We start from the raw sequence: 54,593 nt of genomic DNA on the forward strand, positions 1-54,593 counted from the left end.
GTGACGACGTCCTGGTCGAGGGTTTCGGGGCCGAAGCGGTGCTTGCGGTCGTCGAAGTGGAGGTAGTGCTCCATGAGCCGGAAGCGCTGTTCCTGGCGGTCCTCCCAGTCGGGGCCGTCGTATTCGCGTTCGGCCCAGATGACCCGGCCGACGGCCTCCTCCAGGTCGGCGCGGCGGCGGGCGGCCGGATTGAGCGGGGCGGAGACCGGCGCGCGGGGACGGGGGTCGCGAGCCTGCAGCCAGCGGGCGTGCTGCTCGGCGTCGCGCTTCAGCTTGGCCTTGAGGGCGAGGGTCTGGCGGACGCAGCGGGAGATGCGCTGGTAGGCGTGGCTGAGCTCGGCGACCTGGGCGGGGTCGTCGCTCGCCAGGGCCAGGCCGTGGACATGCTTGGCGAGCGCCAGGTCCAGCTCGGCGAGCTGGCCCAGGAGCTGCTGGTCGCGATCGACGATGTCCGCTTCGGGCGACATGAACATAACGAGAACATACCGCAGCGGCAAATGTCAAAGTTGTTCGTCGGTTTTTGCGGAGGCGTGGACGTTTCGCGGCCTCAGGGCACAAAAAAGGCCCCGCCGAAGCGGGGCCCCCAAACATCGCCGGTCGTGTCCTAGGCGACAGCCAAGGCGGCGCGGCGGCGACGCAGGGCCGCGCCGGCTCCGCCGAAGCCGAGGATCATCAGCGCCCAGGCGCCCGGCTCGGGAACGGCGACAAAAGCGTCGCGAGCACCCTTGGCGCCCGTGTCCCCCTGCGTGTCGATGGTGTCGGCGGCGAACCACCAGCCACCATCGTTCGACTTGAGGCGGTTGCCCGTGCCAGTGCCGGTGAGGCGGCCATTGCTGTCAAAGGTCGCACCGACGCCGGCGAAGGTGATGCCGGCCGCGTTGCTGATCTTGAAGACGAACGGCGGGGCTTCGCTGAGCGACGGACCGCAGCAGGAGAAGCCGTTGGTGAAGGTTCCGAACGGCGACTGCATGAACGAGCTTTCGCCGAGGTAGGTGAAGCTGCCGCCGCCAACCGGGTCGAGGATGCTGATCGTGCTGTTCGGCGAGTCGAGCAGGTTGAAGGCGAAGGCGATGTGCGCCTTGCCATTGTCGACGATCCCCGTCAGCGGCGCATTCAGGTCGACGGTGATCAGAAGGTCCTTGCCGCCGGCCAGTTCCTCGATGGTGACGAGGCCATAGTCGCCATCCACCGACAGGTTGGAGTCGATGTGTTGGATCTTAGAGGTGTAGGTCAGGGCCGAAGCCTGTCCGGCCACGGCGAGGGACGCGACGAGCGCCGTCCCCAGGAGAAGTTTCTTAAGCATCGAATGTCCCCGATATCTGGATTTCGATGGACATCGCTATCAGATGGCCGGCCACGGCAATCTCATTCCCCTCAGAGGCGATTGCCGCCAGCCGGCCAGCGCGGGCGGCCGACGGACCATTCGGCTGGCGCGGATTGCTCGATAAGCTATTGAATAAGCGTGAGAAGTGGAATCTCGATGGGACAGGCGCCGGCGGTTCCGCGCGATCACCCGACGCCCAATTTGAGTAACGCGGGCGTTCAGCTCGGCGTGCGGAGGCGAAACGCCCCCGGGACCTGGCCGACCACCGTTCCATCTTCGCGCTTCAACAGGACGACCGGGCGGGTCAGCTGGCCCTGGTGCTGATAGGCCAGGAAGGGGAACACGCCCTCCGGGAGCACACCCGCATCGATCTCTTCTTCCGCGAAGACGCCGAAGGCACGCCGCCCGACGCAGACGACCACCTGCTGTCGAGCCGCGACGGACCGCTTGGCCCACGAGCGGATCTCCGCAAGGTAGGGCGCTTTCCGCCACGCATCCGGCTTCGCAGGATCGACGTCGATGACGAGCTGCTGGCTCTCGAACCTGTTGCGCAGGATGAAGCCGCATCGCTCGGGCTTCCAGCGTTCGTCGAGCTGCGGCATCAGGATCCAGCCGCACTGCCACGCCTTGCAGACGTCAGGGTGCTCGCCCCAGATCGCGCATCCCTTGCCGGGGCGGTTGTGGACACACCATTGGTGCGCCGGCTTCTGGAGCTCCTCCACGTAGACGAGCTTGCAGCAAAGGCTGCAGGTCCCGCACGATTTCCCGTGGGTGTTCAACGCTCCCTACTCCCCCGGCGCCGCAAGTGTCAGCATGCACGCATCCTTGCACCTGGATAGGTTACGGTCCGCTTTCCTGCATCGACGAAGACGAAGTGACCCTGTCGCCGGATGCTGGCCGCTCGGCCACGCCGCCGGCATGCCGCGCTACCTGGCCACCATGTCCCGCTTCAGCCAACGGCACGTCGCCAGGAAGAACAGGCCGGAGAGGGCGTAGAGGGCGGAGGTGATCAGCATCGCCCGCTGCAGGCTGGCGGGGTGGGCGATCCGGCAGGCCTCGGCCAAGTCGGCGCCGAGCGCGGCCAGCGAGCCCTCGCAGGCGGCGCGCGTCAGACCCACCGCATTCAGTTCGCGCAGTTGCAGGCCGAAGAGCAGGTCGCTCAGGGCGCCGATGAAGAGCGGCCCCAGGCCGTAGCCCAGCAGGTTGATCACCAGGAGCATCACGGCGGTGGAAACCGCGCGCACCTGCGGGGACACCACGCCCTGGCCGATGGTGTATTGCGCCGCCAGGTAGCCGTACTTGATGGCCCCGCCGACGCAGAGGCCGATCAGGCAGAACCACAGATCGTCGGTCGTGAACGCCCAGACATAGAACGGCACGCTGGCGACGAGACCGGCGGCAGGGAGCCAGGCGATGGCGTTCGGATGGCGCTTGCCGAGGCGCTCGGCCAACCAGCCCGTGGTCAGCGTTCCGAGCGCGGACGCCGCCGCCACGGGCGCGTTGATCATCAGGGCGGCCTCCCCGGCCGACAGACCGAAGCTGCGGTTGATGAACAGGGACTGGAACGAGGCGATGCCGTAGCCGCAGAAGGCCGCCGTCGTTGCGCCCGCCGTCATGGTCCAGAACGATGGCTTCGACGCCAGTTCGCGGAGGCCATCGGCGAAACGTGGCCGCTCGCGTCGCACGCCGCCCGGCGGATCGCTGTAGCCGCGGGGCGGTTCCTTGACCGTCAGCCGGAAGACCAGGGCGACGAGAATGCCGGGCGTCCCGACCACGAAGAAGGCCGCGCGCCAGCCGAAGGCGTCGGTGACGGGCCCGCCGACGAGGTTGGCCAGCATGCCGCCCAGAGTCACGCCCATAGCGTAGTAGCCGAGCGCCGTGGATCTGCGGTGCGGCGGATAGTAGTCCGCGATCAGCGAATTCGCCGGCGGCGTGCAGCCCGCTTCGCCGATGCCGACGCCGACCCGGCAGGCCAGCAGGATCCAATATCCGCCCACGACGAGCGAGCCGATCGTGACCTCGGCCGCCAAGCCGCAGAGGGCGGTCATCAGGGACCACAGGGCGATGCAGACGGTCATGATCCGCACCCGGTGGCGCGTCTCCGCATACTGGGCCAACGGCACGCCGACCACGGTGTAGAGCAGCGCAAAGCCGAAGCCCGTCAGCAGCCCGAACGCGGTGTCCGAGATCCCCAGTTCGGGCTTCAGGTCGGGCGCGACCACCGCCAGCAGGCCGCGGTCCACGAAGTTCAGGATGTAGACGAGCAGCAGCGCGTTCAGGACGTAGCTGCGGTAGGCTTTGGAGCCGAAGCCGTCGATGTGGCCGGCGTCGGCGGCCGTGGCGAGGTGGGTCAAGGTCCGGGTCCCGTTGTGCGCTTCAGGCGAAGTCGACGGCGCCGAGCCGGGAATGCGGATCCAGGAGCGCCTTGATGCAGGCGCTGAGCTGGCGGTTCGGCGCGGGCGTATAGCGGCGATAGACGTTCAGGTTCACGGGGCCGAGGCCATGCTCGGCGCTGAAGCTGCCGCCGTGGGCCTCGACGACGGCATAGACCCGTTCACGGACGCGGCGCTCGGTGTCTTCGAGGTCGGCCTGGGGCGCCGGCCACACCAGGTTGAGATGCAGTCCGCCGTCGCCCCAGTGGCCGAAATCGCAGACGCGCAGCATCGGGAACGCCCTGGCCAGTTCCTCGACCACCACCGCCCGGAACGCGGGCAGGCGGGAGCGGATGACCGAGACGTCGAACGCGATCACGTGGCCCTCGCGCCGCAGGCTGTCGCTGATCGCGTGCCGCAGATCCCAGATGCGCTCCGGCGCGCCGACCCGCGCATCGGCCACCAGCGGCGCCGGTCCGTCGGAGAGCTCCGCCAGCAGCCCGACCAGAACCTCCTCGACATCGCGGTCGGCCTCGGTTGCGCCGAGTTCGACGAGCACGACATAGGGCGGCAGGATGTCCGGTGCGAACGGACTTGCGAGCCCGGGATTGTGCTTGAGGGCTGCGGCCAGGGCCTCGCGCGAAAGCCCCTCGAAGGCGGTGAGCAGCGGGCCCACGCGACCCTCCAGAGCCTGGAGCAGGGCCGGGATGGCTGTGATGTCGGTCGGTGCGACCAGGGCGGTGGCGGTTCGCCGCAGCACGGGGGCCAGCTCGACGATGGCGCGGGTGACGATGCCGAGGCTGCCGCCGGTCCCGACGAACAGCTGCTTCAGGTCGACCCCCGAATTGTCCTTGCGCAGGCCGCGCATGTCGCTGACGAGCGTGCCGTCGGCGAGGAGCGCCTCGAGCCCCAGGACCCGGCGCCGCATGCCGCCGTAGCGCAGTTGCCGCGTCCCGCCGGTGTTGGTTCCCACCATGCCGCCGATGGTGGGGTCCGCGCCAAGATCGATGGGCAGCCAGAGGCCCGAGGCCGCCGCCGCGCCGTTCAGGGCGGAAAGGCGGACGCCCGCCTGGACGGTCGCGGTGCGGTCCGCCACGTTCAGCGTCTCGATCCGCCGAAGCCGCTCCAGGCTGAGGACCAACTGGTCGCCGCCGGGGCTGGGCGTGCTCGCGCCCACGAGGCCGGTGTTGGCGCCCTGCGGGACCAGTCGCAGGCCGTGCCGGGCGGCGAATCGCACGGCCGCGGCCGTGGCCTCGATCGAGGCGGGCCTGAGCACGGCGAGCGCGCGCCCGGCCCCGTAGCGGTATCCACGCTCGTAGGCCGAGGCCCGGTCGCCGGTGATCACCCCGCCGTCACCCAGAAGGCCGGAGAGGCCTCCGAGCAGCGCCGGCGACAGGCCTTCGCTCACGCCGCCGCCTCGGTCATCTTGAAGATCCCCTGGGCGTTGGCGCTGTCGAAGCCGAGATCCAGCGCGTCGCTGCCAGGCAGTCGATCGCGCTCGATGAACTCGAAGAAGGAGCCGGGGACCTTGCGCTGTATCGCGCGGCCGTGGTCGTCCACGAAGGGGCGGTCGACCTGATCGGCGAGGAAGGCGGTCTGGCGCACCCGGCCGGACTTCGAGACCTCGATCTTCGCCTTCAGCGGCCGGCCCAAGGCGCGTTGCGCGGCCGTGGTGGCGGCGAGGGAGGCGACCCGGTCGGTGGCGTGGTTGAAGGCGTTACCCTCCGTGGAGATCCACGCCATCTCGGCCGACTCGTGCCGGACCGCTTCGTAGTCCGACAGGGCCGGCGGCGCATGGTTGCGCTGGAAGCAGGCGACCAACGACGGCAGCAGGGCCGCGGCCTCGGCGAGATCGAGCCGGCCCTGCCGGGCCAGGCGGTCCAGCCTGCGGCGGTCGGCCGGGGTCAGCGGGTCCCGGGAACTGCGGGTGATGCGCGCGGCGGCCTGCTGGAAGGCGCAGGTGAACCGATCGGTGTGCAACTCGCTGACGAAGAACTGCGGGATGTGCTCCGGCAGGTCGGCATGGGCATAGGCGCGGCCCGTCATGCGCAGGGCCCGCAGCGGATATTCGGCGGCGCGGACATAGCCGAGCGGTTCAAGGATCCGGGTGAAGGCCGCCTCGCCGCGGGGCAGTTCGCCCATGTGCTGGGAGTCCACCGTCCGCATGGCTCCGTGGTCGAACGTCAGTCGCGCGCCCGTCTGCCGCAGGTCATCCAGGTAGGCCGCAGCCGTCGGCGTTCGCGCCAGCAGGTCGCCGAGCAGGGCGACGTTCAGCGCCTGGGCCAACATCGCGCGCGAAACCTCATGGCCCGTGGCCTCGGCGACGGCGGGGTGCAGCTCCAGCACCGGCGACAGGTCGCCGGGGCGGCCGGGAAGGGCGTGGAGGAGTTCGGTGAGGAGGAGGTTGGAGGGCATGACGCTTTCGACGGCTTGAGGAAATCCGCGCAGAACCTTTCTCAACTTTGACAAAGAGTCCAGTTTAGAATATTTGAAACTTGGGCAATCATGGGAGGGGCGGCATATGCGCAGGCAGTCGTGGTTCGCGGGCGCGGCTCTGGCGATGACGATCGCCGGCGGCGGCGCCCAGGCGCAGGAGTCCGCGCCGGCTCCGGGACCCTTCGACACCGCGGTCTTCGCGGCGGCCAGCAAGGTCCAGACCAAGGTCGTCGCCTGGCGCCGCGACATCCACCAGCATCCCGAACTCGGCAACCGCGAGGTGCGCACCGCGAAGCTGGTGGCCGATCACCTGCGCAAGCTGGGGTTCGAGGTGCGGACCGGAGTGGCGAAGACCGGCGTGGTGGCGGTGCTCAAGGGCGGCAAGCCGGGCGGCGTGGTCGCGCTGCGCGCCGACATGGACGCCCTGCCGGTCGCCGAGCAGACGGGCGCCGCCTACGCATCGAAGGTCAAGACCGAGTACAACGGGCAGACCGTCTCGGTCATGCACGCCTGCGGGCACGACGCCCACGTGGCGATCCTGATGGGCGCGGCCGAGGTCCTGGCCTCGATGCGCAGCGAGATTCCGGGGACGGTCGTCCTGCTGTTCCAGCCTTCGGAGGAAGGTCCGCCGGCCGGGGAGGAGGGCGGCGCAGCCCTGATGGTCAAGGAAGGCGTGCTGAACGATCCGCGCCCCGGCGCCATCTTCGGCCTGCATGTCGCTCCGGGCGAGCCGGGACGGCTGGCTTGGCGGCCGGGACCGATGATGGCCGCCGACGACGCCTATGAGATCAAGCTGAAGGGCAAGCAGACCCACGGCGCCAACCCGTGGACCGGCATCGACATCGTCTCGATGGCGGCCGAGATCGTGCAGGCGTTCAACCAGATCGCCGCGCGGCAGATCAAGGTGACGATCACCCCCACCATCCTGACCGTTTCGACGATCAACGGAGGGCTGCGCTACAACATCATTCCCGAGGACCTGACCATGACCGGCACGCTCCGGTCGTTCGACCCTGGCCTGCGCAAGGAGATCATGGCGCGGGCGGAGAAGGCGGTGGCCAGCATTTCGGAGCGCTACGGCGGCAGCGGTCGGATCGCATGGGGGCTGCCCAACCCTGTGACGAGCAATGACCTCGCGCTGACCGCGCGCATGAAGCCCACCCTGATCCGGGCGGCGCGGGGCGACATCAAGGACGACATCGAGTTCATCACCGGCGCCGAGGATTTCGCCTTCTACCAGCAGGAGGTCCCGGGCCTGTTCTACGACCTGGGGATCGGGTTCCCGCCAGGCCCGAACCATTCGCCGATGTTCAACGTGATGGACGAGAGCGCCCTGGAAGTCGGCGTCCGGGCCCAGGCCCTGACCGCGCTGGACTATCTGGCGAGCGTGGCCGCGGGGCGCTGACGGGCGGAGGTGTCCGCAGGGCGACGCTCCCCGGCGCCGATCGCCTCTCGCGGCGGCGCGCGCGGCAGGGTCCTGGCGGTTGTCGAGTCGCGATCCGCGAGGCCCGACCAACCAGAACCGGCGGCTGGAGCTGCGCTAGGCGGTCTTGCCGGGACGCAGGTAGATCGACTGGCGCGGGCGGGCGAGCACGCGGCGCAGCATCGGTTCGAACGCCTCAAGCGGCATGGACTCGTAGCCGGGATCGAAGCTGTTCTGGTCGTAGCGGTGGCAGAACTCGGCGCAGTACTCGAAGTGCGGGTGGCCGCGGTGCTGCTCGCGCAGGTCCCGATCCAGGCCGAGGTGCTGGAAGAAGTAGTAGCCCTGGAACACGCCGTGCTTGTCGAGCATCCAGTGGTTCGCGTCGGAGACGAAGGGCTTGAGGATGACCGCGCCGATCTCGGCGTGGTTGGCGGGGCCCATCAGGTCGCCGATGTCGTGCAGCAGGGCGCACACCACATATTCCTCGTCCCGGCCGTCGCGGTGCGCGCGCGTGGCGGTCTGCAGGCTGTGTTCCAGCCGGCTCACGGAATAGCCGTCGAGCCCGCCCTCGAGCATCCGCAGTTGGCCTAGCAGGCGGTCGGGCAGTTCGGCCCGGAAGGCGGCGGCGTGGCGGACGATCTCGGCCCACTGCTCGGGCGTGGCTTCCGTCATGGCGTGGAAACCGGTCTTCGCGTCGGGTGGGTCGCCGTCGGCCATGGTGGTCCTTCCCCTCGGAGTTTCAGCCATCCTAGCGCCGCCGCCGGCCGGAGAATGTCAGCGGCTTGGCATTCCATGCCCGTCGGGCGCCGCGTGGGCCTCGGCCTTCAGGGCGGCGAGGTCCAGGATGCGGATCGACCGGTAGCCGAGGGCGACCAGGCCGCGATCGCCGAGGCGGCGAAGATGGACGGCGACGGTCTGCCGGGATGTTCCGACGATGCTGGCGACGTCCTCATGGCGCAGGGCCAGATCGTGTTCGGCTCTCCCTTGCTTCCGCGTGAGGCTCAGAAGGGCGTAGGCGATCTGCGCGCTCAGCGGTTGGGTCAAGGTTCGCCCGGCGAACGCCATGGCCGCCCGGTGCCGTCGCGAGGCGAGACGCGCCATGGCGCGGACGAAGGTCGGATCGTCGCGCATCACCCGCTCAGCGTCCGCCTGTGGCAGGTGCGCGATCCGGGTGGGACCCGTGCAGATGGCGTCGTTCAGGCGGGGGCGACCGTCCAGCGTCGAGATCTCGCCGAACCAGTCCCCGGCCTCCGCCACATGGTTCAGGAGCTGCTGTCCGCCGGGAAAGCGCATGACCAGCCGCACCTGTCCTCGCACCACGCCGTAGAGCCCGTCCGGCGGATCGCCGGTCCGGAAGATCGACCGCCCGTCGTCGAGATCGCGCACCCGGATCGAACTCAGGAAGCGGGACCGCAGGTCCGCCGGGAAGCTCGCCAGCCAGGGGCTCGTATCCATCGGCGGGGCCGCGGTTGGTGATGCTGCTGACATGTGTGGATCCGCCATATCTGCATAAGAAGCCGGTCATTGACCCGGGAAGTTGTAGTGCTAGCATGTCAGTAAGCAAGAGGGAGGCGGGGTATGGGCGAGCGGTGGCGGATGTCGATGGCGGCGGCGGTGGGGGCCCTCGCCCTTGTGGCGGCCGGCGTGGCGGGAGCCGCGCCCGCGCCGGGCGTGAGCCAGCTCTTCGAGGTCACCACGGCCCAGACGCGGTCGATCAGCCCTGAGAACCTGACCGGCCAGAAGGGCGGCGGCGCCAAGCTGGAGGCCAAGGACGGGACGGCGTCCTATGCCGCGGCCGAACTCGGCAAGGGCTGGAAGGTCAATCCCTATGTCCACGTCCCGCCGGGCCAGACGATCAACCTGGGCGAGGCGGCCGGCCCCGGCATGATCAACCACATATGGATGACCCTGGGCGGCCTGGCGGAATACCGGTCGGCGATCCTGCGCGTCTATTGGGACGGCGAGAAGACGCCATCGGTGGAGGCGCCCGTCGGCGATTTCTTCGCGGCGGGCTGGGGACGCGGCGCAGAACCGATCATCGATTCGGCCGTCGTGGCCGTGACGCCGGGCAGCGGCTTCAACAGCTTCTGGCAGATGCCCTTCCGCAAGAATTTCCGCATGACTCTGGAGAACCGCAGCGGAAAGCCGCTGCGGATCTACTACCAGATCAACTACGCGCTGCAGCCTGTGTCGGCCGGGGCTGGCTACTTTCACGCCCAGTTCCGGATGGTGGATCGCCTGAAAGCCAAGGACGTCTACACGATCCTCGATGGTGTCTCGGGGCGCGGCCAGTACGTGGGCACCTATATCGGCCATGGCGCCTTCAGCCCCGGTTGGTGGGGCGAAGGCGAGGTCAAGTTCTACATGGACGGCGACAAGGACTATCCGACCATCGCCGGCACGGGGGAGGAGGACTACTTCCTCGGCTCGTACATCTATGTGAAGCGCGGCGCCGACGGTCGGCGGCGGGAGGTCAACTATTCGACCCACTACGCCGGCTTCTACGCGCTGAAGCCGGCTGAGGTGGACGGCGACTACTTCCGCGCCGACGGCGAGCGTCGCTACGGCCAGTATCGCTGGCACGTGCTGGATCCGATCCGCTTCCAGAAGGATCTGCGGGTGACGATCCAGAGCCTCGGTTGGACGGACGCCTCGCCAAAGCGGGAGGCCGGCAACGGCCGCTACCTGCCGCTCGAGGATTCCCTCGCCTCGGTGGCCTATTGGTATCAGCTCGAACCGCACGCGCCGTTCCCCATCCTACCCGCAGACGCAGCCATGCAGATCGCACCGGCGCGCGGCGGAGCGACGTCGGGCGCAACCGGTGGGACGGGACCTAGTCAGCCCTGAGCGGCCAACGACCTTGTCTGAATTAGACAAAGAATCCAAGATGGATTATCAATCCAAACAAGCGGTCGCGCTCATGCTGCGCGCCTGACGAAGAGGGGAAGCGGGATGGGTCTGTCGATCAGCGCGCACAGGGTGGCGAAGCCTCTGGCGTTGGCCCTGGTGCTGTCGCTCGCGACGGCCAGTGCGGGCGCCCGCCCTCGGGTGGACGAACTCTATCGGCTGGAGGACAGTGAGAGCCGCTCGATCAGCCCCGAGAACCTGACGGGTGAGAAGGGAGGCGGGTCGCGCACGCCGCTGGAGAAGGGCAGCGCCGGGGTGCAGGCGACCGACCTGGGGATCGGCTGGAAGGTCAATCCTTCGATCGAAATCCCGGCCGGCGGCAAGATCGTGATGGGCGAGGCCAGCGGGCCGGGGATCATCAACCACATCTGGATGACGATCGGCGGCAAGGGCCACTACCGGTCGATGATCCTGCGCATCTACTGGGACGATGAGAAGACCCCGTCGGTGGAGGCGCCGGTGGGCGACTTCTTCGCCGCCGCGTTCGGCAAGGAGTCCACGCCGCTGATCGATTCCGCGGTGGTCACCGTGAACCCGGAGAGCGGGCTCAACAGCTGGTGGCAGATGCCGTTTCGGAAGACGTTCCGCATCGAGCTGGAGAACCGCTCGCAGCATGTGAGCGAGGTCTACTACCAGATCGATTACGCGCTTCAGAAGGTGCCGGCCGACGCGGCCTACTTCCACGCCCAGTTCCGCAAGCTCGACAAGGTGAAGTACAAGGAGGTCTACACCATCCTCGATGGCGTGAAGGGCCGCGGTCACTACGTCGGCACTTATCTCACGCACCTGGCCTTCAGCCCCGGCTGGTGGGGCGAGGGCGAGGTGAAGTTCTACGTGGATGGCGACGGCGAGTTCCCGACCATCAACTACACCGGCGAGGAGGACTACTTCCTCGGCTCCTACGGCTATCGCCATCGCGGGACGGGCAAGCTGGAGGAGACCGACTTCTCCACCCTCTACGCGGGCTTCCACGCCCACAACAAGACCGACATGGCGACCCAGTACTACATGTCCGATCGCGAGCGGCGTATCGGCCAGTACCGATGGCACGTGCTGGATCCGATCCGCTTCAAATCCGACCTGCGCATCACACTCCAGTCCATGGGCTGGAAGTCGCCGCTGCGCTATCGGCTGCTGGAGGACGGCTATTCGTCGGTGGCGTTCTGGTACCAGGCCGAGCCGCACGCGGCGTTCCCGAAGCTGCCCGACGACGCCGACCTCCAGTTCAAGCCGCTGGTCGAACCGCCCCAGCCGGCCTTCATCTCGGGCGGCCCGCTGACGATCGACTCGCCCATCGAGGAGATCATGATGAGCTGGGAGGCCCGCCAACTGGTGAACCGCGAGCTGCCCAGCCTGGCGGGACATCCCTCCTACAACGAGTTCAAGGGCATGCGGTTGAAGGACCTCCAGGGCGCGTCCGAGGGGGTGATCACCGACAAGGCCATCGCCAACATCGACGCCGGTCTGAAGGCGATGATCCCGAAGCCGCGCTAGGGCCCGGTCATGAGCGCCGAGCGCGGAAGTCTCGGGCCGGTGCTGGCCACCCTGCTGGTGGCGGGCAGCATGATCGGCTCGGGCGTCTATCTCCTGCCCGCCAGCCTGGCGTCGCTCGGCTCCATCAGCCTTCTCGGCTGGCTGGGCGCCATCGCGGCGGCCCTGGTGTTCGCGGCGGTCTTCGCCTGGCTGGCGGTGCTCGGCCGGGACGGCGGCGTCGGCTTCATCGGCAGCATCGCCACGGCGTTCGGTCCCCGGGCGGGGTTCGTGGCGGCCGTGCTCTATTGGCTGCAGGGCGTGCTGGGCAACGTCGCCCTGGCCCTGGCGGTCACCGGCTGCCTGACCGTGCTGTTCCCGGGCCTGGCGCCCATGCATGCGACGACCGCCTGCACGATCGTGGTGACCTGGGTATTCGTCCTTCTGAACCTCGTCGGCCCCCGGCTGGTGGCGCAGATGGAGGGCTGGACCCTGCTGTTCGGCCTGGCGCCTGTCCTGGCCGCCGGCGTGTTCGGCTGGTTCTATTTCGACCCGGCGGTGTTCGCCGCCTCGTGGAACGTCAGCGGCAAGCCGGCGGGCGAGATCCTGCCCGGCGCGATCGTTCTTATCATGTGGGCGTTCCTGGGCCTGGAAAGCGCCTGCGTGGCCGCGGGCACGCTGCGCGATCCGTCCCGTACGGCGCCCATCGCCACGATCTGCGGCGTGCTGATCGCGGCCGCCGTCTATCTCTCGGCCTGTACGGCCCTCACCGGCATCCTGTCCGCCGAGACGCTGGCGGCCTCACCGGCGCCGTTCGCCGATGCGGCGGCGCGGATGGTCGGGGGATCGCTCGCGGTCGTGGTTGCGATCTGTGCCGCCTTCAAGGCGGCCGGGACGCTGGGGGGCTGGGTGCTCCTGACATCCACCGCGGGCCAACTCGCCGTCGAGATGCAAGCTCCGCCCAGCGTGGCGCGCGCACCGTCGAAGGCCAACTTCATCGCCAACGGCGTCCTGCTCACGGCCATCACCTTGCTGATCGCCCAGCCGTCGATCGGCAAGCAGTTCACGGTGGTCATCAACGCCGCCGTTGTCCTGATGCTGTGCGTCTACGCCCTCGCGGGGGCGGCCCTGGTGCGGCTGCGAGGCGGCGGCCAGGCGGGCTGGCGAAGGTGGGCCGCGCGCGGCCTAGGGGCGGGTTGCGTCCTGCTCATCGCCGCCGTGCTGACCAGCCAGGACGTCGGAATGCTGCTGCTCGCCCTGGTCGCTGTCGCCGGCGCATTGGCGGCCTGGCCGCTGCTCGCCGTCAGGCTGCGCCTCCGTCGAGCCTGACCTTCGGAAGCTGGTCGCGTCATCGGGGCGTGATAGTTGCGTCTTGTAATTGACAAAACGTCCAACTTAGACAAAATCAAAAACAACCTAGCTTCAGGGGAGGGAAACGATGGCGATGCGGCGTCTCAGGGCGGTCGAATTGATGTGTGGCGGGGCGGTGTCCCTGCTTGCGATGAACGGGGTGGCCTATGCACAGGCCGCGGGCGGGGCGGATGCGAACGAGATCGAGGCGATCATCGTCACGGCTCAGAAGCGCACCGAGAATCTGCAGGACGTGCCCCTGAGCATCCAGGCGCTGAGCCAGGAGAAGCTGGAGCGCCTGAACGCGAAGGACTTCGTGGACGTGGTGCGGCACCTGCCCGCGGTCTCGATCCGCAGCATCGTGCCGGGCGTGGGCAACATCTTCATGCGCGGGATCTCCAGCGGCCCCGATGGCGGCGCTTCCGGTTCGCTGCCCAGCGTTGGCGTCTACCTGGACGAGCAGCCGGTCACGACGATCCAGGGCACGCTGGACATCCAGATGTTCGATATCTCGCGGGTCGAGGCCCTGGCCGGCCCGCAAGGCACGCTGTACGGCGCAAGTTCGCAGTCCGGCACCTTGCGCATCATCACGAACAAGCCGGAGCCGGGGGTGACCCGGGGCCGCCTGGACGTCGAAGGCAACGCGACGTTCAAGGGCGGCGTCGGCTACTCCATCGCCGGCATGCTGAACGTGCCGATCGCCGAACAGGTGACGCTGCGCGCGGTGGCCTGGAACCGCCTGGACCCCGGCTACATCGACAATGTGCCGGCCACCCGCAAGTATGTGAGTTCAGGCATCACGATCGGCAACGCGGCGATCGCCAAGAAGGATTTCAACGACGTCGAGGTCTCGGGCGCCCGAGCCGCGCTGCGGATCGAACTGGACGACAACTGGACGATCACGCCGCAGGCGATGATCCAGGAGACCAAGGCCAACGGGAACACCTATCAGATCCTCGGCCGGGACCTGGAAGTCGAGCGGTTCTCCCGCGACCATCGCGACGACACCTACTGGCAAGCCGCGCTGACCGTTCAGGGGAAGGTCGGGGATCTGGATGTCACCTATGCGGGCGCTTACCTGAACCGCAAGTTCAACACCTTCTTCGACTACTCGGACTACTCGTTCTTCTACGACACGCTGTTCGGGATGGGGCAGATCATCCGCAACAACGCGGGTCAGATGATCGATCCGTCCCAGCGGACGCATTCGGACAGCCTCTACACCCGCAACTCCCACGAGATCCGGTTCGCCACGCCGCAGGATAAGCGCCTGCGGCTGACGGGAGGGCTCTTCTACATGGAGCAGCGGCATGAGATGCGCAGCCAGTACATCATCGAGGGCCTGGCCACCTCGCTGTCGGTGACGAACTGGCCGGACACCCAGTGGCTGACAGACCAGCAGCGCACCGACCGTGACTACGCGGCCTTTGGCGAGGTCTCGTTCGACGTGCTGCCGCAACTCACGCTGACGGGCGGGGGCCGCGTGTTCAAGGCGACGAGCCACATCGTGGGCTTCGCTGGGCTGCGGGGCAACGAGCGGGCGTGCTTCGGCCCGACCACCTTTGGCCGGGGCCCCTGCACGAACGTGGACCGCAAGGCCAAGGGCGATGGCTTCTCGCCACGGCTGAACGCCACCTGGAAAGTGGACGACGACCGCCTGCTCTACGTCACCTATTCCGAAGGCTTCCGGCCGGGCGGCATCAACCGCGCCCCCCAATCGGCGGCCTACGAGCCCGATTATCTCAAGAACTACGAGGCCGGGTGGAAGACCACCTGGGCGAACGGCCGGCTGCGGTTCAACGGCGCGGTCTTCAACGACAAGTGGGACGACTTCCAACTGTTCGTGCAGACGACCGCGAACATCGCCGAGGTGCGCAATGTCGGCAAGGCGCGCGTCCGGGGCTTCGAGACGGACTTCGCGGCCAAGGTGGCAGGCGGGCTCTCGATCACTGGCGCGGCCTCGGTCATCGACGCCAAGCTGCTCGAGAACTACTGTGGCCGGATCGACGCCAACGGCGATCCGATCACCACCTGCGCCACGCCGATCTCGCCGGAGGGCGCGCGGCTGCCGCTTTCGGCGAAGTTCAAGGGTTCGCTCTCGGTGCGCTACGATTGGACGATGGGCGACGCCAACATGTTCGTCGAAGCCACAGGCGCGCATCAGGGCTCCAGCTGGAGCAGCTTGCGGACCCGGGACCGGGTGTTGCAGGGCAAGAGCCCGGGTTTCGAGACCCTGGACCTGAGCGCCGGGGCGACCTGGGACACCTGGCGTTTGTCGGTCTATGCCCGCAACCTCTTCGACAGCCGAGGTGAACTGGCCCGCCTGACGTCCTGTCCGGCGTCGATTTGCTCGCGCATCTACCAGGTGCCGATCCGGCCGCGAAACGTCGGCCTCAAGTTCAGCTACGACTTCTAGGGAGGGTTAGACGGAGCGCGATCCTCCCCCGATCCGTCTCGCGCCCGAGGCGTCCGCAGCCCAGGCTGCGGGCGCCGTCGTGCGTCTGCGGGCGCTGCTCGACCGCGAGCCGGATCACCCGCACGCCTGGCGCCAGCTGGGAGATGCTTTGCTGGTCCTGGGCGAGGCGGGCGCGGCGGCGGACGCGCATCTGCGCCAGGTGGAGAACGCTGCGGGCGACCCGGAGATGCGGCAGGCGGCGCTGGCGCTGGCCGCCAATCGGCTGGACGAGGCGGAGCCCAGGCTGCGCGCCATTCTTCGGGCCCGGCCGACGGAAGTGGCGGCGATCCGCATGCTGGCGGAGCTCGCGATCCGCATCGAACGCCTGGCCGACGCGGAGGCCTTGCTGGACCGCGCCCTGGAGCTGGCCCCGGGCTTCGACGCCGCCCGATTCAACCGCGCCGTGGTCCGGCATCGGCGGGGGCGTGGGGTCGCGGCGCTGGAGGACATCGATCACCTGCTGGCGGTCTCGCCGGATCAGCTGGGTTATCGCGCCACGCGCGCGGCCATCCTCAGCCGCACGGGCGACTACGAGGCGGCCATCGCCGACTACGACCAGCTGTTGGCGCATCCGGGGCCTGCGGCGGACGCGCGGCTCTGGCTCAGCCGCGGCCACGCGCTGAAGACCATCGGCCGGCGGGACGACTGCCTGGCCGCCTACCTCCGCGCCGTGGAGCTCTCGCCGTCATTGGGCGAGGCCTGGTGGAGCCTGGCGAACCTGAAGACCCACCGGTTCGCCGCCCATGACCTGGCGCGCATGCAGGAAGGGCTCTCCGGCGCCGAGGTCAGCGACGACGACCGGATGCATCTTCATTTCGCGCTGGGGCGCGGGTTCGAGACGGCGGGCCGCCCGGCCGAGGCGTTCGATCACTACGCCCAGGCCAACGCCATGCGCAGGTCGCAGCTGCCCTACGACGCGGACGTCACCCGCGGACATGTGGCGGCCTTGTCGCGACATGTGGACGCCCCAGCGCTGGCGGCGCGACGCGGGCAGGGCGATCCATCGCCGGACCCCATTTTCATCGTCGGTCTCCCCCGCTCGGGTTCGACCCTGCTGGAGCAGATCCTGGCCAGCCACCCCCAGGTGGAAGGCACGATGGAACTGGCCGACATCACGACCATGGCGGCGGAGATCGAGGCGCGCACCGACGGCTCGCCGGACGCCTATGTGCGCGAGCTGCTGTCGCTGGACGCCGAGACCCTGGCCGCGCTGGGCCGGCGCTACATCGAAGGCACCCGGGTGCATCGCCGGGAGGGCGCGCCGCGGTTCATCGACAAGATGCCGAACAACTGGATGCACACGCTGCTCATCCAGCTGATCCTGCCCAACGCGTCGATCGTCGACGCCCGCCGCCACCCGCTGGACTGCGGGGTCTCCTGCTTCGTCCAGCACTTCGCGCGCGGGCAGCCGTTCGCCTACGACCTGGCGGACATTGGCCGCTACTACGCCGACTATGTGGAGCTGATGGCGCATGTGGACGCGGTGCTGCCGGGCCGCGTGCACCGGGTCTTCCACGAACGGCTGGTCGGCGATCCCGAGGGCGAGATCCGGAACCTGCTGGCCGCCTGCGGGCTGCCGTTCGACCCGGCGTGCCTGGAGTTCCATCGCAACACCCGCCCCGTCCGCACCGCCAGCGCCGAACAGGTGCGACAGCCGCTGACGGCGGAGGGCATGGGGCGGTGGCGGACGTTCGAACCCTGGCTGGAACCGCTGCGCGGGGCGCTGGGCCGCGCGCTGGACGACTATCCGGCCTGACGTCAGTCGACGGCGGGGCGTCGACCGCTCTCGACCCAGGTGCGCAGGGTGCGCCAAACGCCGCGCATCTCGTCCTGGCTGAAGCCGCAGTGGTCGTAGCCCTTGCCGCCGATGGGCAGGGGCGCCTGAACGGCCGGGGCCGTGAACTGGATCAGCCGCTCGCCGTTGCCGGCCGCGGCGACGATGCGGGTCAGGCTCTCGGCGTGCGCGTAGGGGACCAGCGAGTCGATGCGGTTGTGGATCGAGACCAGCGGCGTCTCGAACCGCCCGGTCACCTGCCGCCAGCGGCGCGCCTCGGCGACGGCGGCGGGGTCGGCGGCAAACCGCTGGACGCCGCGGTTGAAGGCCTCGGCCTCCGCGGGCGTCATGTCCAGGCTGCGATAGACCTTGTCCTGGTTGCCGTAGACCTGGCCGCCGAAGGTGGCGCGGAAGTCGTCGGCGCCGAAACCCAGGGTGACGAACGGCAGCACGAAGGACGCCAGTTCGGGCTCGAAGCCGCCGATGGACGCGACCTGGCGGACGATCCGCGCTTCACGGCCTTCCGGCGCCGCCTCCGCGGCCTTGAACAGGGCCACGATGGGTGCGGTCAGCGCCAGCACCTGCTTGCGGCGGAAGGCGTCGCCGTCCTCGCCCGGCGGCGGAACGATCGGCATCGCCGAGCGCGTGGCGTCCTGGACGCCCGGCAGGGCGTAGGGCGTGCCGGCGGTGAGCTGGTTGTAGGCGGCCCGAAGGTCGGTGAGCTGGCCGAGCTCGCGCTCCCAGCCGTCGGTCACCCCGCACTGGGCGATGGCGCCGTCGAAGGCGCGGGGCTGAGTCTCCACCAGGGTCATGACGATGTTGCCGCCCATGGACGAGCCGTTGACGTAGACCCGCTGGGCGCCCAGCGCCTTCACCAGCTCGCGCAGGCGCAGCGTCGCCTTCACGCCGGCCTCTACGGCCATGCCGGACTTGTCGTAGGCGCTGGCGCCGGCGGCCAGACCGTCGCCATAGGCCACCGCCATGATCCCGCTGCCCCCCGAGAGCCGGGAAGTCGGGTCGTCGGATATCCGCTCCGGCGTGCCGGGCAGGGTGTAGCCGTGGGCGTGGAGCAGCGCGTCGCCCCTCCAGCCCGCCGGGATCGCCAGCGCGAACGTGCGGCCGTCCAGCTTGCCGTTCAGGATCAGGCCGTCATTCGGTCCGGCGCGGGCGCTAAGGTCGGCGGCGCCCGAGGCCTTGGCGGTCCGGATGAGCGCCGACTGCGCCTTGGTGGGCTTGAAGACGGCCGCCGTGTCGGCCGCCGCGGCGGCCATCGGAGAAGCCGCGATCAGGACGGTCGCCAGAAGGGCGGCGCGCGCCGCGCGGGCGCTGCGGGTGACGGTGAAACGCAAGGGCGGACTCCTCAGGAGGCGTTGAGACTGCGCCAGGCGAGCTCGGCGATCGCCGCGTCCTGGGCGCCGATGCCGGTCAGGTCGGCGATGGCCATGGCTTCCGGCGGCAGGACGGTCCTTGCGCCCGCCGCCAGCGCCTCGCCGATCTCCGTCATCCGGGTCGGCGGCAGCACGCCGGCGCTGTCGCCGTAGGCCGCGCACTGGGTGCGCGAGTCCACCAGCACGAGCTGGGCGGCGTCCATCAATTCGGGCGACAGCTCGCGCTTGCCCGAGGCGTCGGCGCCGACCGCCACGATCCGCAAGCCCGGCCGCGCCGTCTCCGCTCCGATCAGCGGGCTCTTTGCCGGCGTGGTCGTGACGATGAGGTCGGCGTCCCGGCACAGGGAGGCCAGATCGTCGGCGACCTCCGCCGTCAGATCCTCGGCGCGCAGATCCTGCGCCAGCTCCTCGGCGCGGTCGGCCGATCGGGCCCAGATGAGCACGCGCCGAACGCCGGTGGTCCGCGCGATCCAGCGGGCCTGCAGGGCGGCTTGCGTGCCGGCGCCGATCACGCCGAGCGTCTGGGGATCGGCCGGCGCGATGAGGCGGGCCGCGATGGCGCCGGCGACCGCCGTCCGCAGGTCGGTGAGCGCGCCGTCGTCCGACAGCACGCCCAGCGGCGCGCCGGTCTGGGCGTCGAACACCAGCATCAGACCGTTGCTCGAGGGCAGGCCCTGCGCGGGGTTCTCGTAGAAGCTGCTGGCCATCTTGATCGCGAACAGCTTGCGCCCGTCGATATGCGCGCCCTTGACGTGGACGTCGCCCGGCGGGCGGTCAAAGCGAAGGTGTCCGACCGCGATGGATTGCACCTTGCCCGCGGAGTGGTCGCGGAAGGCCTGGGCAATGGCTTCCAGGGCCTCATCCGCGTCGATGGCCGACAGGATGGCGTCCTTGTTGAACCACTTCACGCGGGGTTGGAGTCCTGCCGGAGGGCGCCGAGCTCGTTGTAGACCGTCGCGCGGCTCACCCCGAGGATGCGGGCCACATAGGCCGGAGCCCGGCGAGCCTCGAACGCCCCGATGCCCTGCAGGCCGCGGATCAACTCGCGGCGGCTGGCGCGGTCGATGTCCGCGATCTGGACTTTCCGCTCGCCGCACCAGTCGGTGACGAAGCGGTTGATGCGTTCATGCCAGTCGTGGACGAACAGGGCGCGGACATCGTCGTCCTGCGGCGGAGCGCCCAGGAAGCCGTCCAGCGCGCGGCGCACCTGGTCGAACCGCGAGACGTCCATGTTGATGCACATGAGGCCGATCGGCTCGTCGCCTTCGCGGATCACGATCGACACGCACTTCATGCGGCGGCCGTCCCAGTTGGTCTTCTCGTACGGGCCGATGATCCGCTGGCCCGGATTGAAGTTGAGATCTTCGAGCTGCGACGGATCGCCAGGCGTCCGGCGTGACTGCGGATTGGCGATGTAGGCGACCGACTCGCTGGCCAGGTCGTGGATCGCCACCTCGACGAAGGGTGCGAACAGCGCTGCTATGCCTTCCGCCACCGCAAAGCTGGGTTCCAGCCCCGGCGACCAGGCCTGGGTGTCGGAAAGGTCGCGCATGCCGTCTCCTGGGGATTTGACAATCAGTCTATTCTGGAAATAGCATGCAACTTGCAAGCGGGCAATGGCTGCTCTGCAAGCTTCGGGAGGAGCGCGGTGGCGGCCAGTGTGTCGGACTTTAAGGGTTTTTCCGCCGCCGGCATCTCCGATCTTGCAACCAGCGCGCGTGAGGCCGAGCGCGCTCTGCGCGCCCGCACGCCGCCCAGCCCGCTGACCTACAGTCCGGCGCTGTCGCAACTCTACGGATGCGACGTGCTGTTGAAGTGCGAACATCTGCTGCCCACCGGATCCTTCAAGTTCCGTGGCGGCTACACCAAGCTCACCCGACTTTCGGAGGACGACCGCCGGCGCGGCGTGGTCGCGGCCTCGACGGGCAACCACGGACAGGCGCTGGCGCTGGCGGGGCGGGAGCTCGGGATTGCGGTGACGGTGCATGCGCCGGTGGGCGCCTCGCCCGCGAAGCTGGACGCCATGCGGGCCTATGGCGCGACCCTGGTTCTCCACGAAGGCGATCCCCTGGCGTCGGAACTGGCCGCGCGCGCGGCTTCGGAGCGCGACGGGCTCACATATGTCTCCCCATACAATGATCCCGACGTGATCGCGGGGCAGGGCTCGCTGGCCGTGGAACTGCTGGGCCAGGCCGAGCGGCTGGACGCCGTCGTGCTGTCGGTGGGCGGCGGCGGCCTGTTGTGCGGCGTCGGCGCCGTGCTGGCAGATCAGCGACCAACCACGGAACTGATCGCGGCCTGGCCCGCCAACGCCGTAAGCCTCCTGCGCTCGATGCGGGCGGGCCACGCCGTGGAGGTCGACGAGCGGCCGACGATCTCAGACGCCACGGCAGGCGGAGTGGAGCCGGGCGCCATCACCATCGGCCTGGCCGCCGCGCTCGCGCCGACCTGCGTGGAGGTCTCGGAAGATCGCATCGTCGAGGGGATGCGTCGGCTGGCCGAGCACGAGCACTGGATGGTCGAAGGCGCGGCGGGGTTGGCGCTGGCGGGCGTCGAAGCCTGCGGACCGCGTCTGGCCGGGCGGACCGTGGCGGTCGTGGTCTGCGGACGCAACATCCAGTTCCAGCGCTTTCTGGACGCTGTCGCGCCGCGCTAAGCGCGCTCATTGACATGTCGGATCACGGCCAGACCATCCTAAATCCCCTGGATTTCGATCTGACCCCCTGTTACTAACATGTCAGTTCTTTGAGGTGGTGATGAGCGGACGGGGCAGAGATGGGGGCGTTGAAGGCGCTGGGCCGGCGGGTTCGCTCGCCCCTGCGCTGGAGGCCCGCGATCTCTGGAAGAGCTTCGGAACTACGGCCGTCCTTCAGGGTGTGTCCCTGGTTCTCCGGCCCGGCCAGGTGGTCGCGCTCATGGGCCTCAACGGGGCGGGCAAGAGCACGCTCATGAACATCCTCTGCGGCGCGTTGCGTCCCGACCGTGGGGCGATGGCCATCGGCGGCGACTTGGTCACGTTCCGCAGACCCGCGGACGCGCACCGGGCTGGGCTCGCGATGGTGCATCAGGAACTGCAGCTTGTTCCCGAGCTGAGCGTCGCAGAGAACATCTTCCTGGGCCGAGAGCCGACGCGGGGGCCGGGCCTGATCGACCGCCGCGCGATGAACGCTTCGGCCGCCGGCCTGCTGGCCCGGCTGGGCGTGACCCGCGATCCCGGCGAGAGGGTGGCCGACCTGTCGGTCGCGGAGCGCCAGCTCGTAGAGATCGCCAAGGCGCTGGCGACCGACGCGCGGATTGTCATCCTCGACGAGCCTACGGCGGCGCTGTCGGCCACCGAGGCCGGCGCCTTGCTGGCGCTGGTCCGCACGCTCCGTAGCCAGGGCGTGGCGTTCATCTTCACATCGCACCGGCTGGACGAGGTGTTCGCCGTCGCGACCGAGATCCTGGTCCTTCGGGACGGACGGGTCGTATGCGACGCGGCCGCTTCGGAGGTCACGCGTCCGGAGCTCATCCGTCACATGCTGGGCCGCGACGTCTCCGAGCCCGTCGCTCGGGGTGCGGATACGCCGACGGCGGACGGCGATATCCGGCTGGACGTCGCGAATGTCGTGCGCTCGGGCCGCAACGGTTCGGGCCGCCTCGACGGGGTGGGCTTCCAGCTCCGCGACGGGGAGGTGCTGGGTCTGGCCGGCCTGATGGGGGCAGGGCGGACGGAGTTGCTGGAGGTGATCGCGGGCGCCGCGCCGGCGGGCTGGCGCGGCCGGATGACCCTGCATGGCGAAGCCTACGCGCCGCGCACGCCCCGGGAAGCGATCGCCGCGGGGGTCGCCTACGTCACCGAGGACCGCAAGGCGAGCGGGCTGGTGCTCGGCCAGTCGGTGGCGTCGAATATCTGCCTGGCCTCGTTGGATCGGCTCAGCACGGCCGGGTGGGTGTCCGGCTCGGCCTCGACCGAACTGGCCGACGGCATGATGCGGCGGCTTTCGGTCCGCGCCTCCGGGCCCGGCCAGGCCGTGAGCGAGCTGTCCGGCGGCAACCAACAGAAGGTGGTCATGGCCAAGTGGCTGGCCCGGCGGCCCGACGTCCTGCTGCTGGACGAACCCACACGCGGCGTGGACGTGGGCGCCAAGGCGGCCTTCTACGGCCTGCTCTCGGAGCTTTCGCGGGCCGGGGTCGCGACCGTGCTGGCCAGCTCCGACTGGCCGGAGCTGCTGGCGCTGTCCGACCGCATTCTGGTCCTCCGCGATGGCCGCCCGACCGCCCTGTTCCGGCGCGGCGAGGTGACCGCGGAGGTGCTGCTCGACTACGCGTCGGCCGGCGGGCCGATCCAACCGGATTTCCTTCAGGCGGAGGCGGCGTGATGGCGGCCCGCAACGGCGGCGCGCTGGCGCTGATGCTCTCGACGAAACTCTACTGGGGCATGCTGCTGGTCCTGGCGGCCGGCGCGCTGCTGTCGCCGGTGGACAGCGCCGGCGGCAACATCTTCCTCAGCCTGCCGAACCTCACCGATGTCCTGCGCCAGGTGTCGATCACCGGCATCATCGCCGTGGGCATGACCTTCGTGATCCTGAGCGGCGGCATCGATCTGTCCGTGGGATCGGTGATGGCCCTGGGCTGTACGCTCTCGGCGATGCTGCTCACCCAGGACGGCTGGCACCGGGGCGCAGTGCTGGGCAGCGGCGCGACCGCCGTCGTTGTCGGCGCGGCGCTCTACGCGGCGGTGTCGCGGTTGTTGGTTCGGGGCCTTGGCGGTCTCGTTGCGAACGGCTTGGGGGCCGGGCTGGGCCTGTTGGGAGCGGCGGGCGCGCTTGTCTGGATCGGTCCCGCGCTGACGGGTGGACTGGACGTGATCCCGACCATCGCCCTGGTGCTTTGCGCCGGGCTGGTCGTCGGCGCGATCAATGGGGTGGTCGTCGCGGCGGCGGGCCTGCAGCCGTTCATCGCCACCCTGGCCACCATGGTCGCCGTCCTGGGCGCCGCACGCCTCACCGCCGGGGCCGAGCAGTCGGTCTATCCGATCTACACCGGCGCCAACGCCCCGGCTGCGTTCGAGCTGCTGCGCGCCAGCGTGCTGGGCGTGCCGGTCCCGGGCCTGATCTTCCTCGCCGTCGTCGCCGCAGCCTGGCTGGCCCTGACCCACTTCCGCTTCGGACGTGAGGTCTATGCCATCGGCGGCAACGAACACGCCGCACGGCTGGCCGGGCTCGCCGTTGGGCGTATCAAGGTGGCGGTCTACGCCCTGTCCGGCATGCTGGCCGCCCTGGCGGGCGTGCTCTACGCCGCGCAGTATCGGCAGGGCAAACCCGACGCGGGGGTCGGCCTGGAGCTGGACGCCATCGCCGCGGTGGTGATCGGCGGCGCCAGCCTGGCCGGCGGCAAGGGCAGCGTCCTGGGCGCGCTGGCCGGGGTGCTGATCTTCGGCCTGCTCACCAACATCTTCCAGCTCTGCAACATCGACAGCAATGCGCAGCTCGTCCTGAAGGGGGCGATCATCGTGGCGGCGGTCGCCCTGCAACAGGGACGCCTTCCGAAACTGCGCATTCCGGGAGGCTCCAAGTGATCGACAGACGGACATTCGGCCTGGCCCTGGGCGGCGGGCTGGCAGGCCTCGCGCTCGCGTCCTGCGGCCGCAAGGAGCCCGCCGCGCGCTGGCGACTGGGCTTCAGCCAGGTGACGACCACCGAGCCGTGGCGCGTGCTGTTCAGCCGCGAGATGCGCGACGCCGCGGCAAAGCATCCGGACCTGCAGCTCACGATCGCCGATGGCCAGGACCGCACCGAGAAGCAGGTGTCCGACGTGGAGGCCTTCGTCCGCCAGAAGGTCGATCTGATCCTCATCTCGCCGAAGGAGAGCGCCGGTCTGACCGGGGCGGTCGAGGCCGCTTCCGCCGCGGGCATTCCCGTCATGGTCCTGGACCGGGGCGTCGAGACCCAGGCCTACCGGCAGTTCATCGGCTCGGACAATCTGAAGATCGGCCGGATGGCCGGCGCCTATGCGGTGGATCTGCTGGGCGGCAAGGGGAAGGCGCAAGGCAAGATCGTCGAGATCTGGGGCGGCATGGCCTCGACCCCGGCCCAGGAGCGCCACAAGGGCTTCGCCGAAGCCATCGACGCCGAGCCCGGCGTCGCGCGCGTGGTGGATCGGCAGGACGCCGACTGGAAGCAGGACCGCGCCTACAACATCATGTCCTCGGCCCTGAAGGCGCACCCGAAGATCGACCTCGTCTACGCCCACAACGATCCCATGGCCTACGGCGCCTACCTGGCCGCCAAGGACGCCGGCCGGCAGACCGAGATGAAGTTCCTGGGCATCGATGGGATCCCCACCGAGGGCGCCAAGTGGGTGAAGGACGGGGCGCTCACCGCGACCTTCGTCTACGAACCGCCGGGGGCGGAAGCCATCGAACAGGCCCTGCGCATCCTGAAGGGCGAGACGGTCCCAAAGCGGATCGAGCTCGGCACCGAAGTGGTCGACGCCCGCACGGTCGACGCGTTCCTCGCCAAGCGCGCCTGAGACCGGCGTGCCACCCCCGTTCCTGCGACTGCATGATCGCGACAACGTGGTCACGGCCCTGACGGCGCTCGCGCGAGGCGATGAGGTCGAGGGCGTCCGCGTGCGTGCGCCCATCCCGGCGGGCCACAAGCTGGCGGTCCGGCCGATGGCGGCCGGCGACCCCGTGGTGAAATACGCCAACGTCATCGCGGTCGCGACGCAGGCGATCGCGGCCGGCGACCATGTCCACGTCCACAACGCCGCCATGCCCGAGACCTTGGGGCCACGGCATGCGAATGGGGCCGTCCCGACCGCGGGGCCGCCGGCCGAGGCGCGGACGTTCCAGGGCATCCAGCGCGCCGCCGGACGGGTGGCGACCCGCAACTATGTGGGCGTGATCACGACGGTGAACTGCTCCGCCACCGTGGCCCGCGCCATCGCCGAACGATTCCGTGGGCCCGCGCTCGAGCGGTGGCCCGGCGTCGACGGCGTCGTGCCGCTGACCCACGCCTACGGCTGCGCCATGGGCCGGGACAGCGAGGGGATCCGGACTCTGCGACGGACGCTGGCCGGCTACGCGCGACACCCGAACTTCGCCGGCGTCCTGCTGCTGGGCCTGGGGTGCGAGAGCAATGAACTGTCGGCGCTGGTCGAGGCCTGCGCGGATGTCCCTCACCTGCGGAGCATGGACGTGCAGTCCACGGGCGGCACGATCGAAACCATCGAGGCCGGCAGCCGGGCGGTGGCCGAGCTGCTGGACATCGCGGCCGGCGCCCAGCGGACGCCGCAGCCGATCTCGCACCTGTCGCTGGGCCTGCAGTGCGGCGGCTCCGACGCCTTCTCCGGCGTTACCGCCAACCCCGCGCTGGGCGTGGCGGCGGACCTGCTGGTGTCGCACGGGGCGACGGTGATCCTCAGCGAGACGCCTGAAGTCTATGGCGCCGAGCACCTGCTGAAGGCGCGGGCCGTGTCGCCGGAGGTGGCCGCCACCCTGGACCGGCGGATCGCCTGGTGGACCCGTCATGCGGCGGCGGACGGCGGCACGCTCAACGACAACCCCTCCGCCGGGAACATCGCCGGCGGCATCACCACCATCCTGGAGAAGTCGCTGGGCGCGGTGGCGAAGGGCGGCGCCTCGCCCCTGACCGCCGTGATCGAATACGCCGAGCCGCTGCCGCGCCACGGCCTCGTTTTCATGGACAGCCCCGGCTACGACCCCATGTCGGCCACCGGCCAGGTGGCGTCGGGGGCGAACCTGATCGCCTTCACCACAGGCCGCGGGTCGACCTTCGGCTGCAAGCCGGCGCCCAGCCTGAAGCTCGCCACGAATTCCGACCTCTACCGCCGCATGCGCGACGACATCGACGTGAATTGCGGAGACATCCTGGAGGACGGGGTCAGCGTCGCCGCGAAGGGCCGCGAGGTGTTCGAGGCCCTGATCGCCCTGGCCAGCGGAGAGCCCAGCGCCAGCGAGCGCCTGGGCTTCGGCGACGCCGAATTCACGCCCTGGGTGCCGGGCGTCATCACCTGACCGGAGTCTTCCTGATGAAGCCCCAATTGATCGGCGGCGCGTGGGTCACGTCCCCCACGGCCACGCCGAACATCAATCCGTCCGATACGCGCGAGGTGATCGCCGAGTTCGGCCAGGCCGACGCGGCGCAGGCGTGCGCGGCGATCGCCGCCGCGGCGGAGGCGTTCCCGGCCTGGTCGCGCGGCTCGATCCAGCGTCGCGGCGAGATCCTGGACGCCGTGGGAAGCGAGCTCATCGCGCGTGCGCCGGAGCTGGGCCGCCTGCTGGCGCGGGAGGAGGGCAAGACCCTGGCGGAGGGCGTGGGCGAAACGATCCGCGCCGGCCAGATCTTCAAGTTCTTCGCCGGGGAGACTCTGCGGCTGACCGGCGACGCGCTGCGGTCGGTGCGGCCGGGCGTCGAGGTGTCGGTGACGCGGGAGCCGCTGGGCGTGGTGGGCCTCATCACCCCCTGGAACTTCCCGATCGCCATCCCCGCATGGAAGGCCGCGGCCGCCCTGGCCTATGGGAACACTGTGGTGCTCAAGCCGGCCGAGCTGACCCCGGCCTGCGCCTGGGAACTGGCGGACATCATCCAGCGCGCCGGCGCCCCGGCGGGCGTGTTCAACCTGGTGATGGGACCCGGCTCGGTGGTGGGCGCCGCCCTGGTCGAGGATCCCCGCGTCGCGGCCATCAGCTTTACCGGCTCGACGGCGACGGGCGCGCGGATCGGCCAAGCCTGCATGGCGCGCAACGCCCGCGTCCAGCTGGAGATGGGGGGCAAGAACCCGCTGGTGGTGCTGGACGACGCCGACCTCGACCTGGCGGTGGAGTGCGCGGTCAACGGCGCCTTCTATTCCACCGGGCAGCGCTGCACGGCCTCGTCGCGGCTGATCGTGACGGAGGGCGTCCACGACCGGTTCGCGGCCGCCGTGGCCGAGCGGCTGCACAAGCTCGTGGTCGGTCATGCGTTGGAGGATGGAGTTCATGTCGGCCCGGTGGTCGATCGCCGGCAACTGGAGACCGACCTCGACTACATCGACATCGGCCGGAAGGAGGGCGCGCGCCTGCTCGCGGGCGGCGAACTCGTGACCCGTGAAACGCCTGGGCACTTCCTTTCGCCGGCGCTGTTCGTCGACGTGGACAACAGCATGCGCATCGCTCGCGAGGAGATCTTCGGGCCTGTCGCCGCGGTGATCCGGGTGCGCGACTTCGACGAGGCGCTCGCGGTCGCCAACGACACGCCCTACGGCCTGTCGGCGGGCATCTGCACGGCGTCGCTCAAGCACGCCACCGCATTCCGCCAGGAAGCACGCGCCGGAATGGTGATGGTCAACCTGCCCACCGCGGGCGTCGATCCCCACGTGCCGTTCGGCGGACAGAAGGCGTCCAGCTATGGCCCGCGCGAGCAGGGCCGCTATGCCGCGGAGTTCTATACGACGGTGAAGACCGCCTACACGTTCGCGGGCTGAGCGGCGGCGCGATCGACGGCGGGCCACAGCCCGGCGGGCAGGGGGTTGCGAAAGCCCGCGACGTTCCGCCGGACCTCGTCGGCGGTCTGGCCGCCGGGGATGACGCTGACGACCGCCGGATGCGAGATCGGGAACTGCAGGGCCGCGTCGGCCAGCTTCACGCCCTGGTCGCGGCATACCGCCTCGAGCGCGCGGACCCGGTCGAGGACCGCCTCGGGCGCCGGAGCGTAGTCGTAGCGGGCGCCGGCGACCGCGCCGGTGGCCAGCACGCCGCTGTTGTAGGGGCCGCCGATCACGATGCCCACGCCCCGCGCCTCGCAGGCTGGCAGCAAGTGCGCGGCCGCGCTCCGATCCAGCAGTGTGTAGCGGCCCGCCAGCAGGAACACATCCGGGTCCGCCAGTTCCAGCAGCCTCTCGCAGGGACGGCAGGCGTTGACGCCGGCGCCGATGGCGCGGACCGCCCCGGAGCTGCGGAGCTGGTCCAGGGCGCGCCAGCCGCCGAGGTCGAGCAATTCGCGAATCCGCTGCTCCGCCGCCGCGTCCGATCCGTGGGTGTGGGCATCCACATCGTGGACGTAGAGGATGTCGACGCGATCCAGGCCGAGGCGGAATAGGCTGCCCTCGAAGGCGCGCATCACCCCGTCGTAGGAATAGTCGAACCGGGCCCGGACGGCGGGGACATCCACATAGATGCCGGCGTCCTGTTCGCCCGGCGCGCAGGGGTCCAGCACACGTCCAACCTTGGTGGAGACGACAAAGCTGTCGCGCGACCAGCCGCGGAGGGCGGCGCCCACGCGCTGCTCCGACAGCCCGTGGCCGTAGAGGGGCGCGGTGTCGAAATAGCGGATGCCGGCGTCCCAAGCGGCCTCGATCGTTTCGAGAGCTTCGGCCTCGGCAAGGGCGCGATGCATGTTGCCGATCGGGGCGGCGCCGAAGCCAAGGGCGCTGATCGCCAGGTCGCCGCCGCGTCGCAGCCGCAGCCGTCGGGTGGCGAGGCTCAACGGATGGTCTCGGCCGGCGCGGCGCGAAGCTGCTCCTCGACGGTTTCGCTGACGGTGTTGAGGTGCGCCCGCATGGCGGCGGCAGCCAGCTCCGGGTCGCCGGTGAGGATGGCGTCGACCACCCAGCGGTGCTCGCGCAGGGTCGCCTGCGGGCGTTCGCCCTGCGGCAACACCAGGCGGCGCATCCGGTCGAGCGGCGCGCGGGCGGAGTCCAGAAAGCGCATGGCGCGCGTGTGGCCGATGGCGCCGAAGATGAGCTCGTGCAGCGCCTCGTCCAGTTCGTAGAAGCGGTGCAGATCGCCGGCGGCAAGCGCGGCCTCCTGCGCCTCCAGGTTGGCCGTCAGGGCGTGGCACAGTTCCGGGCTGCGCAGCGCGGCGGCGCGGCGGCAGGCCTCAACCTCCAGGCCCGTGCGGATGAAGAGGCCCTCGCGCACGTCGGCGGAACGGATCTCGGCCACGAAGCTGCCGTGCTGGGGGAAGACGTCGACCAGCCCTTCCTCCGCCAAGCGGGCGATGGCCTCGCTGACCGGGGCGCGGGAGACCGCGAATTCGGCGGCGATCTCTTCCTTCCGCAGCGGCGCGCCGGGCGGCAGTTCGAGGTCGCGGATGCGCTGTCGGAGGATGAGGTAGACCCGATCCGTCTTCAGCAGATCGCGCGACTGAGCCTGGAGTGACATGCTTCTTCAATGCTGGAATGTTAGTATCGAGTCAAACGTCGGTTCCTCCCAAGGTCGAGGGTATTGCGCGCCAGCGCGACCATCGGCGGCGATTTCCCGCTTGAAAGCGTCTAAAATGCCACTTTGGGGCGGAGGATCGCGGTTGGGCGCTTGATCGAGCGGTCCTTCTCAGTATGGTCTCTAGCTAACATGTTTGTTGGGGGTGCTGAGCGATGGGGGAGGCGGCCGCGTGCTGAAGGGCGTCGATCCGATCCTTGGGCCCGACCTGCTCGCGGCCCTCCGCGCCATGGGGCACGGCGATGAACTGGCGATCGTCGATGCCAACTTCCCGGCCGCCCGACTGGCTCGCAGGCTCTGCCGCAGCGACGGCGTTGACGCGATCCGGATGCTGGACGCCATCGCCGCCCTTCTGCCCCTGGACGATTTCGGCGACCTGGCCGCCTGGCGCATGGCGACCGTGTCGTCAGCCGACGATCCCCCGGCGATCCTCGAGGCGTTCAAGGAGTCGCTGGCCCGTGCGGGCTACAAGGGTCCGATCGGCGCGGTGGAGCGCGAGGCGTTCTACCGGCGAGCGGCCGAGGCGTTCGTCATCGTCGCGACGGGGGAGGCCCGGCTCTACGGCAACCTGATCCTACGCAAGGGCGTGATCCGCCATGCGCATTGACTCCCACCACCACTTCTGGCGGCCGGCGCGGGGCGACTACGGCTGGCTGGACCAGGCCCCGGCGGCCATCGTCCGCGACTTCCTGCCCGACGACCTGGCCCCGCTGCTGGGCGACGCCGGCGTGGAACGCACCATCCTCGTCCAGGCCGCGCCCAGCGAGGCGGAGACGACGTTCCTACTGGCGTTGGCGGCGCGCACGCCTTTCGTGGCGGGTGTCGTCGGCTGGACGGACTTCGAGGCGCCCGATGCGGTGGAGCGCGTTCGCGAGGGGGTCCGTCGCCCGGGCCTGCTGGGCCTGCGCCCCATGGTCCAGGACATCGCAGATGATGCCTGGCTGGCGCGGCCCGAACTGGATCCGGTGTTCGACGCGATGACGGAGACCGGCCTGCGGTTCGACGCCCTGGTGAGGCCGCGGCATCTTCCGGCGCTACGCGCCCGGCTTGCAGGGCATCCGGAGCTGAAGATCGTGATCGACCACGGCGCCAAGCCGGAGATCGCCGCTGGCGGCCTGGCCGATTGGCGCCGAGCGATGCAGGCCATCGCGGCGGAAACAAACGCCTTCTGCAAATTGTCCGGCCTCGCCACCGAGGCGGCGCCCGGCTGGCGGGACGACGACCTGCGTCCGTACGTCGAAGTCCTGATCGAGGCCTTCGGACCTTCACGGCTGATGTGGGGCAGCGACTGGCCGGTGCTGAACCTCAACGGCGACTATCTCGAATGGTCCCGCGCCGCCGACCGGCTGCTGGCCGGCCTGTCGCCCGACGACCTGGCGCGCGTGCGGGGCGGGACCGCGGCCGACTTCTACGGAGTGACAGCGTGATCTTCGACGCCGCCGACATCTTGCCCGACGACGCCTCGGCCGCCGTGCTGGTCGGACGCGTGTGGCGCGAGGACGTGGGACCAAGGATCGTCACGGTCCGCGATGGCGCGGTGTTCGATCTCACCCGTCTGGCGCCGACAATGGCGGACCTGCTGGACCTGCCCGACGTCGCCGGTCAGGTGCGTCGCGCCGCAGGTCATCGTCTTGGCTCGCTTGCGGCGCTGGGTGGGCGGAGCTTGGCGCTGCTGGCGCCCTGCGACCTCCAGGCCGTGAAGGCGGCGGGCGTCACGTTCGCCGACAGCATGCTGGAGCGGGTGATCGAGGAGCGCGCTGGCGGTGACGCCGGACTCGCCACGCGTCTGCGCGGCGAGCTGGGCGACGCGCTGGGTGATGACTGGAGCAAGGCGCGACCGGGCTCACCGGAGGCCGAACGCCTGAAGGCGGTGCTGCAGGCCCAGGGACTCTGGTCCCAGTATCTCGAAGTGGGCCTTGGTCCCTACGCCGAGATCTTCACCAAGGCCCAGCCGATGGCCGCGGTCGGATATGGCGCGGAGGTGGGCGTGCGCCCGGACTCCGCCTGGAACAACCCGGAGCCCGAGGTGGTCCTGGCCTGCAACGCCGGGGGCGAGGTGGTCGGCGCGGCTCTGGGCAACGACGTCAACCTGCGCGACTTCGAGGGCCGCAGCGCGCTGCTCCTGGGCAAGGCCAAGGACAACAATGCTTCGTGCGCCATCGGGCCCTTCATCCGGCTGTTCGACGACGCCTTCGGCATGGATGAGGTCCGGTCGGCGGAGCTGGAGCTGTCGGTCGTAGGCGAGGACGGATTTCGCCTCGAGGGGACCAGCAGCATGGCGCGGATCAGCCGGGATCCGCTGGATCTGGTCGGCCAGACGTTTGGCGCGCATCACCAGTATCCGGACGGCGCGATGCTGTTCTTGGGCACGCTGTTCACGCCAACCCAGGATCGCGACGCGCCAGGCGCGGGCTTCACGCACAAGCCGGGCGACCGGGTGCGCATTCGCTCCGCGCGGTTGGGCACGCTGCTCAACCGCGTCGTCCATACCGACGTGGCGGCGCCCTGGACGTTCGGCGTCCGGGCGCTCTACCGCAGCCTGGCCATGCAGACTTGAAGCTTCGACGAGGTCCTCCGGCCAGCGTCCAACGCGCGGCCAACTGCCGCCCGGCGCTTGCGCCGGGCGGGCTTTCTCCGGTCTCAGCGCGGCGCCAGGAGCTCGGGCAGCGACAGGCGTTCCTGCGCGTCCAACTGGGGCTTGCGGAAATTCGTCACGACCCGGTTCTCGCGACCGATCTCCAGCAACTGGTCCGACGTCGGATGGTAAGCCGGCCAGGCCGGGCCGCCGTCGCAGTGCGGGATACCGCTTTTGGCGAAGGCCACCCAGCAGCTGTGGGTCTGGGCCGCCTTGGCGCGGTCCTCCTCGCTGACCGATCCGGGCGGGACCCATTGGTCGAAGCCGTCGAAGACGAAGTCGATCTCGTCCGCATGCCAGGCCGTCGGACGGGGCCGGAAGCGGCCGGCGACGTAGGTGAAGTAGTAGAGCCACGACGGCTTGCCGGACGAGGCCCGCGCCGCAACCCAGCGCGCGGGCGCGCCCATGATCCGGTCGCTGAAGTTGGCGCGCGCCAGCACGGTCTCGCCGGCAGCGGCTTCCTCCGGATAGGCGGCGCGGATCTCGGGCGTGACCTTGGTGGCGAGGTTCGGCCGCGACGGGCTCATCAACACGTCCTCGCCGGAGTTCCAGCCGATGATCAGCGGCACGTCGGGCATTCCGCCGGCCGCAAAGGCTTGGGTCGGCGTTCGGGTCACCATCCGGCCGTCCTGGAAGGGCGTGAACTCGCAGCAGGCCTTGGCGATCAGGAGGTCGGCGGGTACGCCGCGGAGCTGTGCGGCGGTGGCCTGTTCCAGCCCGACAGCACGGGCGATTTCCACGCCCCGGGCGGATTTCTCCGCCAGATCCTGTGGCCGGTACCAGCCCGCGCCGGACTGGATGACCACCTTGTGGAACAGGCCGCGCGTTTCGGGCTGGGCCATCAGGAACTGGACGCTGACGCCGCCGGCGCTCTCGCCGAACAGGGTGACGTTATCGGGGTCGCCGCCGAACGCGGCGATGTTGCGCCGGACCCACCTCAGGGCGGCGATCTGGTCCATGAGGCCGTAGTTGCCGGTGGGACCGCTGCCGCCAGCCTCCGCTGTCAACGCGGGATGGGCGAACGTGCCCAGCGGGCCCAGGCGGTAGTTCACGCCCACCAGGACGACGCCGTCGCGTGCGAACGAGGCCCCGCTGGTGACCCAGCCCGCGCCGGTGCGGTGCGAGCCGCCGTGGATCCAGACCATCACCGGCGCCCTGCGGGCCCGCTTCGGCGCGAAGACCGTGACCTGCAGGCAGTCTTCGTCCGTGCCGCTGGTGACGCCGCCCAGGTTCGGCCTTCCATTGCCGGGGACCTGCTGCGGGCAGGACGGCCCGGGCGTGCTGGCGTCGCGCACGCCCCGCCAGCGCGCGGGCGCGGCCGGCGGCCGCCAGCGTCGCTCACCCGTGGGCGGGGCGGCATAGGGGATATTGTAGAAGGTCACGGACTGCGACTGCACGAGGCCGGCGACGCGGCCCGCCTCCGTCCGCGCGACGGGCCCATCGTTGGTGGCCGCGGCGCCCAGGCCTCCCGACGCCAGCGCCAGGGCTATCCCCGCCGCCAATACGTTCGACCAGTGAGAGACGGCTGTTCGTCGCAAAGGGTTTGTCCTAGCCTGACAAAATGTCGAAAATGGAATAAATGAATGGTGCGAGGAGGGCAACAGGGTGGGTCATGTCGACGCGCCGCTCCCGAGCCGGCTGCGCGGTTCAGCCTTCGCCACCTTCTCCGAGGTCCCGCGCGGCACGGCTTCGACGATCTGGACTTTCCGTGCGTGCTTGAAGTCGCCGAGCTGTTCGGCCGCGAGCGCCATGATCCGGTCAGCGATGTCGACCGACACGCCCGGCCGGGCGACGACCGCGCCCTCAAGCACGCTGGGCGCGGTGTGCATGACGCACGGCCGCCGGCGCGTTCGACGGTGCTGTCAACCTAAGTGCCGCAGAGCGCACGCCGCCGTCCGCCCCTTGAGGATCATGCGGTGGCGCGCACCCAGGCGACATTCGCCTCGCCACGGAACCTCCGCAGGATGGCGCGGCTGATCAGGTGACGCTGGACATAGAAGGTGTTGTAGACGGCGGCGTGGGTCGTGAGGAAACGCTGGGCGGATGCTTGGCTCTTGAACAGCTGCATCCTGTGTTCGCGTCGCCGGATAGGCAGGTGGCTGTTTTCCACCCTGTTGTTCTCGCGCAATCGCCCAGGCCGATGCAGATGGCGAAGCCCCATCGCTCCGAGCGCGGCAGGATAGGATGCCAGGCCGTCGGTGACGATTGCCTCCGGCGCGACGGGCTGATTGCGGATCAATCGCCTCAGAAGCTTCAGAGCGGCTTGCGCGTCCCGGGAGCGCTGTACGACTACATCCAGAACTTCGCCCTCGTCGTCCACCGCACGCCAGACGTACATGCGCCGGCCGCCGATGCGGGAAACCAGCTCGTCCAGATGCCACCGCGGCGACGGCGGCGGAGGCTGACGCTTCAGGTTCCTGGCGATCTGCGGGCCGAACTTGATCGTCCAGCAGCGGATCGTTTCATAGCTCGCGTCGATCCCGCGCTCGGCCAATAGGTCCTCGAGGTCGCGGAAGCTCAGCGCGAAGCGAAAGTAGAGCCAGACGGCATGGCGGATCACCTCCACCGGAAACCGATGACGCTTGAACGAGAGCAGCCGCACGATGTCCTCGCCAGCGATCGACGCTTCCCCATTTCGCTGTCGGTGCCTTAGCTGACATTGCTCAGCCAGAAATCTCGCATGGCCAGCTGTGCGCGCCATTCCGCCAAGCAAGTTGGGTAAGCCGCGCACGGTGACGGACCCACCGAGCTAGCAACGCGCAAATCCGGTGGGCTAAGAGGCCACCATGACCCGGATCGCGTACTATACATTCCCGAGCGGCGCGGTGCAGGGCGGGATCAAGATGCACATTCGCCACGTCGAAACGCTGCGAGACCTCGGCTTCGACGCCGTCCTGCGCACGGGGGCCAACAACAACCCACCGACCTGGATGACCTACAAAATACCGATTCGGGTCGGGGAGACGCTGTCCCAAAGCGACATCGCCGTCGTGCCTGAGGACGCACCCATCCTGATCGAGCGCCTCGCGCCGACCGCGCATCGCGTGGTGGTCTTCTGCCAAAACGTGTTCATTCAGGCTCGAGACTCGCTGGACGCCATCGCGAAGCTGCGTCAACCGGTGGCCTTCCTCGCCGTGGCGCAGGGCCAGGCGCGCACCCTGCGCCGAATACATCCCGGCGCGCACATCGACGTCGTACGCGCGTTTGCTGATGATCGCGCTTTTCGGCCGTCGGGACCGCGCGGTCCCGACATCGCCTTCATGCCCAAGAAGCGCCCGATGGAAGCCGGTGTGATCAGAGGTCTATTGCGCAGCCTGCACCCTATGGAGACGCCCCGACCCTGGCGAAAGCTCGACGGCCTATCGGAAGCGGAAGTTGCCGCCTCAATGGCGGCGAGCGAGCTGTACTTGAGCCTCGCCCGCTTCGAATCTCTAGGCATGACCGCCCTTGAGGCCATGGCCAGCGGTTGTGTCTGCGCCGGCTTCCTTGGCGTTGGCGGCCGCGACTACGGAACCGCAGGGAACGGCTTTTGGGCGCCGGATGACGACTGCGAGGCGGCTGCCGATGCGCTTGGCCAGGCCGCCGATCTGGTCCGCACCGGCGGTGCTCCCCTCAAGGCCGTCATCGAAGCCGGCCGGGAGACGGCTGCCGAGTGGTCCTATGCACGGTTCCGCCGGGATCTCGAAGAGACGTGGATGCGTCTTGCGCCCGAGGCGCGGGTCCGAAGCGGTCCTCTCGATACCTAGGGGCGACCATCTTCTGCCCTATCCAGTGCGCAACGGCGACCTTCTCGGCCAGGTATCGTCGGCTCAACCCTCCGTCGGTCGCGGGCCGCCTTCCCCGAGCTGCGGATCACGTGTTGGCGCCGGCCCAAGTGGTATTCGCCGCGCCCCGGAATCTGTGCAGGAGAGCCCGACCGATCAGGTGTCGCGGTGGCATCGGCTGCCTTCCACGGCCGCGGCGCTTAACGTGACACTACTCGCGGCTAAGGCGCCGCCGGCTGCAACCAAGACCGGTTTGGGGTCTGAGTGGCGGTGCGAGTGGGATTCGAACCCACGTTAGAGTTTCCCCTAAACACGCTTTCCAAGCGTGCGCCTTCAACCACTCGGCCACCGCACCACACCCGTGCGGGGGAGTGGTCCGCCGCCGGAAGGCGGGCATATACCGTCAGGAGGTCTTCGGGGGCAAGCGGCGGTTGGTCGCTGTTTTGAGGACGTCCGGATCGAACAGCGAGGCGGGCTGGCGGAGGACGAGCATGGCCTCCAGATCGCGGGAGGCGGCGCGCCAGCGGGCGAGGCCCCGGGCGGCGTCGGGGCGGCCGTCGCGGGCCGCGGCCTGGAGGCCGGCGAGGCGGGCGTCGGCGGCGCGCAGGCGGGCGACCTCGGCGGGCTGGGCGACGTAGCGCTCGTCGATCAGGAACAGGCGCGCGCGGGCGGCTGCGATCATCAGGGCGGCGGTCGGACCATCGGGGTCGCCGGCGGCCAGGCTGGCCTCGGCGGCGCGGACGGCGCGGCGGGCGTCGTCCAGCAGGCGGCGCGGGGACGTGCGCTCGCGGGCGAACGCGGGGCAGGCGGCGGGTCCAAGCGCGCGGACATAGTCGGCCAGGCCCGCGAGCACGGCCGGCGGCGGCTCGCGGCCGTCGAACTCCTCGACGACCAGGCCGCGGATGAATTGGGGCAGGTCGGCGGAGGCCACATTCAGCCGCTCGCGCGGGCCGCTGAGGTCGGGGATCGGCCGGGGGTCGTGGACACCGTTGCCGCGGCGACTGGAGAAGAGGGAGAGGGTGACGTCCGCCGTGCCCGGCCCGCCCGAGGCGCCGGGAAACTGGAAGTCGGGGTTGCCGCGGCCCGAGCGGTGGCAGCTCTCGCAGGAGAGGCCGGCCCGCGCCGCCTGGCCGCCCAGCAGCACGGGGGTGCGGAACGCCGCGCGGCCGATCTCGACGGATCGGGCTGCGGCGGGGTCGGCGGGGACCCTCAGGCATTCGGTGGGCTGGGTCGCGAACACCCGCACCGGGTCGGCGTCGCGCGGGATCCACGACATCGCCTGGAGCGGCAAGCGGCCGTCGGCGGCGAGGGCGAGGCCGCCGAGGGCCGCGAGGGCGACCCCGGCTAGAGCCCGGGTTCGCCGCCGGCGTCGATCCAACGGCGCAGCTCCTCGGCTTCGGCGCAGCCGTAGGCGCAGATGCGGTCCAGCTTGGCGAGCATGGCCCTGGCGCCGGCGGTGTCGCCGCGTTCGACCTTGAGCTCGCCGTAGTATTCGGTGGCGCCGCGATGGTCGGGGGCGACGGCCAGGGCCTGCCGGTAGTAGCCCTCGGCGCGGTCGAACCGGCCTTTCTTGCGCCAGGCGTAGCCTTGGTAGGTCAGGATGTCGGGGTGCGGCCCGAAGGCGGCGCGGGCGGCGTCCAGCGAGGCCAGGGCCTCGTCGTAGCGCTTCTCGTTGATCAGGCCGACGGCCTGGACATAGGCCCGGTCGCCGGCGGCGGCGAACAGCAGCGAGCCCCGCTCCAGCGCCGCGCTGGGCTGGCCGGCGGCCGATCCGCCCGCCAGCGCCTTCTCGACCTCGGCGGTCAGGGACTGCAGCGTGGCGGCGTCGCAGCCGGGGCCGCAGTCGCTGGCCTTGGCCTTCAGCCAGGTGAGCTGCTCCTGCGCCTTGGGGTCGCGGAGACGGGCCTGCGCCAGGCCCAGGCCAGCGCGGCTGGGAAGGTCGTCGGGGGCCAGCTTGACCGCGCGCTCATAGGCCTTGCGGGCGCCCTTCCAGTTCTCGGCCCCGGACTGGGCGACGCCCAGCAGCTTCCAGCCGTCGAGGCTCTGCGGCGCGGCGTCGGTGACCCGCTGGGCGGACCTGGCGGCGGCCTTGTAATCCTTGGCCTGGATCGAGGCGACGGCCTTGGCGTACTCCTCGGCGGGGTCGTACCGCGGCCCCGAGGCTGAAGGCATCTCGCTCGTTCCGCCGCTTCCGCCGCCGCTGCCGGCCGCAAGCGCGCCCGCGGCTGTGAGGCCGGCGATGGCGCCGGCCAGCAGCATGATCCTCAACGTCTTCATCGCGCACCTTCCTCCCGGCCCGGGTTTCCGTATATGCCGGCCCATGTCGCGCCGGTTCATGCCGGGCGGCAAGATGCAAAACGGCGTTTCGCCAAGCTGCCCAGGGAGGCTCGCGTGACGAAGGACGAGCTGCACGCCGCGGCCATGGCCCTGCCGGCGGCGACCCACGTCGTCCAATGGGGCGGGTCCGACGTGTACAAGGTGGGCGGCAAGGTGTTCGCCGTCTGCGGAATCGCCGATGGCCTGGCGTTCAAGGTCACCGAGATCGGTTTCATGGTGCTGACGGACGAGGGCGGGCCGGGCCGCCAGGCGCCCTATTTCGCCAAGGGCCACTGGGTGATCGTGGACATCGACAGGACCGACATCGAGGACGCCGCCGGCTGGATCGCCACGTCGCACAGCCTGATCGCCGGCAAGCTCACGAAGGCGACGAAGGCGGAGTTGGGGCTGTAGTCAAGCGAGCCTCGGTCGCACCGGTTTCCAGCAGCCTGCGGAAGTCGTGGATGGCGATGGCGGCGGGCGAGCTGCGCTGGCGCCAGAGGAGGAGGCCGACGGCGCCCAGGGTCGCGGCCATGAACGACCAGGGGCCGAACAGCCAGGCGGCCGCCGCCAGGGCGAAGTAGTAGCCGCGGACCCCGGAGTTGAACGAGCCCAGCGCCGGGTTCAGCAGCCGGGCCAGCACCGCGCCGTAGGCCGGTCGCTGCGCCTCGGCCAGCGGCTCGGGCGTCGCGCCCACGGCGGCCAGGCAGTAGTTGAGCTGGCGGATCGACCAGATGAAGTCCAGCAGGCCGCGGGCCAGGGCGATCAGCACCAGGGCGAGCTGCATCTCGAACAGCAGCCGCGACGAGGTCCTCACCACCTCCAGCGCCGAGACCGAGCGGAAGGTCGAGTCGCCGCCGAACAGGGCGCCGGCCGCCGCAGCGATCAGCAGCAGGTTCGACGAGGCGAAGAACGAGGCCGAGTTCAGCGCGTGGCCCAGGAGCTGGCCGTCCATCAGCCGCACCTCGCGGCCGGTCATCTGGGTCATCCAGGCGCTGCGGATCACCGTCATGTCGGTGTTCAGCAGGCCGCCACGCCGCTTGCCGACGGCGGTGATCAGCGGCTCGTAGAACAGCCAGGCGAGGGCGAAGACGCCGAGGGCGATGAGGTCCAGGAGCTGCAAGGTCAGTCCTCGAGGATCAGGCTGTGCTTCCGGTTGTCGGGGAGCAGGAAGACGATGAAGAAGGCCACGGCCATCCCCAAGGCTACATAGACGTAGAAGCCGCTTTCGACGCCCGCCCGCTTGAACGCGAGCGCGATCGGCTCGGCGGTGCCGCCGAAGATTGCGGTGCCCATCCCGTAGGGCAGGGCGACGCCCAGAGCCCGGACGTTAGCCGGGAACAGCTCGGCCTTCACGACGGCGCTGACGGAGTTGTAGCCCGACAGCAGCACCACGAGCAGCGAGACCAGCACGAAGGCGACCACGGGCGACTGGGCGCCGGCGATGGCGGTCATGGCCGGATAGGTGGCGAGCGCGCCGCCGCCGAAGGCGATGAACAGGGTGGCCTTGCGCCCCCAATGGTCGCTGAGCCAGCCGAAGAAGGGCAGGGCGAAGAGGTAGACCACCAGGGCCGCGGCGGTGATCGCGGTGGCGGTCGGACCCGGGAAGCCGGAGGTCCCGGTCAGGAACTTCGGCATGTAGGTGGTGAAGGCGTAGAAGGCGAGCGAGCCGCCGGCGGTGAAGCCGAAGATGGTCAGGGCCTGCTTCGGATAGCGCATGAAGAGCATCATGGTCCGGGCCCGCTCGGCGCCGGAGGCCTTCGAGACCTCGTAGGACTGGCTCTCGTCCATGCGGGCGCGGATCCAGAAGACGACCACCGCCATGGCCGCGCCGACGAAGAACGGGATGCGCCAGCCCCAGCTCTCCAGGTCGGGCTTGTCCATGGTGGTCTGCAGCAGGCTGAGGAGGCCCAGGGCGATGAGCTGGCCCATGACCATGGTCACGAACTGGAAGCTGGACCAGAAGCCGCGCCGCTTCCGGCCGGCCATCTCGGAGAGGTAGGTGGCGCTGGCCCCGTACTCGCCGCCCACCGACAGCCCCTGGAGGATGCGGGCGACCACCAGGAGGATCGGCGCGGCGACACCGATGGTCTCGTAGCTGGGCAGGACGGCGATGATCAGCGAGCCGCCGCACATCAGGCCCACCGCGGCGGTGAGCGCGGTCTTGCGGCCGGCATGGTCGGCGTAGAGCCCCATCAGCCAGGCGCCCAGCGGGCGGGCGAAGAAGCCCACGGCGAAGACCGCCATGGTCTTGAGCAGGCCGGCCAGGTCGTCGTCGCCGGGGAAGAAGTGGTTCGAAAAATAGACGGCGAAGGCGGAGTAGACGAACCAGTCGTACCACTCCACCAGGTTGCCGGCCGATCCCCCGAGGATCGCCCGGAAGCGCTGTCCGGCGGTGAGCCCGGGCGCGATGACCCCCGGCGGGATCTGGGCCTCGGCCCCGGTCTCCGTCGCGGTCATGCAGTTTCCCCCAGCTCGGCTCTTTGGGGCCGATGCTAGGGGCAGCCGCCGGTTCCGACTAGGTCAGATGCGTCCCAGCAGGACCAGGATGATGACGATCACCAGCACCAGGCCGAGGCCGCCGCTCGGGACGTAGCCCCAGCTCCGTGAGTGACCCCAGGTGGGCAGGGCGCCGACCAGCAACAGGATCAGGATGATGACGAGAATGGTCCCCAGGGACATGCGGTGGTTCTCCTCAGGTCCCCCGACCTCGACCGCACCGAACGTTCACGGCCAAGGTTCGGTTCCGGAGACGAGGCTCCTTAGTCGGCGACGTCGGCCGTGTGGGCGCGGTGGTCGCGGTCGGTCACCTGCAGGGCGTACATCAGCCCGATCCAGCCGCCCTTGATGCGGGGCAGCGCCAGCAGGGTCACCGCGGTCAGGGCGCCGAGGATGATCGGCAGGGAGATCTGCGGCGGCGTCTCCCACACGATGGGGAAGAACAGCGCCGGGCCGATGATCAGGTGGCCCATCAGCAGGATGGTCAGGTAGGCCGGGCCGTCGTCCGCCGGATAGCGGGCGAGCTCGTGGCCGCAGACCTCGCAATTCGGCCGGACCTTGAGGTAGCGCCGATAGATCCCGCCCTTGCCGCAGTGGGGGCAGCGCTGCGCCAGCCCCCGCCCGAGCGAACGGAACAGCGAATGGTGGATCTCGGCCATGGCGCCCATATGCGCCTTCCGGACGGGCTCCGAAAGCCCGGCCGCGTTTTGCCGCAGCGCCTACTTCTTCGCGTCTTCGGCGGCGCCGGTGACGGCGCGGCCGGCGGCCTGGGCGTCCCGGCCGACGCCGGAGATGGTGTTGCAGGCGGAAACCAGCAGCGCGGCGGCCGCGGCGGTGAGGACGATCAGCTTGCGCATGGGCAACCCCTTTCGAACGGTGAGTCCTAGGTCTCGTGCGCCGCCTTTGTAGTCAAGCTCGCGGCAGGAATGGGGCGGCCGCCCAGATGGCGTAACGCTGCGCTGCGAAAACAGGCGCCAAATGCCGGTTTCCTTGCTCTGTAAGGGATTCATGGGCGCCATTTGCCGGATTCGGCCGCCGTGGCGTCCAGCGTCATTGCGCCGCAACATGTTTCGTACCATGGTTTTTGCATTGCGAAGAGCGGCCGGCTCCCCCTGGCCCATCTTGGAGCACAGTCAATGATCGAGCTGCGTACCTTCCCCGGCCTGTTCGTGGGCCGCCGAACCCTGGTTCTGGCCGACGAAGCCCCCAACGACCAGGAAGGCTCGGCCTACGCCTGCGGCGCCTGCCGGCAGGAACTGATCCGCGCCGACCGGTCGTTCTTCAACGACGTGGTGGTCAAGTGCCGCTGCGGGGAATTCAACCAGCTCTAGCCCGAGCTCTCCCGGACTGCGGGGCCGCCCCGCGGCGTCCGGGCCCGGCGCGGGGACTGTCCCATCTTGCGCAGCGCGCGACGGGGCGGTCCTAGCGCCACGAGAGCATCACTGCGGTGGCGTCGTCGCGAGCCTTGAAGCGTTGGAATCGGCTGCAGGCCTCGTCGGCGGCCTCGATCCCCCGCAGCTCGTCGTAGAGCGGCTCCAGTCCATTCTCCAGGGCCCGGTCCATAAGCCCATCCCAGTCGTAGGCGCCATAGACCTCGACCAGCCGTGAAAAGCCGTCCGTCATGAGCAGGACGTCGACGGGCGCGGGGGCCGGGCATGCCTCGATCTGGGCCTGGGATACGCCCGCGCCGGACAAGTCCAAGATCCAATAGCCGTCGGGGCGGTTCATCAGTTTCCGGTTTTCGCGCGCGAGCGCACGGGCCCGCTCGACGCCGACGGCCCGAGGCAGGCCATCGGCCAGGGCCGCATCCAGGACCCGATGAAGCGCGTCTTCGAATCCACCGAGTTCCGACCAGCCAAAGCGGTTCGCCGGCCCGCCCGCGCCACGCCAGACGATGACGCTGTCACCAAGGTTCGTCAGCTCGAGGCGGGAGCCGACCTCCCGCGCCACCACCAGACTGGCGGATGGCAGTTCGAATGCCGGGACCTTGCCGATGTCGCACATCGTCCGGGCCGCCTCGGCGGTCGCATGCACCCCGCGGAGCACCGCCGCGGGGGTCGACAGGGCCACCGAGAACGCCTCTTCAAAGCGCCCGCTGATTTCACGCGAAAACCAGGCGGCATCGGACGCGCCATCCAGATACGGAGAAGGCGCCACGCCCGTCGCACCGTCCAGCACCCAGACGGCGTCGCCGGCGCGACCCCAAGTATCCTCATTCACGGTGGACGCCGGCCTGCAGATGGCGTCCGCTACAGTGAGAGTCACAGCCTGGCCCTCCGCCCCCCATTACGTATCGTGGACTCGATCCGGCCGATCAAGCTCGGCGGCTGGCGCGGGAGGGTCGCTCTCCATCCGCCTCTGGCGTCGAGACTGTCCGGTCCCGGGCGGGACAGCGCGGAAGGGAACCGATGAACCTGTTGCTGGGGCAGTTCGTGCTGGCGGTCCACCTGGCGGTGATCGCGTTCAATGTCGCGGGGCTGGGGCTGATCCCGCTGGGCGCGTGGCGGGGATGGCGGTGGGTGCGGATCCGGTGGCTGCGGGTCCTGCACCTGGCCTCGCTGGCGGTGGTGGCGGTGCAGGCGATGGCGGGCCGGGCCTGCTTCCTCACCGACTGGCAGGACGTCCTGACCGGCGCGGGCGCGCACGATCCGCTGATCATGCGCTGGGTGAACGGCCTGGTGTACTGGCCGCTGCCGCCCTGGGTCTTCGCGGCGGCGTATGTGGCGGTGTTCGCCTATGCGGCCGCGCTGTGGCGGTGGGCGCCGCCGGAGCGGCGCCACCGGGACTAGCGCGTGCTGCGGCGGTCGGTGAGGATCGAGCGTTGCGGCGCCGGGGCGGAGGCGCCGGTGGAGCGCGGGTCGGTCATGCCGCCGCGGGCGGCGGGAACGTACGGCGGGCCGCCGAGCTTCAGGGGACGGCTCATCGTTGGTTCTCCAGTTTCATCTTGTCGACGCAGGCGCGCAGCAGGACCGCACGGCCCATGGGCAGGTTGGGCTCGCGCAGCTCGTTCAGGGCGCCCTCAAGCGGCCAGCCCACGTGGCGTACGCCCAGCCGCCAGATCTCGGCCCGGACCTCCGCGTCGGCGACCGCGGGCCTGAACAGCATCGACAGAAGGTTCATGAACGTCCGCTAGGCGGCGCGAAGCCCTTGAAGACCGACTCCGGCGGCTTGGCCGGAGGCTGCTTCGGCTTGCGGACTTCCTTGTTGGACTTCTTCTGACCCTTGGCCATCGTCTTCGTCTCCGAACCTGCGCCGCAATGCCTGAAATTCCGGGCGAACAACTGCGACCCTGAAATCCACGCGGCTTGCTTGATACGTATCACGCCAGACGTGTGAAAGTTCAACCAATCGGCAAAAACAGAAATAATTCCGCCAAAAATCTTCGTGAGGCGGAAGGTTTGGCCAATTTATTCTGAATTAATATTGTAATTCGCCGTGGAGGCCCTAGATAATTGTGGAAGAGATCCGCTCGCGCTCTCGGCCGGACAACCGGCTACGCGCCGCGGTTCCAGGAGCTTCCGTTGTTCATGTTCTCGGCGCTGTGCGTGCTGGTCGCCGCAGCCATTCCCGTCGCTTTCGCGCTGTTCGGCCACAGGCGCCGTCCGTGAGCCCGGACCAGAGCCACCGCTGCACGGTGCAGGTGAAGGCCGACGGTCGGCCCTACCTGGCCTTCGAGCCCTCGACGGGCGACGCCTCGTCCTACAGCAATTCCCTCTTCACCCTCGACCTGATGCCACAGGTCAGTGTCGCCTCGGCCCAGCGCCTCTGCCGCACGATCAATGCGCAGCTCCTGGGCGTGTCGGCCACGGTCTTCTGAGGCTCGCATGACCGAAGCGACCCCCGAGACCCTGACCCGCGAGAACGCCTACCTCAAGACGCGGGTGGCCCAGCTCCAGTCCGACGTCGCCGACCTGTCGGCCGAGATCGACCGCCTGCGGCAGGAACGCGAGCGGCTTCATGGACGCCGGGAAGCCCGCGCGCCCAACCCTCTGGGGAGTGGACAATGATGAACATCCTGGGCGTCCTCGGGCTCGTGGCCCCTGTGATCCTCGTGGCCGGGGTCTTCGCGGCCTCTGCGGCCCTCGAACGGCGCGACGCGGCCCGGTTGGCGCGCGCCGCGGCGGCGGACGCCAAGGAATGAGGGATGTGCGCCCCGAGGGGCGCCGGAGGCCAGTATGAGTGATCTCACGGAGGTCGAACTGCGGACCCTGCAGGCCCTCGCCCAGAAGAACGCCGGGCAGGACGTCGGCTTCGTCAACATCGCGGCGGCCCGCACCCTGGTCGACCTCGGCATGGCGAGCCGCAGCCACGAAGGCTGGGACATCACCCCCAGGGGCAGCTCAGAGCTCGCTCGCCGGGGAGGCCCCCCAAACTAGCCGGCTCAGCCGGCGCAGAAAGGCGCCCATGCGCATCCATACCGGCTTCGAGATCGTCTACGACTGCCCGGCGCCGGTCCCGATGCTGCTGACCCTCAGCGTCCACACCTCCCGGCGCGACGACCTGGAGACGCCCGACTGGCTGCGCACCGACCCGCCGCTGGACGTGCGGCAGTACCTGGACGGCTACGGGAACATCTGCAGCCGGGTGATGGCCCCGGCGGGACGGCTGACGCTCTCGGCCGACTTCATCATCCGCGACAGCGGCCTGATCGACGAATACGTCCCGGACGCGGTGCAGCACCCGGTGCACGAGCTGCCCGACGAGGTGCTGCTCTACCTGCTGGGCAGCCGCTATTGCGAGACGGACCGGCTGAGCGAGATCGCGTGGTCGCTGTTCGGCGCCGGGCCGCCCGGCTGGCCGCTGGTGCAGGCGATCACCGACTACGTGCACAACCACATCAAGTTCAACTACGCCGACGCGCGGCCGGACAAGACAGCCTACGACGCTTGGCGCGAGGGCACGGGGGTGTGCCGCGACTATGCCCACCTGGCGGTGGCCTTCTGCCGCTGCATGAACATCCCGGCCCGGTACTGCACCGGCTACATGGGCGACATCGGCGTCCCGGTGGTGGGGGTGATGGACTTCAGCGCCTGGTTCGAGGTCTACCTCGGCGGCCGGTGGCACACCTTCGACGCGCGCAGCAACATGCCGCGGATGGCCCGGGTGCTGATCGCCCGCGGCCGTGACGCCGTCGACGTGGCGATCGCCAACACCTTCGGGACGGCCAGGCTGGTGAAATTCGAGGTCACCAGCGTCGAAGCGGCCTACGCGATCGAGCCGGCCTGAGGTCCGCAGCGCGAACGGGTCGCGCCACACCGGTCCGCCGCGCTCATCCCCCGAAGATCCATGCGCCCGCAAGGCTGGAAAGCTGGACGCCGACCAGCACGAGCTGGGCCTGGCCGCTGATCGTCACGACAGTGTCGGCGCCGACCTGCGCCGCGGCCCAGGTGTCGCCGGGGTCGAGCTGGATGCGGTCCCCATCCGCCAGGCTGAAGTCGGTGACCCGGTCGAGGCCGGCGCCCCCGAAGGTATGGAAGATGTCGGCCCCCGCGCCGCCGGTCACCGTGTCGTCGTCGCGGTCGCCGGACAGCCAGTCGTCGCCCGCGCCGCCGGTCAGGACGTCGTTCTGCTGGCCGCCGCGCAGGATATCGCCGCCCGCCCCGCCTTCGCACGTGTCGTTCCCCAGGTTACCGTAGACCAGGTCGGCGCCGTCGCCGCCGTCCAGCCGGTCGTTGTCCTTGCCGCCGACGACCCAGTCGTCGCCGGGCCCGCCGGAGGCGCTGTCGTCGCCGGTGTTGCCGTTGATGTCATCGAAGTCCGCGCCGCCCCTCAGGGTGTCGGCCCCGTCATCGCCGCGCAGGTAGTTCGCGCCGTCGCCGCCGGCGATCAGGTCGCCGCCGCCCAGGCCGAAGATCTGGTTCGGGCCTCCGTTCCCCAACAGCGTGTCCCCGAAGGCGGAGCCACGCAGGTTCTCCACGCTCAGCAGGGTGTCGAACCCGGCCGGGCCGGTGTCCTGCGGGCCGGACCGGGTCAGGTCCAGCGTCACCGGGGCGATGGCGGGGCCGTAGTCGGCCGTGTCGGAGCCCTCCCCGCCGTCAAGCACGTCGCCGTCCGGCCCGCCCATCAGCGTGTCCGAGCCCGGGCCGCCGTTGAGGGTGTCGTTGCCGCTGCCCTCGATGAGCAGGTCGTCGCCCTCCAGGCCCCAGAGGATGTCGTGCCGCCGGTTGCCATGTCCGGGGTCGGTGTCGAGGATGTCGTTGCCCGCGGTCCCGAAGAATTCAGCCATCTCGTGGTGTCCCTGCACGCCTGAAGCGAAGCCAGCTTGTCGGCGCGCCCTGGCCCGAGCCATGATGGAGTCCTGAGGATCAGCCGAGGACGATGGCTTGAGCGCCGGGTTCATGAGTGTCGGCGACCTGGCGCGGCGCGCGGATTTCACGCTGGGCGCGGCGAGCATCAGCCCCTCGACGCGGGTGATCCGCGGGGCGGCGGGCGAGGCGACGCTGGAACCCCGCGCCATGCAGGTCCTGACCGCGCTGACCGACGCCGGTGAGCGCGTGGTCACGCGCGCCGACCTCTTCAGCCGCTGCTGGGGCAATGCGGCGGTCGGCGACGACAGCCTGAACCGCGCCATCGCCGACATCCGGAGGGCGATGCGCGCCGCAGGCGCCGACGTCGTGATCGAGACCGTACCCCGCACGGGCTACCGCCTGACCATCCGCAAAGTCGCCACCCCGCGGGGCCGTCCTTCTCGCCGGGGGCTGATGATCGCGGCCCCCGCCGTCGCGGTCGCCGCCGCCGCCGCGACGGGCCTCTGGCAGATGCGGTCGTCGCGGACCCAAGCCGAAACGGCGATGCTGATCGCGCAGGCGGACCAGGCGGCGCGGACAGGCCTGCCCGAGGGCTATCAGCGCGCCGCGCAGCGCCTGGACCGGGTGGTGGCGCTGCAACCCCGCAACGCGGAAGCCTGGGGCCGCCTGGCCCTGGTCCAGGCCTACCTCGTGGAGGTGAGCTCGGCCGCCGAGACCGCCGGGGCCGTGGCCGCCGTGCAGGAGGCGGCGCGGCGCGCCCTGGCCCTGGACCCGCGTCAGGCCGACGCGATGGGCGCGCTGGCGATCCTGCCGCCCTATTTCGGCGACTGGCGCGCCGCCGAGCGGCGGCTGGACGCCGTGCTGGCCCAGGCGCCGCGCCACCTGCCGACCCTCGACGCGCGGTCGTTCCTGCACGTGTCGGTGGGCCGGGCGTTGGAAGGCTCCCGCGACCGGGTGGCGTTCACGCCCGCGTCTCCGCCGAACGCGGAATACCTGTACCGGCTGATCTACGCCCACTGGATGCTGGGCCGTGTCGAGGCGGCGGACCGCGCGGCGGACCGGGTGCTGCAGCTCTGGCCCCGGCATCCAGGCGCCTGGTTCGGCCGGCTGTGGACGCTGGCGTTCACTGGCCGGGCGTCGCGGGCGCTGGCGCATGTGGAGGACGCCGCGGGACGGCCGGTCCTGCCGGACTGGATGGTCGAGACGCTCAGGGCCTCGATGGTCGCCCTGGAGGGGCGGCGGCCGGCCGACGTGGCGCGGGCGGTCGAACGGGTGCTGTCGGACGTGCCCCGCGGGCCGAGCCCCTCGGTGAACGCTTTCCTGATCCTCAACGGCCTGGGCGAGATCGACCGGGCCTTCGAGGTGGCGACCGCCTATCTGCTGGAGGAAGGGCCGCTGATGGCCAGCGTCCGCTGGCGCCCGGGACAGGTCTCCGTGAACGACCAGCGGCGGCGCAAGACCAATATGCTGTTCACCCCGGTCGCCGCGGAGATGCGGGCGGATCGCCGGTTCCTGGAACTGACCCGGCGGATCGGACTGGCGGACTACTGGGCGAAGGCCGGGGTGACCCCGGACTTCCTGGCGGGGAGGCCGGCGGCGCCGGGCTAATCCGCGTCCATCTTCAAGGCGGCGATGAAGGCTTCCTGCGGGATGTCGACCTTGCCGAACTGGCGCATGCGCTTCTTGCCGGCCTTCTGCTTGTCGAGCAGCTTGCGCTTGCGGCTGGCGTCGCCGCCGTAGCACTTGGCGGTCACGTCCTTGCGCAGCGCCCGCACGGTTTCCCGAGCGATGATCCGGCCGCCGATGGCCGCCTGGATCGGGATCTGGAACATGTGCGGGTTGATGAGCTCCTTCATCTTCTCGACCATGCCGCGGCCGCGGGTCTCGGCCCGGTCGGCGTGGACCAGCATCGAGAGGGCGTCGACGGGCTCGGAATTCACCAGGATCGACATCTTCACCAGGTTGCCGACCCGGTAGTCCTCGATCTGGTAGTCGAACGAAGCGTAGCCCTTCGAGATCGACTTCAGCCGGTCGTAGAAGTCGAAGACCACCTCGTTCAGCGGCAGGTCGTAGACCACCAGGGCTCGGGAGCCGACGTAGCTGAGTTCGCGCTGCGAGCCGCGGCGGTCCTGGCAGAGCTTGATGACCGAGCCCAGGTACTCGTCCGGCGTCAGGATGGTGGCCTTGATCCAGGGCTCGGCGATGGTGGAGATCTTCACCGGATCGGGCAGGTCGGCCGGGTTGTGCAGCTCGATCTCGGAACCGTCGATCAGGCCGATCTTGTAGATCACGCTGGGCGCCGTCGCGATCAGGTCGAGGTCGAACTCGCGGCTGAGGCGCTCCTGGATGATCTCCAGGTGGAGGAGCCCCAGGAACCCGCAGCGGAAGCCGAAGCCGAGCGCCGCGCTGGTCTCCATCTCGTAGCTGAAGCTGGCGTCGTTCAGGCGCAGGCGGCCGATAGCGGCGCGCAGGTCCTCGAAGTCGGCGGCGTCCACCGGGAACAGGCCGCAGAACACCACCGGCTGCACGTCGCGGAAGCCGGGCAGGGCTTCGGCGGCGGGCTTCTTTTCGTCGGTGATCGTGTCGCCGACGGCGGCGTGGGCGACTTCCTTGATCTGGGCGGTGATGAAGCCGATCTCGCCCGGACCCAGGCTCTCGACCTCGGTGCGCTTGGGGTTGAAGACGCCAATGCGATCGACCAGGTGGGTCGAGCCCTGCTGCATCATCTTCACGCGCTGGCCGGACTTCAGCACGCCGTCGATCACCCGGACCAGCACCACCACGCCCAGGTAGGCGTCGTACCAGGCGTCGACCAGCAGGGCCTTCAGCGGCTTGTCGGCGTCGCCCTTGGGCGGCGGCAGGCGGGTGACGATGGCCTCCAGCAGCTCGTGGATGCCGACGCCGGTCTTAGCCGAGGTGAGGACCGCGTCAGAGGCGTCCAGGCCGATGACGTCCTCGATCTGCTGGCGGATCCGCTCGGGCTCGGCGGCCGGCAGGTCGATCTTGTTCAGGACCGGGACGATCTCGTGGTTGTTGTCGATGGCCTGGTAGACGTTGGCCAGGGTCTGGGCCTCGACGCCCTGGGAGGCGTCCACCACCAGGATCGAACCCTCGCAGGCGGCCAGCGAGCGGGAAACCTCGTAGGCGAAGTCCACGTGGCCGGGGGTGTCCATCAGGTTGAGGACGTAGTCCTCGCCGTCGTCGGCCCGGTAGGCCAGGCGGACGGTCTGGGCCTTGATGGTGATCCCGCGCTCGCGCTCGATGTCCATGTTGTCGAGCACCTGCTCGGTCATCTCGCGCTTGGTCAGCGCCCCGGTCTCCTGGATCAGGCGATCGGAGAGCGTGGACTTGCCGTGGTCGATGTGCGCGACGATCGAGAAGTTGCGGATGTGGGACAGAGGCGTGGTCATTGTGGCGTGCGTCTACCACATCTCGCGACGCAACAAAGGCCGACGCCTTGTCGCTTGGCGAACGTGGTTAATGTCCCATTAAGGCGACAGGCGGCATCCAGGGCGTTGGGCGGGCGCCCTGATTCACGTTTCGGAGGCGAAGAACCGCCATGGATCGACGCAAACTGCTGGCTTCGGGCCTGATCACCCTGGCCGCTCCCACGCTGGCGCGCGCGCAGGTGTCGTCGCAGCCCCTGCCGCCGGCCGAAGCGCCGCCGCCGCCGAACTCGCAGCCCGCCTACCCGTCGGCCGGTCCGACGGGGGCGGCCCCGGGCCCGGCCCCTGGCGGCGCGCCGACCTACAGCCAGGACGAGATCGTCACCAACGTCTCCGACTTCCTGGGCGTGACCGCCGAGGCCGCGGGCGCCGCGGTCGAGCGGCTGTTCGCCAACAACGGCCGGCCCACCGCCTATATCGCCGGCGAGGAAGGCTCAGGCGCCTTCGTGCTGGGCCTGCGCTATGGCCGCGGCCTGATGTACATGAAGGAACGCGAGCCGATGGAGGTGTTCTGGCAGGGCCCCTCGGTCGGCTGGGACTGGGGCGGCAACGCCAGCCGCGTCTTCACCCTGTGCTACAACCTCCAGGTTCCCGAGGTGATCTTCCAGCGCTATCCCGGCGTGGAAGGATCGGCCTATCTGGTGGGGGGCCTGGGCGTGAACTACCAGCGCGCCGAGGACGTGACCCTGGCGCCGATCCGCGCCGGAGTCGGCCTGCGCCTGGGCGCCAACATCGGCTACCTGGCCTACACCCGGAAGCGCAACATCATCCCGTTCTAGCGTCCAGCGACGCCCCCACGCGCTGCGTCGGGGTGTCGAAGAGGCCGCGGCCGGGGACGTGGTTGAGCTCCAGGCGGATGCCGTCGGGATCCTCGAACAGCACGGCGTAATAGTCCGGCGCCCAGGGCTCGTCCTGGGGCGGGTGGACGATCTTGGCGCCGATCTCGAGCAGGAAGGCGTGGAGCGCGTCCACGTCCGCGCGCTCGCGGGCCCGCCAGCAATGGTGATGCAGGCCGACCCGGAACTGCACAAACCGCTGGCCCGCATGCTCCGGCTCGGGCCGTCGGATGCCGAAGCCGGTGCGGCCCCCGACGCAGTAGTAGGTGTCCGGGCTGTCGGCGACCTCGCGCATCCCCAGGAACGGCAGCAGCCGCCGATAGAAGGCCACCGAGCGCTCGAAGTCGCCCGCGGTGATGAAGGTGTGCGCGACGCCGTTGACTTCCATGGCCGGCATGGAGCCACGGCGCCGCTGCGGAAGTCGACGCGTTCAACCGCGCAGCTTCGCCCCGATCGCTTTTTCGGCCGCAGCGACGATCCGGCCCGACAGGCCTTCGATCTCGCCGTCCGTCAGCGTCTTCTCGCGCGGCTGGACGACCACCTCGACGGCGACCGACTTCATGCCGTCGGGCACGCCCTGGCCGGCGTAGACGTCGAAGATGCGGGCGTCGGCGATCAGGGCCTTGTCGGCGCCCAGGATCGGACGGACCAGGTCGCCCGCCGGGGTGTCGGCGGCCACCAGGAAGGCGAAGTCGCGCTTGAGCGGCATCAGGGGCGAGAGCTCCAGCGCCGGCTTGGTCTTCACGCCCTTGCGCTTCGGCTCGGGGATGGCGTCGAGGTTGACCTCGAAGGCCAGCATGGGGCCGTCGGCGTCGATGGCCTTCAGGATGCGCGGGTGCAGCTCGCCGAACTCGGCGACCACCACCTTGGGGCCGAGCTGGAGGCGGGCCGAGCGGCCGGGGTGCCACCAGGCGGCGTTCTGGCCCTGGACCACCTGCAGGGTCGGCGCGCCCATCTCGTCCAGCAGGGCGAGCAGGTCGGCCTTCAGCTCGAACAGCGGGTCGCCGCCGGCCTTCGCCCAGGACTTGGGCGGGTGCGGGGCCAGGAGCGCGGTGACGGCGGTCCATTGGTCGCCCGGCTGGTCGCCGCGGAAGTTGGGACCGACCTCGAACAGCGCCGCGTCGGCGAAACCGCGCTTGGCGTTGCGGGCCGCCGCGTCGATCAGGTTGGCCAACGCGGAGGGGCGCATGGTCGACAGGTCGGCGGCGATCGGATTGGTCAGGACCAGCTTCTCGTCGCCGCCGCCCAGCAGTTCGGCCCAGTCGCGGCGCATGAAGCTCCAGGTGACCGCCTCGGCGTAGCCGCGCGCGGCCATGGTGCGGCGGGCGTCGCGCATACGGCGCTGGCGCACGGTGAGCGCGCCGCCGGGCGGACGGGCGATCTCGGGCAGGGGTTCGACGGGCAGGTTGTCGAAGCCCTCGATGCGGGCGACCTCCTCGACCAGGTCGGCCTTGCCTTCGACGTCGCGGCGCCAGGACGGCGGGGTGACGGCGTCGCCGTCCACCGCGAAGCCCAGCTTGGCCAGGATGTCGTCGATCCGCGCCGGGCCGATGTCGAGGCCGGAGAGCTTTTTCACATAGGCCCGGTCGAAGACAATGGCGGCGGGCGGCGGGGGCGCATGGCCGGCGACCCGCACCTCCGACGGCTCGCCGCCGCAGAGGTCGAGGATCAGCTGGGTCGCCAGTTCCAGGCCGGGGACGAGCGACTCCGGATCGACGCCGCGGGCGAAGCGGTACTGGGCGTCCGAGGTGATGCCGGTGGCGCGGCCGGTCTGGGCCGTGCGGATCGGATCGAACCAGGCGCTTTCCACGAAGACCTCGGTGGTGGTGTCCGAGCAACCGGTGGAGAGGCCGCCCATGACGCCGCCGAGGCCGATCGCGCCGGAGCCGTCGGCGATGACGGAGACCTCGGGACCGACCTCATAGGTCTGGCCGTCGAGCGCTTCGAGCGTTTCGCCCTCCCCGCCCAGCCGGGCCTCGATGACGCTCCCGGTCAGCTTGCCGGCGTCATAGACGTGCAGCGGCCGGCAGCGGTCCTGGGAGATCAGGTTGGTGACGTCGACCAGGGCGTTGATCGGGCGCAGGCCGACGCTGATCAGCTTCTGCTGCAGCCAGGCCGGCGAGGGGCCGTTCTTCACGCCCTTGATCAGGCGGCCGGAGAACACCGGGCAGGCGTCGCCATCGACGCGGATCTCGATGGGGCAGGGGAAGGCGCCCTTCACCGGCGCGGCCGTGTCTGGCTTGAGGGTCCCCAGACCCGCGGCGGCCAGGTCGCGGGCGATGCCGCGCACGCCCAGCCAGTCGGGCCGGTTGGGGGTGACCTCGAAGTCGATCACCGCCTCCAGGCCGAAGGCCTCGACGGCGCTGGCGCCCACGGCCAGGTCGCCCGCGAGCTCGACGATGCCGTCGGACTCCTCGGCGATCTCCAGTTCCTTCGCGGAACAGAGCATGCCGTTGGAGACCACGCCGCGCACCGGCCGGGCTTCCAGCGTCACGCCGCTGCCCGGCACATAGGCGCCGATCGGGGCGTAGATGGTCGTCAGGCCGGCGCGCGCGTTCGGCGCGCCGCAGACGATCTCCAGCCGGCCGTCCTTGGTGTCCACCTGACAGACCCGCAGCTTGTCGGCGTTGGGGTGCTGCACGGCCTCGACGATCTTCGCGACCGTGAAGGCGGCCAGCTTCTTGCCGGGGTCCTCGACGTGCTCGACCTCGAGGCCGGCCATGGTCATGGCCTCGACGACCTGG

At 69.9% G+C, this 54,593-nt stretch carries 57 protein-coding genes and 1 tRNA gene (1 of these 58 running past the window's edge); 26 read left to right on the forward strand and 32 right to left on the reverse strand.

What is annotated here, in order from left to right; all coding sequences use genetic code 11:
• The 6 genes from EPO51_RS07865 to EPO51_RS07890 form a co-directional block, all read right to left on the reverse strand.
• Positions 1 to 467 (reverse strand): hypothetical protein (locus EPO51_RS07865; RefSeq protein ID WP_293348369.1); only part of this gene is annotated, 467 nt, incomplete at its 3' end.
• A gap of 137 nt (positions 468 to 604) precedes the next feature.
• Positions 605 to 1,303 (reverse strand): PEPxxWA-CTERM sorting domain-containing protein, encoded by a 699-nt coding sequence (locus EPO51_RS07870; RefSeq protein WP_293348372.1) that lies wholly within the window; start codon positions 1,301 to 1,303, stop codon positions 605 to 607.
• Between the two features lie 239 nt (positions 1,304 to 1,542).
• The gene (locus EPO51_RS07875; protein WP_293348375.1) at positions 1,543 to 2,103 is read right to left on the reverse strand and encodes a YkgJ family cysteine cluster protein; all 561 of its coding nucleotides are present in this window, start codon (positions 2,101 to 2,103) and stop codon (positions 1,543 to 1,545) included.
• 147 nt (positions 2,104 to 2,250) lie between these two features.
• Positions 2,251 to 3,678, reverse strand: coding sequence for a spinster family MFS transporter (locus tag EPO51_RS07880; RefSeq protein ID WP_293348378.1), 1,428 nt, complete (start codon positions 3,676 to 3,678; stop codon positions 2,251 to 2,253).
• Positions 3,679 to 3,700: 22 nt separating this feature from the next.
• Positions 3,701 to 5,104, reverse strand: a complete 1,404-nt coding sequence (locus EPO51_RS07885; RefSeq protein WP_293348381.1) for an FAD-binding oxidoreductase — start codon at positions 5,102 to 5,104, stop codon at positions 3,701 to 3,703.
• Positions 5,101 to 6,111, reverse strand: coding sequence for a 2-oxoadipate dioxygenase/decarboxylase family protein (locus EPO51_RS07890; RefSeq protein ID WP_293348384.1), 1,011 nt, complete (start codon positions 6,109 to 6,111; stop codon positions 5,101 to 5,103). Before EPO51_RS07890 ends, EPO51_RS07885 begins: the two co-directional genes overlap by 4 nt.
• Positions 6,112 to 6,217: 106 nt before the next feature.
• Between EPO51_RS07890 and EPO51_RS07895 the strand changes: the two genes are divergently transcribed.
• Positions 6,218 to 7,537, forward strand: a complete 1,320-nt coding sequence (locus EPO51_RS07895; protein ID WP_293348386.1) for an amidohydrolase — start codon at positions 6,218 to 6,220, stop codon at positions 7,535 to 7,537.
• 135 nt (positions 7,538 to 7,672) lie between these two features.
• Here EPO51_RS07895 and EPO51_RS07900 read toward each other — a convergent pair whose 3' ends face one another.
• Entirely contained in the window at positions 7,673 to 8,272 is a 600-nt protein-coding gene (locus EPO51_RS07900) for an HD domain-containing protein (protein WP_293348388.1), read from the reverse strand.
• Between the two features lie 57 nt (positions 8,273 to 8,329).
• Positions 8,330 to 9,010, reverse strand: coding sequence for a Crp/Fnr family transcriptional regulator (locus tag EPO51_RS07905; protein ID WP_293348390.1), 681 nt, complete (start codon positions 9,008 to 9,010; stop codon positions 8,330 to 8,332).
• Positions 9,011 to 9,133: 123 nt separating this feature from the next.
• Between EPO51_RS07905 and EPO51_RS07910 the strand changes: the two genes are divergently transcribed.
• From EPO51_RS07910 to EPO51_RS07930, 5 genes are all read left to right on the forward strand, one after another.
• A complete protein-coding gene (locus tag EPO51_RS07910) occupies positions 9,134 to 10,402 on the forward strand; it encodes a glycoside hydrolase family 172 protein (RefSeq protein WP_293348392.1) in 1,269 nt (422 codons plus the stop codon).
• A 105-nt stretch (positions 10,403 to 10,507) separates the two neighbouring features.
• A complete protein-coding gene (locus EPO51_RS07915; RefSeq protein ID WP_293348395.1) occupies positions 10,508 to 11,956 on the forward strand; it encodes a glycoside hydrolase family 172 protein in 1,449 nt (482 codons plus the stop codon).
• A gap of 9 nt (positions 11,957 to 11,965) precedes the next feature.
• A complete protein-coding gene (locus EPO51_RS07920; RefSeq protein WP_293348398.1) occupies positions 11,966 to 13,261 on the forward strand; it encodes an amino acid permease in 1,296 nt (431 codons plus the stop codon).
• Positions 13,262 to 13,370: 109 nt separating this feature from the next.
• Positions 13,371 to 15,698: a TonB-dependent receptor gene (locus tag EPO51_RS07925; protein ID WP_293348401.1), complete on the forward strand. Its 2,328-nt coding sequence runs from the start codon at positions 13,371 to 13,373 to the stop codon at positions 15,696 to 15,698.
• 79 nt (positions 15,699 to 15,777) lie between these two features.
• The gene (locus EPO51_RS07930) at positions 15,778 to 17,493 is read left to right on the forward strand and encodes a tetratricopeptide repeat-containing sulfotransferase family protein (RefSeq protein WP_293348404.1); all 1,716 of its coding nucleotides are present in this window, start codon (positions 15,778 to 15,780) and stop codon (positions 17,491 to 17,493) included.
• A 2-nt stretch (positions 17,494 to 17,495) separates the two neighbouring features.
• On the opposite strand, the gene EPO51_RS07935 is transcribed toward EPO51_RS07930, so the two are convergent.
• From EPO51_RS07935 to EPO51_RS07945, 3 genes are read right to left on the reverse strand one after another with little or no spacing between them, the layout of a single operon-like run.
• Entirely contained in the window at positions 17,496 to 18,860 is a 1,365-nt protein-coding gene (locus tag EPO51_RS07935; protein WP_293348408.1) for an alpha/beta hydrolase family protein, read from the reverse strand.
• 11 nt (positions 18,861 to 18,871) lie between these two features.
• Complete coding sequence (locus tag EPO51_RS07940) at positions 18,872 to 19,807, reverse strand: ornithine cyclodeaminase family protein (RefSeq protein ID WP_293348411.1); 936 nt, start codon at positions 19,805 to 19,807, stop codon at positions 18,872 to 18,874.
• On the reverse strand, positions 19,804 to 20,451 hold the full coding sequence (locus EPO51_RS07945; RefSeq protein WP_293348414.1) for a helix-turn-helix transcriptional regulator: 648 nt from the start codon (positions 20,449 to 20,451) through the stop codon (positions 19,804 to 19,806). Before EPO51_RS07945 ends, EPO51_RS07940 begins: the two co-directional genes overlap by 4 nt.
• Positions 20,452 to 20,559: 108 nt before the next feature.
• On the opposite strand from EPO51_RS07945, the gene EPO51_RS07950 reads away from it, so the two are divergent.
• From EPO51_RS07950 to EPO51_RS07975, 6 genes are all read left to right on the forward strand, one after another.
• Positions 20,560 to 21,555, forward strand: a complete 996-nt coding sequence (locus EPO51_RS07950) for a threonine/serine dehydratase (RefSeq protein WP_293348417.1) — start codon at positions 20,560 to 20,562, stop codon at positions 21,553 to 21,555.
• 220 nt (positions 21,556 to 21,775) lie between these two features.
• The gene (locus tag EPO51_RS07955; RefSeq protein ID WP_293348420.1) at positions 21,776 to 23,260 is read left to right on the forward strand and encodes a sugar ABC transporter ATP-binding protein; all 1,485 of its coding nucleotides are present in this window, start codon (positions 21,776 to 21,778) and stop codon (positions 23,258 to 23,260) included.
• The gene (locus EPO51_RS07960) at positions 23,260 to 24,459 is read left to right on the forward strand and encodes an ABC transporter permease (RefSeq protein WP_293348423.1); all 1,200 of its coding nucleotides are present in this window, start codon (positions 23,260 to 23,262) and stop codon (positions 24,457 to 24,459) included. Before EPO51_RS07955 ends, EPO51_RS07960 begins: the two co-directional genes overlap by 1 nt.
• Positions 24,456 to 25,412, forward strand: a complete 957-nt coding sequence (locus tag EPO51_RS07965; RefSeq protein ID WP_293348426.1) for a substrate-binding domain-containing protein — start codon at positions 24,456 to 24,458, stop codon at positions 25,410 to 25,412. The genes EPO51_RS07960 and EPO51_RS07965 overlap by 4 nt, the downstream gene beginning before the upstream one ends.
• Before the next feature lie 7 nt (positions 25,413 to 25,419).
• Positions 25,420 to 26,922: a UxaA family hydrolase gene (locus EPO51_RS07970; protein ID WP_293348429.1), complete on the forward strand. Its 1,503-nt coding sequence runs from the start codon at positions 25,420 to 25,422 to the stop codon at positions 26,920 to 26,922.
• Between the two features lie 14 nt (positions 26,923 to 26,936).
• Positions 26,937 to 28,370, forward strand: a complete 1,434-nt coding sequence (locus EPO51_RS07975; RefSeq protein ID WP_293348432.1) for an aldehyde dehydrogenase family protein — start codon at positions 26,937 to 26,939, stop codon at positions 28,368 to 28,370.
• Here the strand turns inward: EPO51_RS07975 and EPO51_RS07980 are convergent.
• Positions 28,352 to 29,371 (reverse strand): aldo/keto reductase, encoded by a 1,020-nt coding sequence (locus tag EPO51_RS07980; RefSeq protein WP_293348435.1) that lies wholly within the window; start codon positions 29,369 to 29,371, stop codon positions 28,352 to 28,354. The genes EPO51_RS07975 and EPO51_RS07980 overlap by 19 nt on opposite strands.
• Positions 29,368 to 30,048 (reverse strand): GntR family transcriptional regulator, encoded by a 681-nt coding sequence (locus tag EPO51_RS07985; RefSeq protein ID WP_293348438.1) that lies wholly within the window; start codon positions 30,046 to 30,048, stop codon positions 29,368 to 29,370. Before EPO51_RS07985 ends, EPO51_RS07980 begins: the two co-directional genes overlap by 4 nt.
• Positions 30,049 to 30,277: 229 nt before the next feature.
• Here EPO51_RS07985 and EPO51_RS07990 point away from each other — a divergent pair, with 229 nt between their 5' ends.
• From EPO51_RS07990 to EPO51_RS08000, 3 genes are read left to right on the forward strand one after another with little or no spacing between them, the layout of a single operon-like run.
• Positions 30,278 to 30,712 (forward strand): RbsD/FucU family protein, encoded by a 435-nt coding sequence (locus tag EPO51_RS07990; protein ID WP_293348441.1) that lies wholly within the window; start codon positions 30,278 to 30,280, stop codon positions 30,710 to 30,712.
• The gene (locus EPO51_RS07995) at positions 30,702 to 31,532 is read left to right on the forward strand and encodes an amidohydrolase family protein (RefSeq protein WP_293348444.1); all 831 of its coding nucleotides are present in this window, start codon (positions 30,702 to 30,704) and stop codon (positions 31,530 to 31,532) included. Before EPO51_RS07990 ends, EPO51_RS07995 begins: the two co-directional genes overlap by 11 nt.
• A complete protein-coding gene (locus EPO51_RS08000; RefSeq protein ID WP_293348447.1) occupies positions 31,529 to 32,662 on the forward strand; it encodes a fumarylacetoacetate hydrolase family protein in 1,134 nt (377 codons plus the stop codon). Before EPO51_RS07995 ends, EPO51_RS08000 begins: the two co-directional genes overlap by 4 nt.
• Before the next feature lie 83 nt (positions 32,663 to 32,745).
• Here EPO51_RS08000 and EPO51_RS08005 read toward each other — a convergent pair whose 3' ends face one another.
• From EPO51_RS08005 to EPO51_RS08015, 3 genes are all read right to left on the reverse strand, one after another.
• On the reverse strand, positions 32,746 to 34,278 hold the full coding sequence (locus tag EPO51_RS08005; RefSeq protein WP_293348450.1) for a carboxylesterase/lipase family protein: 1,533 nt from the start codon (positions 34,276 to 34,278) through the stop codon (positions 32,746 to 32,748).
• Between the two features lie 72 nt (positions 34,279 to 34,350).
• A complete protein-coding gene (locus tag EPO51_RS08010) occupies positions 34,351 to 34,569 on the reverse strand; it encodes a hypothetical protein (protein ID WP_293348453.1) in 219 nt (72 codons plus the stop codon).
• A gap of 80 nt (positions 34,570 to 34,649) precedes the next feature.
• Positions 34,650 to 35,342, reverse strand: coding sequence for an IS6 family transposase (locus tag EPO51_RS08015; RefSeq protein WP_293348456.1), 693 nt, complete (start codon positions 35,340 to 35,342; stop codon positions 34,650 to 34,652).
• Between the two features lie 184 nt (positions 35,343 to 35,526).
• Here EPO51_RS08015 and EPO51_RS08020 point away from each other — a divergent pair, with 184 nt between their 5' ends.
• Positions 35,527 to 36,486, forward strand: a complete 960-nt coding sequence (locus tag EPO51_RS08020; RefSeq protein ID WP_293348459.1) for a glycosyltransferase family protein — start codon at positions 35,527 to 35,529, stop codon at positions 36,484 to 36,486.
• A 283-nt stretch (positions 36,487 to 36,769) separates the two neighbouring features.
• Here EPO51_RS08020 and EPO51_RS08025 read toward each other — a convergent pair.
• The 3 genes from EPO51_RS08025 to EPO51_RS08035 form a co-directional block, all read right to left on the reverse strand.
• Positions 36,770 to 36,859, reverse strand: a tRNA-Ser gene (locus EPO51_RS08025).
• A 48-nt stretch (positions 36,860 to 36,907) separates the two neighbouring features.
• Positions 36,908 to 37,882 (reverse strand): hypothetical protein, encoded by a 975-nt coding sequence (locus EPO51_RS08030; RefSeq protein ID WP_293348462.1) that lies wholly within the window; start codon positions 37,880 to 37,882, stop codon positions 36,908 to 36,910.
• A complete protein-coding gene (locus tag EPO51_RS08035) occupies positions 37,849 to 38,781 on the reverse strand; it encodes a tetratricopeptide repeat protein (protein WP_293348465.1) in 933 nt (310 codons plus the stop codon). Before EPO51_RS08035 ends, EPO51_RS08030 begins: the two co-directional genes overlap by 34 nt.
• Positions 38,782 to 38,895: 114 nt before the next feature.
• Between EPO51_RS08035 and EPO51_RS08040 the strand changes: the two genes are divergently transcribed.
• A complete protein-coding gene (locus EPO51_RS08040) occupies positions 38,896 to 39,234 on the forward strand; it encodes an MmcQ/YjbR family DNA-binding protein (RefSeq protein ID WP_293348468.1) in 339 nt (112 codons plus the stop codon).
• On the opposite strand, the gene EPO51_RS08045 is transcribed toward EPO51_RS08040, so the two are convergent.
• The 5 genes from EPO51_RS08045 to EPO51_RS08065 form a co-directional block, all read right to left on the reverse strand.
• Positions 39,200 to 39,943, reverse strand: coding sequence for a DUF599 domain-containing protein (locus tag EPO51_RS08045; protein WP_293348471.1), 744 nt, complete (start codon positions 39,941 to 39,943; stop codon positions 39,200 to 39,202). The genes EPO51_RS08040 and EPO51_RS08045 overlap by 35 nt on opposite strands.
• A gap of 2 nt (positions 39,944 to 39,945) precedes the next feature.
• A complete protein-coding gene (locus EPO51_RS08050) occupies positions 39,946 to 41,280 on the reverse strand; it encodes an MFS transporter (protein ID WP_293348474.1) in 1,335 nt (444 codons plus the stop codon).
• A gap of 63 nt (positions 41,281 to 41,343) precedes the next feature.
• The gene (locus tag EPO51_RS08055) at positions 41,344 to 41,502 is read right to left on the reverse strand and encodes a DUF3309 family protein (RefSeq protein WP_293348476.1); all 159 of its coding nucleotides are present in this window, start codon (positions 41,500 to 41,502) and stop codon (positions 41,344 to 41,346) included.
• A gap of 80 nt (positions 41,503 to 41,582) precedes the next feature.
• A complete protein-coding gene (locus EPO51_RS08060) occupies positions 41,583 to 41,978 on the reverse strand; it encodes a DUF983 domain-containing protein (protein WP_363200325.1) in 396 nt (131 codons plus the stop codon).
• A 60-nt stretch (positions 41,979 to 42,038) separates the two neighbouring features.
• A complete protein-coding gene (locus EPO51_RS08065) occupies positions 42,039 to 42,176 on the reverse strand; it encodes an entericidin EcnA/B family protein (protein WP_293348480.1) in 138 nt (45 codons plus the stop codon).
• A 279-nt stretch (positions 42,177 to 42,455) separates the two neighbouring features.
• Between EPO51_RS08065 and EPO51_RS08070 the strand changes: the two genes are divergently transcribed.
• Positions 42,456 to 42,650, forward strand: a complete 195-nt coding sequence (locus EPO51_RS08070) for a hypothetical protein (protein WP_293348482.1) — start codon at positions 42,456 to 42,458, stop codon at positions 42,648 to 42,650.
• A 91-nt stretch (positions 42,651 to 42,741) separates the two neighbouring features.
• Here EPO51_RS08070 and EPO51_RS08075 read toward each other — a convergent pair whose 3' ends face one another.
• Positions 42,742 to 43,584, reverse strand: a complete 843-nt coding sequence (locus EPO51_RS08075; protein ID WP_293348484.1) for a protein phosphatase 2C domain-containing protein — start codon at positions 43,582 to 43,584, stop codon at positions 42,742 to 42,744.
• A gap of 143 nt (positions 43,585 to 43,727) precedes the next feature.
• Here EPO51_RS08075 and EPO51_RS08080 point away from each other — a divergent pair, with 143 nt between their 5' ends.
• Positions 43,728 to 44,108: a DUF2784 domain-containing protein gene (locus EPO51_RS08080; RefSeq protein WP_293348486.1), complete on the forward strand. Its 381-nt coding sequence runs from the start codon at positions 43,728 to 43,730 to the stop codon at positions 44,106 to 44,108.
• Here the strand turns inward: EPO51_RS08080 and EPO51_RS08085 are convergent.
• From EPO51_RS08085 to EPO51_RS28135, 3 genes are read right to left on the reverse strand one after another with little or no spacing between them, the layout of a single operon-like run.
• A complete protein-coding gene (locus EPO51_RS08085) occupies positions 44,105 to 44,242 on the reverse strand; it encodes a hypothetical protein (RefSeq protein ID WP_293348488.1) in 138 nt (45 codons plus the stop codon). The genes EPO51_RS08080 and EPO51_RS08085 overlap by 4 nt on opposite strands.
• A complete protein-coding gene (locus EPO51_RS08090; RefSeq protein WP_293348490.1) occupies positions 44,239 to 44,439 on the reverse strand; it encodes a hypothetical protein in 201 nt (66 codons plus the stop codon). The genes EPO51_RS08085 and EPO51_RS08090 overlap by 4 nt, the downstream gene beginning before the upstream one ends.
• Positions 44,436 to 44,549 carry a hypothetical protein gene (locus EPO51_RS28135; protein ID WP_465246597.1) on the reverse strand — a complete coding sequence of 38 codons (114 nt, stop codon included), beginning with the start codon at positions 44,547 to 44,549 and terminating at the stop codon, positions 44,436 to 44,438. Before EPO51_RS28135 ends, EPO51_RS08090 begins: the two co-directional genes overlap by 4 nt.
• 374 nt (positions 44,550 to 44,923) lie before the next feature.
• Here EPO51_RS28135 and EPO51_RS08095 point away from each other — a divergent pair, with 374 nt between their 5' ends.
• The 5 genes from EPO51_RS08095 to EPO51_RS08115 are packed head-to-tail and all read left to right on the forward strand — an operon-like array spanning position 44,924 to position 46,545.
• Positions 44,924 to 45,136, forward strand: a complete 213-nt coding sequence (locus EPO51_RS08095) for a hypothetical protein (protein ID WP_293348492.1) — start codon at positions 44,924 to 44,926, stop codon at positions 45,134 to 45,136.
• 7 nt (positions 45,137 to 45,143) lie between these two features.
• Entirely contained in the window at positions 45,144 to 45,326 is a 183-nt protein-coding gene (locus EPO51_RS08100; RefSeq protein WP_293348494.1) for a hypothetical protein, read from the forward strand.
• Positions 45,323 to 45,460, forward strand: a complete 138-nt coding sequence (locus EPO51_RS08105) for a hypothetical protein (protein WP_293348496.1) — start codon at positions 45,323 to 45,325, stop codon at positions 45,458 to 45,460. The genes EPO51_RS08100 and EPO51_RS08105 overlap by 4 nt, the downstream gene beginning before the upstream one ends.
• A gap of 34 nt (positions 45,461 to 45,494) precedes the next feature.
• Positions 45,495 to 45,695 (forward strand): hypothetical protein, encoded by a 201-nt coding sequence (locus EPO51_RS08110; protein WP_293348498.1) that lies wholly within the window; start codon positions 45,495 to 45,497, stop codon positions 45,693 to 45,695.
• Positions 45,696 to 45,723: 28 nt separating this feature from the next.
• A complete protein-coding gene (locus EPO51_RS08115; protein ID WP_293348500.1) occupies positions 45,724 to 46,545 on the forward strand; it encodes a transglutaminase-like domain-containing protein in 822 nt (273 codons plus the stop codon).
• 43 nt (positions 46,546 to 46,588) lie between these two features.
• Here EPO51_RS08115 and EPO51_RS08120 read toward each other — a convergent pair whose 3' ends face one another.
• Positions 46,589 to 47,545 carry a calcium-binding protein gene (locus EPO51_RS08120; protein WP_293348502.1) on the reverse strand — a complete coding sequence of 319 codons (957 nt, stop codon included), beginning with the start codon at positions 47,543 to 47,545 and terminating at the stop codon, positions 46,589 to 46,591.
• A 97-nt stretch (positions 47,546 to 47,642) separates the two neighbouring features.
• Here EPO51_RS08120 and EPO51_RS08125 point away from each other — a divergent pair, with 97 nt between their 5' ends.
• Positions 47,643 to 49,175 carry a winged helix-turn-helix domain-containing protein gene (locus tag EPO51_RS08125; protein ID WP_293348504.1) on the forward strand — a complete coding sequence of 511 codons (1,533 nt, stop codon included), beginning with the start codon at positions 47,643 to 47,645 and terminating at the stop codon, positions 49,173 to 49,175.
• Here the strand turns inward: EPO51_RS08125 and lepA are convergent.
• Positions 49,172 to 50,977, reverse strand: a complete 1,806-nt coding sequence (gene lepA / locus EPO51_RS08130; protein ID WP_293348506.1) for a translation elongation factor 4 — start codon at positions 50,975 to 50,977, stop codon at positions 49,172 to 49,174. The genes EPO51_RS08125 and lepA overlap by 4 nt on opposite strands.
• 149 nt (positions 50,978 to 51,126) lie before the next feature.
• Here lepA and EPO51_RS08135 point away from each other — a divergent pair, with 149 nt between their 5' ends.
• Entirely contained in the window at positions 51,127 to 51,792 is a 666-nt protein-coding gene (locus EPO51_RS08135) for a DUF1134 domain-containing protein (RefSeq protein WP_293348508.1), read from the forward strand.
• On the opposite strand, the gene EPO51_RS08140 is transcribed toward EPO51_RS08135, so the two are convergent.
• Together EPO51_RS08140 and pheT are read right to left on the reverse strand one after the other, a co-directional pair.
• Positions 51,779 to 52,246: a VOC family protein gene (locus EPO51_RS08140; RefSeq protein ID WP_293348510.1), complete on the reverse strand. Its 468-nt coding sequence runs from the start codon at positions 52,244 to 52,246 to the stop codon at positions 51,779 to 51,781. The genes EPO51_RS08135 and EPO51_RS08140 overlap by 14 nt on opposite strands.
• 33 nt (positions 52,247 to 52,279) lie before the next feature.
• A protein-coding gene (gene pheT / locus EPO51_RS08145) for a phenylalanine--tRNA ligase subunit beta (protein WP_293348512.1) crosses the window boundary here: on the reverse strand, positions 52,280 to 54,593 show its 3' portion. Its footprint extends 56 nt past the window's final position; 2,314 of the gene's 2,370 nt are visible here — the last part of the coding sequence; its start codon lies beyond the right edge, outside the window; it ends in the stop codon at positions 52,280 to 52,282.

This window comes from Phenylobacterium sp. (genome assembly GCF_004297125.1).
In the GTDB taxonomy this organism is placed as follows: domain Bacteria; phylum Pseudomonadota; class Alphaproteobacteria; order Caulobacterales; family Caulobacteraceae; genus Phenylobacterium.

Excerpts from the sequence above, each read along its gene's own strand:
- EPO51_RS07975 (WP_293348432.1), top strand. The coding sequence starts at position 26,937 with ATGAAGCCCCAATTGATCGGCGGCGCGTGGGTCACGTCCCCCACGGCC.
- EPO51_RS07945 (WP_293348414.1), bottom strand. The coding sequence starts at position 20,451 with ATGCGCGACCTTTCCGACACCCAGGCCTGGTCGCCGGGGCTGGAACCC.
- EPO51_RS07870 (WP_293348372.1), bottom strand. The coding sequence starts at position 1,303 with ATGCTTAAGAAACTTCTCCTGGGGACGGCGCTCGTCGCGTCCCTCGCC.
- EPO51_RS07920 (WP_293348398.1), top strand. The coding sequence starts at position 11,966 with ATGAGCGCCGAGCGCGGAAGTCTCGGGCCGGTGCTGGCCACCCTGCTG.
- EPO51_RS07960 (WP_293348423.1), top strand. The coding sequence starts at position 23,260 with ATGGCGGCCCGCAACGGCGGCGCGCTGGCGCTGATGCTCTCGACGAAA.
- EPO51_RS08020 (WP_293348459.1), top strand. The coding sequence starts at position 35,527 with ATGACCCGGATCGCGTACTATACATTCCCGAGCGGCGCGGTGCAGGGC.
- EPO51_RS08110 (WP_293348498.1), top strand. The coding sequence starts at position 45,495 with ATGAGTGATCTCACGGAGGTCGAACTGCGGACCCTGCAGGCCCTCGCC.
- EPO51_RS07925 (WP_293348401.1), top strand. The coding sequence starts at position 13,371 with ATGGCGATGCGGCGTCTCAGGGCGGTCGAATTGATGTGTGGCGGGGCG.
- lepA (WP_293348506.1), bottom strand. The coding sequence starts at position 50,977 with ATGACCACGCCTCTGTCCCACATCCGCAACTTCTCGATCGTCGCGCAC.
- EPO51_RS07915 (WP_293348395.1), top strand. The coding sequence starts at position 10,508 with ATGGGTCTGTCGATCAGCGCGCACAGGGTGGCGAAGCCTCTGGCGTTG.
- EPO51_RS07900 (WP_293348388.1), bottom strand. The coding sequence starts at position 8,272 with ATGGCCGACGGCGACCCACCCGACGCGAAGACCGGTTTCCACGCCATG.
- EPO51_RS07895 (WP_293348386.1), top strand. The coding sequence starts at position 6,218 with ATGCGCAGGCAGTCGTGGTTCGCGGGCGCGGCTCTGGCGATGACGATC.
- EPO51_RS08085 (WP_293348488.1), bottom strand. The coding sequence starts at position 44,242 with ATGAGCCGTCCCCTGAAGCTCGGCGGCCCGCCGTACGTTCCCGCCGCC.
- EPO51_RS08120 (WP_293348502.1), bottom strand. The coding sequence starts at position 47,545 with ATGGCTGAATTCTTCGGGACCGCGGGCAACGACATCCTCGACACCGAC.
- EPO51_RS08135 (WP_293348508.1), top strand. The coding sequence starts at position 51,127 with ATGGATCGACGCAAACTGCTGGCTTCGGGCCTGATCACCCTGGCCGCT.
- EPO51_RS07890 (WP_293348384.1), bottom strand. The coding sequence starts at position 6,111 with ATGCCCTCCAACCTCCTCCTCACCGAACTCCTCCACGCCCTTCCCGGC.
- EPO51_RS07985 (WP_293348438.1), bottom strand. The coding sequence starts at position 30,048 with ATGTCACTCCAGGCTCAGTCGCGCGATCTGCTGAAGACGGATCGGGTC.
- EPO51_RS07905 (WP_293348390.1), bottom strand. The coding sequence starts at position 9,010 with ATGGATACGAGCCCCTGGCTGGCGAGCTTCCCGGCGGACCTGCGGTCC.
- EPO51_RS07910 (WP_293348392.1), top strand. The coding sequence starts at position 9,134 with ATGGGCGAGCGGTGGCGGATGTCGATGGCGGCGGCGGTGGGGGCCCTC.
- EPO51_RS08035 (WP_293348465.1), bottom strand. The coding sequence starts at position 38,781 with ATGAAGACGTTGAGGATCATGCTGCTGGCCGGCGCCATCGCCGGCCTC.
- EPO51_RS08080 (WP_293348486.1), top strand. The coding sequence starts at position 43,728 with ATGAACCTGTTGCTGGGGCAGTTCGTGCTGGCGGTCCACCTGGCGGTG.
- EPO51_RS08050 (WP_293348474.1), bottom strand. The coding sequence starts at position 41,280 with ATGACCGCGACGGAGACCGGGGCCGAGGCCCAGATCCCGCCGGGGGTC.
- EPO51_RS28135 (WP_465246597.1), bottom strand. The coding sequence starts at position 44,549 with ATGGCCAAGGGTCAGAAGAAGTCCAACAAGGAAGTCCGCAAGCCGAAG.
- EPO51_RS08010 (WP_293348453.1), bottom strand. The coding sequence starts at position 34,569 with ATGCACACCGCGCCCAGCGTGCTTGAGGGCGCGGTCGTCGCCCGGCCG.
- EPO51_RS08115 (WP_293348500.1), top strand. The coding sequence starts at position 45,724 with ATGCGCATCCATACCGGCTTCGAGATCGTCTACGACTGCCCGGCGCCG.
- EPO51_RS08070 (WP_293348482.1), top strand. The coding sequence starts at position 42,456 with ATGATCGAGCTGCGTACCTTCCCCGGCCTGTTCGTGGGCCGCCGAACC.
- EPO51_RS08065 (WP_293348480.1), bottom strand. The coding sequence starts at position 42,176 with ATGCGCAAGCTGATCGTCCTCACCGCCGCGGCCGCCGCGCTGCTGGTT.
- EPO51_RS08100 (WP_293348494.1), top strand. The coding sequence starts at position 45,144 with ATGACCGAAGCGACCCCCGAGACCCTGACCCGCGAGAACGCCTACCTC.
- EPO51_RS08105 (WP_293348496.1), top strand. The coding sequence starts at position 45,323 with ATGATGAACATCCTGGGCGTCCTCGGGCTCGTGGCCCCTGTGATCCTC.
- EPO51_RS08055 (WP_293348476.1), bottom strand. The coding sequence starts at position 41,502 with ATGTCCCTGGGGACCATTCTCGTCATCATCCTGATCCTGTTGCTGGTC.
- EPO51_RS07995 (WP_293348444.1), top strand. The coding sequence starts at position 30,702 with ATGCGCATTGACTCCCACCACCACTTCTGGCGGCCGGCGCGGGGCGAC.
- EPO51_RS08060 (WP_363200325.1), bottom strand. The coding sequence starts at position 41,978 with ATGGCCGAGATCCACCATTCGCTGTTCCGTTCGCTCGGGCGGGGGCTG.
- EPO51_RS08140 (WP_293348510.1), bottom strand. The coding sequence starts at position 52,246 with ATGCCGGCCATGGAAGTCAACGGCGTCGCGCACACCTTCATCACCGCG.
- EPO51_RS08090 (WP_293348490.1), bottom strand. The coding sequence starts at position 44,439 with ATGAACCTTCTGTCGATGCTGTTCAGGCCCGCGGTCGCCGACGCGGAG.